Origin of the sequence: Devosia riboflavina (genome assembly GCF_000743575.1) — a bacterium.
Taxonomy (GTDB): Bacteria; Pseudomonadota; Alphaproteobacteria; order Rhizobiales; family Devosiaceae; genus Devosia; species Devosia riboflavina.
In genome coordinates, this window is the sequence record NZ_JQGC01000030.1 from 56652 (window position 1) to 112896 (window position 56245).

Consider the following 56245-nt stretch of genomic DNA (forward strand, 5'->3'; position numbering starts at 1 on the left):
CCTGCAGCGCTACATCGTCCGTGGCGTGATGCTAGCCGGCCTCAAGGGTTAAGCCATGACCGATCCACGTTCTGCCGATCAGTCGGTCTTTCCCGATCCGGTCTACAAGGAAACCGTGCTGGCGCCGTTGTTCGATGGCGCCAAGGACCACCATGTCGAAGGTTTTCGGGCCATCGACCGGGCCCATCTGGTGATGCTCACCGAGACTGGTATTTTGGAAGCCGGGCAGGCGCGCGACATTGCCGTGGCGCTCGATAGCATCGATGCCGAGATTGATCCCAGCAAGCTCGTCTATACGGGTGAGGTGGAGGACTTCTTCTTCCTCATCGAGAAGGAATTGAAGAAGCGCGTCGGGCCCGATCTCGGGGGGCGCCTCCATACGGCACGCTCGCGCAACGATATCGACCATACGCTCTTCAAGCTCGGGCTGCGGGAGCGGCTGAATGTCCTGATCGGCAAGGCGCTGAAACTGCATGCAACGCTGATCGAAGCGGCGGAGCGTGAGAAGGATACGCTCATCGTTGCCTATACCCATGGGCAGCCGGCGCAGCCGACAACCTTTGGGCACTATCTCTCGGCGATCGTTGAGTTCGTTGGGCGCGATATCGAGCGGCTGTTTGAGGCCTATCGGATCGTCGAGCTTTCTCCCATGGGCGCGGCAGCCATCACCACGACGGGCTTTCCGACGGATCGGGCGCGGGTGGCGGAACTCTTGGGCTTTGCGGCGCCGCTGCAGAATTCTTATTCCTGCATCGCCGGGGTGGACTACATCACGTCCACTTATTCGGCCATCGAGCTGATGTTCCTGCATCTCGGGCGTCCGATCCAGGATTTCCAGGTGTGGACCAGCTTTGAGGTGGGGCAGATCTATGTGCCCAATAGCCTCGTGCAGATTTCATCGATCATGCCGCAGAAGCGTAATCCCGTGCCGATCGAACATTTGCGGCATCTGGCGAGCCAGACGGCTGGGCGGGCGCAGGCCATGCTCACGGTGATGCACAATACGCCCTTCACCGACATGAATGACAGCGAGGGCGAAACGCAGGCCATGGGCTATCAGGCCTTTGCCTCGGCCTATCGTGTGCTCGACCTGTTGGCCGCTTTGGTGCAGCAGATTCGCATCGATCCCAAGCGCGTGCGGGACAATATTTCGCGCTCGTGCATTACCATTACGGAACTGGCTGACTCGCTCGTGCGTCGGGAAGGGCTTTCCTTCCGCGAGGGGCATGAGATTGCGGCATCCGTTGCCAAGGCCGTGGTGGCTATGGGAGGCGATCTCGTCACCGATGGATATGCACCGTTCACTGCCGCTTTCGAGCAGGCGACCGGACGACGTTCGACGCTTGATGAAGCGAGCTTCGCCGAAATCGTCTCGCCGGAATATTTCGTCGCCGTGCGTACCCGCTTTGGCGGGCCGGCGCCCGAGCCGCTGAATGCGGCCATTGCCGGTTACCGGCAGGACGCTGCGCGACTTGCCGACACTCATGGAAAAATACTGCGCCGCCAGGTTGATGCCGCGCGCATGCTCAAGGAGCGCTTCGGCGCATTGAAGGGAACCGTCTAATGGCCAAGATCGAACTGCAGAAACTGGTCAAGGAATACGGCAAGACCCGCGCCGTGCATGGCATTGACCTCACCATCGAGGACGGCGAGTTTGTGGTGTTCGTGGGCCCTTCGGGCTGCGGCAAATCGACGACGCTGCGCATGATCGCCGGGCTCGAGGATATTTCGGGCGGCAATCTTCTTATCGGCGGCGAGGTGGTGAACCAGCGCGAGCCCAAGCAGCGCAATATCGCCATGGTGTTCCAGAACTACGCCATCTATCCGCACATGACCGTGGGCCAGAATATCGGCTTTGGTCTCTATACTTCGAAGCTGTCGAAGGCCGAGAAGCAGAAGCGGATCGAGGAAACCGGCAAGATTCTGGGCCTTGAAAAACTGCTCGATCGTCGTCCGGCGGCGCTTTCGGGTGGGCAGCGCCAGCGCGTTGCCATTGGACGCGCCATGGTGCGCGATCCGGCGGCTTTCCTCTTTGACGAACCGCTTTCCAATCTCGACGCGCAATTGCGTTCGCAAATGCGCATGGAGATCAAGAGCCTCCATCGCCGGCTTGGGACCACTATCGTCTATGTGACGCATGACCAGGTGGAAGCCATGACCATGGCTGACAAGATCGTCGTCATGCGCGACGGCAATATCCTGCAGGTGGGGTCGCCGACCGATCTTTATGAGAACCCGGTCGATGTGTTTACCGCGCGCTTTATCGGCAGCCCGTCGATGAACATGGTTGAGGGCACGATCTCCGGCGGCAATCTGTCTGTAGATGGGGCCGCGATTTCGGGTCTGACTTTGCCGGCGCATGAGGGGAAGGCGCTGATCGGCGTTCGTCCGCATGACCTCGTTGTCGGCGAGGCGGCTGGCGCGGGGCTTTCGGCTTCGGGCACGGTCGAGGCGGTGGAGCCGCTGGGCTCGGAAACGCTGGTGCACCTCAATGTGGGCAAGGCGCAGGTCATTGCCACCGCGCCCGGCCGCGTCGTGCCCGCCATCGGGAGCACGGTGTCGGTACATGCCGGCGCCGGGTCGCTCTATCTCTTCGATGCCGTCAGCGAAAAGGCTCTGGGCCGCGCATGACATCTTCTCTTCCACGCGCCGGGGCTGTGCTCAATCTCGGCCGCATCTATTGCGACATGGTGTTTCGCGGGCTCGACGGTATGCCTCAATTGGGGCGTGAGCTCTTTGCCCGCGATTTTGCCATTACGCCGGGCGGCGGTGCGCTGATTACGGCGGCGCATCTGGCAGCACTTGGCCGCCATTCGGCGCTGCTGGCACGCTTTGGTACCGATGCGCTGTCTTCGGCACTGTCCGAGCAGATCGATGAACTGGGGCTCGACCTGCAGTTTCTCGATCGGCACGAGACGGCGGGGCCGCAGTTGACGGTGGTCATGGTGCATGATGGGGATCGTGCATTCCTGTCGCGCCGGGCTGGCCATGCGCGGCCGGCTGGGTTCGAGGCCGCGGTCGCGTCTCCCGAGGCGGCGCATCTGCATATTGCCGAATATGCGACGCTGCATGAAATGCCCGATGCCATTGCCAGGGCTAAAAGCCATGGGCTGACGGTGTCGCTCGATCCGAGTTGGGACGATGCGCTGATCCGCGATCCCCTGTTCTTCGAGCGGGCGGCGGGGACCGATATTTTCCTCCCCAATATGGAAGAGGCGGAGGCGCTCACCGGCAAGAGCGATCCCGGCGCGGCGCTGGCTATCTTGCAACGGCACTTTCCCATCGTGGCGCTGAAGCGTGGCGGCGAAGGCGCCATTCTGGCGGCGGATGGGGTGATCATCGATCTGCCCAGCCCGCGCGTCGAGGTCGTGGATACGACCGGGGCGGGCGATGCCTTCAATGCCGGCTTCCTGCATGCCTGGCTCAATGGCGCGGACAATCGCACCGCCTTGATGGCTGCCATCGAGGCCGGCACCCGTTCGGTTCAGGCCTCGGGCGGCACCGGCAGCATTCGCAGCGCGAGCTGACTCTTTTCTTCATAGAGACCCATGATCAAAGCTCAATTTCAGGTTTTTGTCTCGCCGGAGGCAGTGGCTGAGGCGGTTGCCGCCCATATCGCCGAAGTGGTTCGGGCGCGTCCGGAGACGGTGCTTGGGCTTGCCACCGGCAAGACCTTTGTGCCGATCTATGAGGCCCTGGTGCGGGTGAGCGTCGAGACGGGGCTCTCGTTTGCGGAGGCGTCAAGCTTCAATCTCGACGAATATGTCGGGCTGGCACCAAACCATCCCGCTTCGTTCCGGCGCTATATGGAGGAGAATTTCTTCCGCCATGTCGATCTGCCGGCCGAGCGAGCACTGTTGCCTGAGGCCGATGGCGATGCGGCAGCGGCGTGCCTTGCTTATGAAGCGGCGATTGTCGCCCGCGGCGGGATTGATGTGCAGTTGCTCGGTATCGGGCGCAATGGCCATATCGGGTTCAACGAGCCGGGCTCGGCCTTCGATGGCCGCACGCAGGTGGCGAAGCTGACGCCATCCACCATTGCCGCCAATACCAGCGATTTCCCGCCGGGCGAGGTGCCGCCGCCGGAAGCGATCACCATGGGAATAGGAACCATTCTGGAGGCGCGTGAAATCGTGCTGGTGGCGACGGGCGCCGGCAAGGCCGAAGCCCTGGCCCGGGCGTTTCTGGCGCCGCCGGATGAGACTTGTCCGGCTTCAGCCCTGCAGCGGCATGGTCACGTGACCGTGTTCTGCGACGAGGCGGCTTTTGCGGGGATGGGCCACCAGGCAAAGGCGTGAGTTAGCGGCGCGTTTACCAAGCCGTCTCAAGGTGGCAGGGCTGCGGAAGCGGCGATCTGTTTCCCAAAGACGAGGCCGAAGCGCGATGTCGAAACTTCTGTCCGTTGCGCTTTGCCTCTTGCTCGCAACGCCAAGCCTTGCTGCCGACTGGAAATATGAAGGCGGCAATGTGCCGATCGCCTATTTCGACAATGGCGAGGCGCAGTTCCAATTCGCCTGCCGCGGCGGCGACCTCGCCATGGCCTATTGGGTGCGCAAACCGAGCCCGGACGTGGCGGCGGCGACGAGTTTGAGTCTTGCCATCAATGCGAGCGGCACGCCTTCGGGCAGCCTCGCCTCGACAGGCGGCACGATTTTCGCGCAGGATTTTCCACTCATCCATAGCGATGGCAGCTCGATCCTGGTGCGTGGACCGGTGGCCCGGCAATGGGCCAGAATCGCGCAACGGGCGGGTGATATGATCCGGGTCGGGTTCGTCCGGCGCAAGGCGCAGGGCGGGCTGGAAGTGTTCGACGGGCACGAATTCGGCGCCAGAGGCTCCAATGCCGCAATCGCCAAAGTGCTCGGCCAGTGCGGATAAGACAAAAGGCCCCGTCGGCAATGCCAACGGGGCCTTCCTATATTCTGCTCGGCGTTTCCGCCTTGGCTTAGAAGCTGTAATTCACGCCGGCGCGGATGACGCTGAACTTGTGGCCGATGTCGCGGGCGCCGCCCGGGAGACCGCCATAGGACTGGCTGCCGAGGTCGACATAGAGGTATTCGGCCTTGACCGAGATATTGTCGGTGGCCTTGGCTTCGATGCCGAGACCGGCGGTCCAACCGAAATGGGTGGCGGACTGCGAGGTGGTGACGCCGCCATTGACGACCTGGGCGGTGCCGCGACCGAAGGCGGCGCCGAGGGTTACGTAGGGCATGACCTGGCCGAAGGTGCCGCCGGCGCGGGCGCGGACAGTGCCGAACATGTCGAGCTTGGCTTCAAAGGTGCCGGGGGTGACGGCCGGTTCGCTGTAGGCGAGGTTCGCCCATTGCAGGTCGCCTTCGGCGCCGATCACGAGGCCGCCCATATCGGCGTTGAAACCGGCCTGGGCACCAGCAGTCCAGCCGGAGCTGTTATTGTTGGTGTTGACGATGGCCGGGGAATTGGTGGTGTTGCCCCAAGTGTAGCCACCGTTGACGCCGGCATAAAAGCCGTTCCAGTCGGTGACCGAGGTGGAGGAATACATGGGCGAGGTCGCCGGAGCGCTGTTCCAGCCCAGATCGGCGGCTCCGGCCGACGCCGTCAGCGCCAGGAGAGCAGAAATCACAATGGCGGAACGCTTCATTTTTGGCCTCGTCGATATACGCCTAAACATGAGGCTCAAAATCGTCTCAAGGTCTTAATGATCGGGTAAGGAATAAGGTTAACGCGCAGGGTTTTATCGATTTGTGAAAGGTGGCGTTAGGGAAGGGGCCGGCGGCTCGTGTGCCAGTGGCTCTCATACCCCCACCCTCATTCCCTCCCCACAAGGGGGAGGGAGGCGAAGGAGCCGCGAAGCGGCGTGTGCCTCAGCTATGGAGGCCTGGGGCTTCGCGGCCGGTGGAGGCGACGTATTCGGTGTAGCCGCCGCCATAGGCGTGGACGCCCTCGGGAGTCAATTCGAGTACGCGATTGGAGAGCGCGGCGAGGAAATGGCGGTCGTGGCTGACGAAGAGCATGGTGCCTTCATATTGGCTCAGCGCCGTGATCAGCATTTCCTTGGTGGCGATGTCCAAGTGGTTGGTCGGCTCGTCGAGGACGAGGAAGTTCGGCGGATCGAAGAGCATCATGGCCATGACGAGGCGGGCCTTTTCGCCGCCTGAGAGGACACGGCACTTCTTTTCGATTTCGTCGCCGGAAAATCCGAAGCAGCCGGCAAGGGCGCGGAGCGGCGCCTGGCCGGCCTGCGGGAAGGAATATTCGAGCTGCTGGAAGACGGTCAGATCGCCATCGAGCACGTCCATGGCGTGCTGGGCGAAATAGGCCATTTTTACGCTGGGGCCGCGGGAGACCGTGCCTTGGTCGGGTTCGGTGGTGCCAGTGACCAATTTCAGAAGCGTCGATTTGCCGGCGCCGTTGATGCCCATGATGGCCCAGCGTTCTCGGCGGCGGACGTGGAAGTCGAGGCCATCATAGATGGAGCGGCTGCCGTAGCTTTTTGAGACGCCCTTCAAAAGCGCAACGTCTTCGCCCGAGCGCGGGGCGGGACGGAATTCGAATTCGACGGTCTGGCGACGCTTGGGCGGCTCGACGCGGTCGATCTTTTCGATCTTCTTGACGCGGCTCTGCACCTGGGCGGCGTGGCTGGCTCGGGCCTTGAAGCGGGCGATGAAGTCGAGCTCTTTCGCGAGCATGGCCTGCTGGCGCTCGAACTGGGCCTGCTGGTTCTTTTCGGCGATGGCGCGCTGGGCCTGATAGAATTCGTAATTGCCCGAATAGGTGGTCAGCGCGCCGGCGTCGATCTCGACGATTTTCGTGCAGATGCGGTTCATGAATTCGCGGTCGTGCGAGGTCATGAACAGGGCGCCCTGGTAATTCTGCAGGAAAGCTTCGAGCCAGATCAGGCTTTCGAGGTCGAGGTGGTTGGAGGGTTCGTCGAGGAGCAGTGCGTCGGGGCGCATGAGGAGGATTTTGGCGAGCGCGACGCGCATCTTCCAGCCGCCAGACAGGGCGCCGACATCGCCGTCCATCATTTCCTGCGAGAAGCCGAGGCCATCAAGGACTTCGCGGGCGCGGCCATCGAGGGAATAGCCATCGAGTTCTTCGAACTGGTGCTGGATTTCGCCATAGCGCTCGATGATGGCGTCCATCTCGTCCGCCTTGTCGGGATTGCCCATGTCGGCTTCGAGGGCGCGCATTTCGACAACGAGAGCGCTGACGGGGCCGGCGCCATCCATGACTTCGGTGACGGCGCTGCGGCCGGACATTTCGCCGACATCCTGGCTGAAATAGCCGATGGTGGTGCCGCGCTCGACCGAGACCTGGCCCTCGTCAGGCTGCTCTTCGCCGGTGATCATGCGGAAAAGCGTGGTCTTGCCAGCGCCATTGGGGCCGACGAGGCCGATTTTTTCACCCTTGAGGAGCGTTGCCGATGCCTCGATGAAGACAATCTGCTTGCCGTTTTGCTTGCCGATGCTTTCGAGGCGGATCATTCTTTTGGGCCTTCTGAGAAATTCAGTAGACCTCAACAGTGCGGTGCCACGTCCTCGTGGTTCGAGGCTGCGCTAACGCTCCGCACCTCACCATGAGGACTACTGGGGTTGCCGATGTTGTCCGTGCTCTAAAGCACGGTCCCGCCATAGCGCAAGGGCCGCGCGGACACAGCGGCTATGCGGCGATAAACTTCGTTTACGCTGCGTCGTTGATGAGGCCTTCGGCCATGCCGTATTCGTGGAGCTTGCGGTAGAGCGTCGAGCGGCCGATGCCAAGGGCGCGGGCGACGCGGGACATGCGGCCGCCGTGATAGTCGATGGCAAAGGCGATGGCTTCGCGCTCGATATCGGAGAGGGCCTGGAGGTCGCCCGATGCATTGAGGAAGCGATCCTGCATGGGCTGGACGGCCGGTTCGGTGCGGAGGCGCGCCGGAGCGCTGTCGATATGGACGGGCGCGGCGAGGACCGCGGCTTGTTCGGTGGCGCGCACGGCTTCTTCGCGGCCGGCGGATTGAGCCAGGATCTGCGGGAAATCGTCAGCTTCGAGGAACGCGGCATCGGCAAGGACGACGGCGCGATAGCAGGCGTTTTCGAGCTGGCGGACATTGCCCGGCCAGTCATAGGAAGCGAGAAGGTCGAGGGCCGCGGGCGTGGCGCCGAGAACGCGTTTGCCGGCTTCGGCGGCGAAGCGGGCGGTGAAATGGGAGACGAGCGCGGTCAGGTCTTCGAGGCGCTCGCGCAGCGGCGGCACGTAGATGGGGAAGACGTTGAGGCGGTAGAAGAGGTCCTCGCGGAACTCGCCTGATTTGGCGAGGTTGAGGAGGCGCCGGTTGGTGGCCGAGATCAGGCGGACATTGACCTTTTCGGGGCGCGTGGCGCCGACTGGTTCGATCTCGCCTTCCTGAAGGGCGCGCAAGAGCTTGACCTGGGTGTCGAGGGGCAGTTCGCCGACTTCGTCGAGGAAGAGTGTGCCGCCATGGGCTTCGGCGAATTTGCCCGGCTGGTCGGCGATGGCGCCGGTGAAGGCGCCCTTCTTGTGGCCGAAGAGCACGGATTCGACGAGATTGGGCGGGATGGCGCCGCAATTGACGGTGACGAAGGGTTTGCCGGCGCGATCGGAGCCGCCCTGGATGATACGGGCGACCAGTTCCTTGCCCACGCCCGTTTCGCCCTCGATGAGGACGGGGATCGGGCTTTTGGCCGCTTTTGCAGAAAGCGCGAGGACGCGGGCCATGGCCGGGGCGCTGGCAATCATGTCCGACGGGGAAAAGGTGCCGGAGCGGCGGGCGTGTTCGGAGCGGATAGCAGCTTCGAGCGTGTCGAGTTTGAGCGCATTGCGCAATGAGACGACAAGGCGCTCGGGCGAGACGGGCTTTACAAAGTAGTCGGCCGCGCCCTGGCGCATGGCGGAGATAACGGTTTCGAGCGACGAGTTGGCCGTCTGGATGATGACGGGGGTGGTCAGGCCCTCGGCGCGCATGGCGGACATCACGCCCATGCCGTCGAGATCTGGCATGACGAGATCGAGGATCATGGCGCCGATCTGGCGGTCGTCGCGCAGAATGGCAAGCGCCTGTTCGCCGCCTGTGGCGGTGAGCGGCTTGAAGCCGGCGCGGTTGGCGATTTCAGCCGTCAGGCGGAGTTGCACCGGATCATCGTCGACCACAAGAACGCGCGTCATGCCTATCCCAAGTTCATTTCGTTGCTCGGCACGAATCGGGTGTGCCGTTTTGGGAGAGAATGAGGAAAGTGACTTAAGAGGGTGTTAATCCTAACGAATTGCTCCTCGCATCCGCGAAGGCAAATAAAAAGGGCCGCGGAAAAATCCGTGACCCTCAAGAATTCAGTGTGTCTGGTCGTCCAACCGGATCAGTGCCGCTCCATCACATTGAAGCGGGCAATTTCGTCTTTTACTTCCAGCTTTTTGCGCTTGAGCGCTGAGACCATCAGGTCATCAATCTGGCGATTCTGCATCTCTGCCTGAATCTGCCGGTCCAGTTCCTGATGGCGCCGTTCCAGCGCTGCGATGTGGCCTTCAGTAGTCATAGACAACTCCTTCGACATCGTGGACGAGGGGATAGTCACAAATCTTTCACGCTTTGTCGACTGCCTCAAAAGGGGGTGATCGAATTGAGATGCAAATCGTGATCCGATGCGTTAACCAAGTGTGAGTTGGGGCGGGACTATTGGTTTTTCTATGCTGCAGCTCGACAAGGAACAGGAAGCCCAATTCGGGCTGGAGCTGGCGACCAAGCGCCAGGAGCATGCAGACCTGGATGCCGCCATCCACACGCTGACGCAATCGCAATTTGCCGACCGGATGCTGGTGCAGCGGCTCAAGAAGCGCAAGCTGGCGCTGAAGGACCGCATCGTGCAACTCGAAAGCATTCTGCTTCCCGACATTATCGCCTGACGGTTTTGGCGCTAAAGCGTAAACACGCTTCAGCTTTCTTTGTTGGCATGTCTTTGCCCCGAAACCGGTGACCACTTTCGGGAGACATGCTTGAGGCGCCTTGAGCGCTGCGGCTTTTTAGGCTAGATGCGCGCTTTGCGGAGCGGCAGGGGGAGAACTCGCCATGCTCAAGCCACCAGTTGCCATCGTCATGGGCAGCCAATCGGACTGGCCCACCATGCGGCTCTGCGCCGAAACCCTCGAAAATCTTGAGATCGAATATGAGGCGCGGATCGTTTCGGCGCATCGTACGCCCGAGCGGCTCGTCGACTTCGCCATGAATGCCCGGGCCGAAGGGATCAAGATCATCATTGCCGGGGCCGGGGGCGCGGCGCATCTGCCGGGCATGATCGCCGCGATGACGCCGCTGCCGGTCTTCGGCGTGCCGGTGCGTTCGAAGGCACTGAGCGGCATGGATAGCCTCTATTCCATCGTGCAGATGCCGGGCGGCGTGCCCGTGGGAACGCTGGCCATCGGCGAGCCGGGCGCGATCAATGCGGCGCTGCTGGCAGCGTCGGTGCTGGCGCTGAACGATGATGAACTGGCTGACCGGCTCGATGCGCATCGCGCGCGGCAGACTGCATCCGTCCCGCAATTCCCTTCCGATACCGAGTAAGACCTTGTCCGATTCCTCCGTCTCGCTGCGTCCTGGTTCCACCATCGGTATTCTGGGGGGAGGGCAGCTTGGCCGCATGCTGGCTTTGGCCGGCGCCAAGCTGGGATTGAAGAGCCATATCTATTGTCCGGACCCGCAGAGCCCGGCTTTCGATGTGACCCCGTTCAAGACGGTGGCGGCATATGATGACGAGGCGGCGCTGCGGAAATTTGCGGCCCAGGTCGATGTCGTCACCTATGAGTTCGAGAATGTGCCGGCGGCGACGGCGGAAATCCTCTCGAGCCTGAAGCCATTGCGGCCGGGCGCCAACGCGCTGGCGATCTCGCAGGACCGGCTGGCCGAAAAGGGATTTTTGGCGTCCAAGAATATTCCGGTGGCGCCCTATCGAGCCGTGCATTTGCTTGAGGATTTGAAGGCGGCGGTGGCGGAGCTGGGGCTGCCGGCGGTGCTGAAGACGACGCGGCTGGGCTATGACGGCAAGGGGCAGCGGGTGCTGCGCCAGCCGGGCGATGCCGAGGCGGCGTTTGCCGAGCTAAAACCGCATCCGCTGGTGCTGGAAGGTTTTGTTCCTTTTGAAAAGGAAATTTCGGTGGTGGTGGCGCGCGGGGTCGATGGCTCGGTGCGGGCGTTCGATCCGGCCGAGAATGTGCATCGGCACCATATTCTTTTTACTTCGACGGTGCCGGCGGATATTGCGCCTGGCATTGCCAAGCATGCCGCGATGCTCGCCAAGGTGATCGTCGTGGCGCTCGACTATGTCGGTGTGCTGGGCGTCGAATTCTTCGTGCTCGGTGGCGAGCGGCCGAGCCTCGTGGTCAACGAGATTGCGCCGCGGGTGCATAATTCGGGGCACTGGACGGAGGCCGTGTGCCTCACCGATCAGTTCGAGCAGCATATGCGGGCCGTGGCCGGCTGGCCGCTGGGAGATCCCCGGCGCTATGCCGATGTGGTGATGCAGAATCTCATTGGCGATGAGGTCGAAGTGGTGCCGGGTGGCATCGATGGCGATACGCAGCCGCATCTCTATGGCAAGGCGGAAGCGCGACCGGGGCGGAAGATGGGGCACATCAACCGGATTGTGCGGAGCGAGTAGGCGCGGGCAGTGCTCGTTGCTACCCCCACCCTTGATCCCTCCCCACAAGGGGGAGGGAGACGAAAGGGCCGTTTCATCTAGGCAAGCGCCTCCCTCCCCTTGATGGGGGCGAGAGCTACAGGCCGCTGGTGCGAGCGCTACCGAGCGAGCCAATTCCCAAAGGCGTCGGCGACGGCCTTGGGGTTTTCCATGGTCGGCAGGTGGGCACTCCTAGCGAAGCGGACGATGTCGGCATGGGGGACGGTTGCGGCCATTTCCTCGGCCAGCTCCATGGGCGTCAGGACGTCTTCAGTACCGACGCCGATCAGGGTCGGGACCTTGACACCCGCGAGGTCGGGACGGGAATCTGGGCGACCGAGAATGGCCTGCTGCTGGCGGATATAGGCGTCCTGGCCCAGGCGCTCGGCCATGGCCTGCACTTCTTCGGCGAGCGGCGTGTTGAGATTGCGCTTGGCGACGAGGCTCGGGAGCAGGCTGCGCGAGACGCCGATGAATTTGCCGAGTTTGACGTTCTCGATGCCTTTTCTGCGGGCTTCGCGGCGCTCGTCGGTGTCGGGGCGGGCGGAGGTATCGAGAAGCGCCAGATGGGTGACACGATCGGGCGCCTGGCGCATGATTTCGAGCGCGACATAGCCCCCCATGGAAAGGCCGGCCAAGGCGAATTTTGGCGGGGCTGCTGCCAGCGTCCGGCTGGCCATGCCGGCGACGGAATCATCGAGCGTGAGATCGGCAACCATGGGCGCGACGGTGTCGCGCAGCGGCAGGACGACATCGCGCCACAAACGCGCATCGCAAAGCAGGCCAGGCAGGAGGACGATGGGTGTGTACACGGCGCCAACCTCTTGAGAGCAGCAAAGAAGCGGTAGACGGCTTCGGAAAATCAGGCAATACGCCGAATTTCCTGACTCCCATGTGGACAAGTCCTGAGAGGCGAGCTATATAGCGCGCCACGGTGACCGGCTCGGCTGGTCGGCGAAGTGGTTGTTATGGCTGTTTCGCTCCTATCCAAACAATTTGCCAAAGCTTTGAAGGGGCAGTTGACCTTTGCAAGTAGTCGTTCGCGATAACAATGTAGACCAGGCGCTGCGCGCCCTGAAGAAGAAGCTGCAGCGCGAAGGCGTCTTCCGCGAAATGAAGCTGCGCAATTACTACGAAAAGCCCTCTGAAAAGAAGGCTCGCCAGAAGGCCGAGGCCGTTCGTCGCGCCCGCAAGCTGGCCCGCAAGCGCGCACAGCGCGAAGGCTTGATCGCCGCTCCGGCGCCGCGCAGCTAGTCAGCGCGTAGTCTAGGAAATTTGAAAACGCCGCCCTTCGGGGCGGCGTTTTTTTGGTTTTGGAAGGGCGTCTTCCGCCTTCACGAACTCAATTGTCACCCCGGCGTAGGCCGGGGCCCATCCCCAAATCTCAAGATGGGTCCCGGCCTACGCCGGGATGACAGCCGGTGGTGGTTAGGTGTCTATGCCTTCCGCACGCGTCGTAGGTCTGTGACTGCTAGCACAATCGCTAGCGCCGCGAGGCCGGGCATAAGGGTTACGAGCGCGGTGCGCGCTTCGGGGAAGAAGATTGTGCCGGCGAGCGATGCCAAAAAGCCGCCGCCCATCTGGAAGAAGCCGGTGAGCGCACCGGCCGAGCCGGCGATTTCGCCGAAGCCGGACATGGCCGCCGCTGTGGCGCTGGGGCTGAGGCAGGCGAGCGAGAGCATCCAGAAGCCGACGGGGATCATTACGGCCATGACCTCGTTCGGCCAGAGGCGTGGACCCATCGCGTAGCCGAGGCCGGCGAGGGCGATGAGCACGAGGCCGATGGCGACGAGCTGCCAGCCATCGAGATGCTTTGAGAGGCGCGCGGCGACGATATTGCCGGTGATGAAGGAACCGGTCTGGATCAGCATGGCCATGGCGAACTGGAAGGGCGTCAGGCCGATCTGGTCGATGAGCACGAAGGGCAAGAGCGCGGCGGAGGCGTAAAAGCCACCGAAGGCGGCGGCGAGCGTGCCGGCGGGCAGGAGGAAGGCGGGGGCGCGGAGCAGGCGGCCGTAATTGCCGATGATGGTGGACGGCTTTAGCGGGATGCGCCGGTCTTCGGGCAGGGTTTCGCGGGCGGAAAAACCGAGGAGGGCGATGATGGCGAGGCCGAAGCCGGCCATGACCATGAACATGACGTGCCAGGTGCCGACGAGCATGATGACGCTGCCCAGCGTCGGGGCGACGGCGGGGGCGACTGTCAGAACCAAGTTGATGAGGGTGAGAATGCCGATGGCTTCGCGGCCGACGAAGAGATCGCGCACCATGGCGCGTGACAGGGCGACGCCGGCGGAAACGCCAAAGCCCTGCAGCACGCGTCCGAGGAGCAGCACTTCGAGGCTTGGCGCGAAGGTGGCGACGAGACCGCCGAGGACATAGATGGCGAAGAAGGCGATGCCGGTGGCGCGGCGGCCGAAGCGATCGGAGAGGGGGCCGCAGATGAGCTGGGCAAGCGCGAAGGCGGCGAAATAGACGGTCAGGGTCAGCTTGCCGCCGGCATCATTGGTGCCGAGATCGGTGACGAGGGAGGGCAGGGCCGGGGCATAAAGCGTGAGGCTCAGGGGGCCGGTCGCCACCATGAGCCCGCCGATGATGGCCGTGCGGCGGCCGGACATGGCGGGTGAAACTGTGCTGGTTTGGTCGGTCATTGGTCTAGAAAGGTTGCGTCAGTTCACGGCGCCGGCGTGGGTGAAAAAGGCCTTGGCCTTGTCCCAGATGCCGGCATCCCAGAGATCGGAATGGTCGGCACCGGGGACGATCCAGAGTTCGTCGGGATTGGGCGCAAGGGCGTAGAGGCGTTCGCCATTGGAGACGCCGATCGTGCGGTCGGCGGTGCCGTGGGCGACCATGACGGGCTCGGTGACGTCGGCGATCCATTCGTTGGAGCGGAACTGGTCGAGCATGACCCAATTCACCGGCAGGATGGGATAGCGCTCGGCGGCGACGGTGACGGCGGAGAGGAAGGGTGTTTCGAGAAGGAGCGCCTTGGCATCCCTAACGCTCGCGACATAGGTTGCCGGACCCGTACCGAGCGAACGGCCCCAGATGACGATGGGGAAATTCTTGGCTGCGGCCCAATCATAGGCGGCGATGGCGTCGGCCAGAATGCCGGTTTCGCTGATCGTGCCCGGCGACATCGGAAACCCGCGATAGTCGAAGGCCAGAAAACCAAAGCCTTCCGAGACGAAGCGCTCGTAGCGGATGTGTTCGGCGCTAAAGCTGCCGGAATTGCCTTTGTAGTAGACGATCAGCGGCTTGCCGGGCTGGGGTGGCTGATACCAGCCATTGATGACGGCGCCGTCGACGGGAATGGCGATTTCCTCGGCATCCGGCAGGGCCGTTTCGGCGAGGGACGTTATCTCGCCCGTCGCCTCGTATTGCAGGGCGCGCTGACTGAAATACATGAAGCCCACGGCCCCCGTGTAGACCACGAGGACCAGGGCGATAAGCGCAATGGCGCTAATTCGGAGCAGCTTCACCGGTATTTCCCGAACAGTTTGCTGCTCTGCCTATAACAGGCCGTGAGCGATCAGAGTTCGGAAATCGTCTTTTCGAGCGCCTGGGCAAAAACCTCGTCGGGCTGGGCGCCCGAAAGCGCGTATTTCTCGCCAAAGACGAAGAAGGGCACGCCGCGGATGCCCTGCTGGGCGGCGGAGGTGGCGAGCTGTTCGGTGATCGAGAGCTCGTTGGCGTCGTTCATGGCGTCGAGTGCGTCGCCGCGGTCCCAGCCGAATTTTACCGCGACATCGGCGAGGGTATTGTCGTCGTTGATCTGCTGGTGATCGAGGAAATAGGCCTCGGCAATGGCGTTGGCCAGTTCGTGCTGGTTGCCATTGGCCTTCGAGAGCCGGGTGATGGTGTGCGCCTTGGCCGTGTTGAACATGCGCGGCTGTTGCGACAGGTCGAGATCGATGCCGGCTTTCTTGGCTTCGCCTTCGACGCGGGCCCACATTTCCTTGGGGTCGCGGCCATATTTTTGTTTCAGCATCTCGCCGACATCGACGCCTTCGGGCGGCACGGTGGGGTCGAGATAGAAGGGGTGGTTTTCAACGACGACGTCGATGTCGTCGGGGAGTTTGGCCAGGGCCTGGTCGAGACGGGCAGAGCCGACGAGGCACCATGGGCATACGACGTCGGTAAAGACGTCGATCTTGAGAGTGCGAGCCATTAGGCGCTCCAGTAAATGAGGTTGCCCTCACATGGAGCCGGCTCGTCCGGCCTGCAAGAAGGCACTTTCGGGTAACCTTGCCTCAGGTGGCGGCAGGCGCGGGGTTTTGCGCGGTGATCAGAGCAAAGGGCGGGCTCCAGGCGGCAGCGACCGCAAGGCCGAGGGCGGCACCAAACCCGATCCAGACGAGGACCGGAACCATCAGCCAACCGCCAAGGCGGGAAGAGGCGGTGATACGCAGGCTGGTGGCGAGGGCGAGGAGCATGACCGTGGTCATGACCAGCGCCAGAGCGAGGGAATCGAGCGCCGCGGCCGGGAAAGGAAAGGCGATCATGGCGGCGACAAGCGCGATGCCCCAAGGCAGAACGGTGCGATTCTTGTTTGCGGCAAGACCAATGGCGAGACCGACGAGGAACAGGAGGACAAGGTGAATGGCGGCGCCGGCCCAGCCGGGCAGGCCGACGGGGGAAAAGAAATAGGGCTGCAGGCCCATGGCTTCGGCCATGAAATTGACGGCGCCAAAGGCGGCGAGCGGTAGAACGGCAGAGAGCATTGGGCGCGCCAAGGCGCCGAAATCCATGGCGTGGGCGGTCGAATGGAAGTTGCTCTGCTGGGCTGTGATGGTCGCCATTTTGCGGCTCCCGCTGTTCCTGTTTCGGGGAGTCAATGGCGTGGGGCGGAGAAGGGTTCCCTATACGTTAACACGCTCGCGTGTGTGGATGGCTTGCGAAGGGCCGCGCCGGAGACTATCTGGGGCCGGTCTTTCGAAAGGGAACCGACATGGCCGATCAGGATCAAAACGAGCGGCTTGAGCGCCTCGAAAGCCGGGTCGCCTTCCAGGATCAGACGATTGAAGACCTCAACGCCGTCATCACCGAACAGTGGACGGTGATCGAGCAATTGCGCCGCAAGCTCGAGGTGATGGAAGAGCAGGTGCGCAGCGGCAGTTTTATCGCTGATCCATCCAGCGAAAAGCCGCCGCCGCATTACTGACCAGTCAGCGGCCGCCGGTTAGCGCGTCAGTGTTTCCGCCAGGAACGGCAGGCTGATGTCCATGCGGTAATCGACGCTGGAATGGTTGTCGGGGAACTCCTCGTAGCGGTGGGGAATGCCGCGCTGTTCGAGGGTGCGGTGGATGCGGCGGGAGCCGTAGAGGATGTTGTATTGATCCTCGGTGCCGCAGTCGAAGTAGAAACCCTTCAGTTTGGTGATTGATTCCGCGTGGGTTTCGATCATGCGAGCGGGGTCCCATTTGAGCCAGTTGGCCCAGCGCTCTTCGATGAGTTCGCAGGTATCCAGGGTGACCGGTAGGCGGAGGCCAAGGAAGGTGCTTGGTTCCGGATCGGGGTCGAAGCTGGCGGCCTGGGCGAGGATCATGAGGAGGAGTGTGTCCTTGCCGTCGATCTTCTGCTTGGCTTCAAAAGCCCGCATCCAGGTTTCGATGGAATTGTCGGATTTTGCCAGCGCGCGCAGGCTGTTGGGGAATTCGGGGATATAGAGGTTTTCAAAGCCCGCATCGCCCGAATGGCTGGCGGCGGCGGCCCAGAAATCGGCATGCAGCATGGCATGGACCAGCGAGCCGAAACCGCCCGAGGATTTGCCGAAGACGCCGCGACGGCGGGTACCGCCGCAGGAGAATTTTTCTTCGACGAAGGGCGCCATTTCGCCGATGAGGAAATCTTCGTAATTCCCGAGAACGGGGCTGTTCACATATTGATTGCCGCCGAGGCGGGAGAAGCAATCGGGGAAGGCGACGACGACGGGCGGCATCTTGTTGTCGCCAATCAGGCGATCGAGACGCTCGGGGACGTTTTCGCCAAAATTCTTCCAGGCGGTATGGGCGGGGCCGCCAGCGGTGTAGCCGACAAGATCGACGAGGAGCGGCAGGCCGGTGCCGGTGTGACCGGCGGGAATGTAGACATCGACAAGGCGCTCGGTCGGATCGCCGAGGCGATTGCCGGCTAGGGCCTTGCTCTCGATGGCGAGGCGATGGACGGTGCCGGGGGCGTGGGTCGTGCGGCGCATGGCGTGCTCCCAAATATTGGCCTGGCCCCCGGTTTGCCGGTTCGTGTCCGGCTTGGCAAGGTTTTAGGCCATCATGTCGACGAGCGAGCCGGGCTCGGCATCGGCGTTGTTGGTCACGTCTTCGAGGATGCGACGGCTGATCTCGTCTTCGATCGCCTTGCGTGCTTCTGGGTCCATCGCGGCCAGATCTTCTTCGGTGAGCCCCATGCTCTGGAGCATCTGCATATGCAGCCGCTCGGCCGGCGACATGCTGGCGATCTTGAGGAATTCTTCCTCCGCGCCGGGTTTGATCTGATTGGTCAGCGAACTCGAAGACAGGCTGAGCGGCTTATTGGTGGCGGTGATGGGACTGTAGGAAGACGTGATCATGACAGACCATGACAGGAGGGATGGTGTTTCAATCAATGCAAGGAGCTTGCCAGTGCCGGACGGCCGCAATTCCTGGGGATTTGGCGGGCTGGCGCGCGCCGGCGGTGCCTTGCGGCAGAAGCTGCCGTGCCGAAATTGCCGTGTCGCCTGAACCGGGTTGCCAATTTTGCCGTTGTGAGGAGTCTGATGGACATGCCCGTTATCGACCGCAACCTCTATGTGCCGGCACTCGATGCCTGGATCGATCCGTCCGAGCCGAAGGCGCGGGCTATCATTACCCATGGCCATGCCGACCATGCGCGGTCGGGGCATGGGGCGGTGCTCGCGACGCCCGATACGATCGAGATCATGAAGGTGCGCTATGGCGAGGATTGTGCCGGACGGTTTGAAGCGCTGGATTTTCATGAGCCGCTGACGATGGATGGGGCGACGATCACGTTCTTTCCGGCGGGGCATATTCTGGGATCGGCACAGGTGCTGGTCGAGGCCGAGGGGCAGCGGGTGGTCGTTACGGGCGACTACAAGCGGCTGCGGGATCGGACGGCGCAGCCTTATGAGCCGGTTGCTTGCGATCTGCTCGTAACCGAGGCGACGTTTGGGCTGCCGGTGTTTCAGCATCCTGATCCAAGGGATGAAATCGCGCGGCTGTTGAAATCGGTCGCGGCGCAGCCGGAGCGGAGCCATCTCATTGGCTGCTATGCGCTGGGGAAGGCGCAGCGGGTGATTGCGCTGTTGCGCGATGCCGGGTGGGATCGGCCTATTTATCTGCATGGGGCGATGATCAGGCTTTGTGAGCTTTATCAATCGCTCGGCGTGGAGATCGGCGAATTGCTGCCGGCAACGGGCATGGGCAAGGCCGAGATGATGGGGCAGATCGTGATCGCGCCGCCTTCGGCCATTCGCGATCGCTGGAGCCGGCGGTTTCCCGATCCGGTGGTGTGTCAGGCCTCAGGCTGGATGAGTGTGAAACAGCGCGCAAGACAGGCGCTGGTGGAATTGCCGCTGGTAATCTCGGATCATTGCGACTGGGGCGAACTCAATGTCTCGATCCTCGAAAGCGGGGCGGAGACCGTGTGGGTGACGCATGGGCGCGAGGATGCACTGGTCTATTGGTGCAAGCAGCAGGGGCTGAACGCGGAGCCGTTGGCACTGCCGGGGCTCGATGACGATGGCGGGGAGGGCGGGGAGTGAAGCGCTTTGCCGACCTCCTGGAACTGCTCGCTTTGACGCCGTCGCGGACGCGAAAGATCGAGGCGCTGAAGCGGTATTTTGCCGAGGTGCCGGATCCGGACCGGGGCATTGCACTGGCGGTGCTGACCAGCGAGATGGATATTCGCAATGTGAAGCCGGCTCTGTTGCGCGACACGGTGCTGGCCGAGGTCGACGAGACGCTGTTTCGGCTCTCTTATGACTATGTCGGCGATCTCGGCGAGACGATTGCGCTGATCTGGCCGCACAAGGCCGAGGGCGAGTTGCCGGGGCTTTCGGCGCTGGTCGATCTCCTCAATCACACGAGCAAGGCTGAACTGCCGAAGGTGATCGGTGGGCTGCTTAGTCAGGCCGCGATTCATGAACGCTGGGCATTGGTAAAGCTGGCGACGGGGGCGCTGCGGATCGGGGTTTCGGCGCGGTTGGCGAAGACTGCGCTGGCGGAAATGAGCGGGGCGGAGCTGCAAGAGATCGAAGAGGTCTGGCATGGGTTGAGGCCGCCCTATGCCAATCTCTTTGCCTGGCTTGAAGGCAAGGCGGGGCGGCCGGATATCGACAACGCGGCCCGCTTTCATCCGCTGATGCTGTCCAATCCGATCGAAGACAAGGATTTTGAAAAGCTCGATCCGAGGGATTTTTCGGCCGAGTGGAAATGGGATGGGATTCGCGTGCAGCTCGTCATGGGGAAGCAAGGCGTGTCGATGTTTTCGCGCACCGGCGACGAGATCAGCGGGTCGTTTCCCGACGTGGTCGAGAGCGTCATGGGGCGGGCCGTGCTCGATGGCGAATTGCTTGTCGGGCACGATTTCGAGGCGCGCAGCTTCAACGACCTGCAGCAGCGGCTGAACCGAAAAGTGGCGCAGGGCAAGCAGATGCAAGAGCTGCCGGCCTTTGTGCGGGTCTATGACATGCTCTTCGATGGCGAGGAGGATATTCGTGTGCTCGGCTGGGAAGGGCGGCGGGGGCGGCTCGAGGCGTGGTTTGCCAGGAATCCGCAGACGCGGTTGGACCTTTCCGAGGTTTTGCCCTTCGACGGCTGGGAGGATTTGGGACGGCTACGTCGGCAGGGTGCCGATGAGCATGGCCATGAAGGGGTGATGATTAAGCTTCGTACGGCGCCCTATGTGCCGGGGCGGCCCAAGGGGTTTTGGTTCAAGTGGAAGCGCGATCCCAATGTCGTCGATGCGGTGCTGATGTATGCGCAGCGCGGGCACGGCAAACGCAGTTCCTATTATTCGGACTACACGTTTGGGGTCTGGAAGGGGAACGAGATCGTGCCGATCGGAAAGGCCTATTTCGGTTTTACCGATGAGGAGTTGAAGCAACTCGACAAGTGGATACGCGCCAATACGACGGGCAGTTTTGGGCCGGTACGGGAAGTGAAGAAGGAGCTGGTGTTCGAGGTCGCGTTTGACTCGGCGCAAAAGAGCGGACGCCATAAGTCGGGGGTGGCACTGCGCTTTCCGCGGATCAACCGGATACGCTGGGATAAGCCAGCGCAGGAAGCGGCGCGGCTCGAGGATATGGATGCGTTTGTCGGCGCCACCTAGGCCACGGCGCGTCTTAGTCCCGAGGTGGGGAATTTGCGACCGGCCTTGATCAGCTTGCCGTCGAGGCCAAGGGCCTTGTCCCAGAGGGCGATGACGAGGGGGCTCGGGGCAACATTGGGGAAAGTCTTGAAGATGGCCTGGCCGGCTTTGTCGGCGGGTAGATAGCGCGAAAGAATGCCGAGGGCGGTGGCGGCGCCTCTGGTGCTGCCTTGGAGGCAGTGGATCATCAGGCGCGCGTCCTTGGGGAGGCCATCGACGAAGGTCATGATCTCGTCGATATGGGCGCGGGTGGGGGCGCCCGTAGCCGCGGGATCGGCGACGTCTTCGAAGCGGGCGTGAAGCTGTTTTGTCTGATCGAAGTCAGGCAGGCCGAGATAGCGGCTTTCCGGGCCATAGATGGAAATGATGTGGCTCGGGGCCCATTCCAGGCCAGTGCGGCGGGCTTCGGTCTGGCTGCAGACCAGCATGGCGCAGGGCCAGCGATTGGGATGGCCGGTACCGTCTGTCAGGGACGCGAACAATTCTGACATGGCCTAACTCGCAGGGGAGACTCGTGTCCGGGCAAGTTTGCGGATTTCTTGCAGTTCGGCAATCGTGGTTTGCAGGTCAGCCAATTGTTGTTCAAGCAATTCTAAACGCTCGTCCACTTTTTCGGCGAGCAAGTTTACCTGTTGGCCGCGGTCGGCGTCATAGAGCGCGAGATAGTCGGAGATATCGCGCAGCGAAAAGCCGAGCCGCTTGCCGCGGAGGATCAGGATCAGCCGGGCGCGATCGCGGCGGCGGAAGACGCGGGTGGCGCCCAGCCGCTCGGGCGCGATCAGGCCCTTGCTTTCGTAAAAACGAATGGCCCTGGTCGAAATGCCGAATTCGCGGGCGAGATCGGCGATGGAATAGAGATCCGGGCCATCGGAAATGGCCGGGCTATCGGCGTCGGAGGAAGTCACTGCTTCTGGGCTTTCTTCTGGGCATATTCTTCGCGCAGCTCTTTCTTGGAGAGCTTGCCGATCAGCGTCTTTGGGAGCGCGTCCTTGAAGATGATTTCCTTGGGCATCTCGATCTTGTTGAGCTTTTCGGCAAGGAAGTGCTTCAGGTCCGCTTCGCTGACAGTCTTGCCTTCGCGGAGTTTTACATAGGCGACGGGGGCTTCGCCGCGGTAGTCGTCGGGCACGCCGATGACATTGGTTTCCTCGACGGCCTCATGGGCCATCAGCGCTTCCTCGATGGTGCGCGGATAGACGTTGAAGCCGGAACAGATGATCAGGTCCTTGATACGGTCGACGAGGAAGACATAGCCGTCTTCATCGACATGGCCGACGTCGCCGGTGCGCAGCCAGCCATCGTCAAAAGCCTCCTCGGTCGCTTCGGGATTGTTGTAGTAGCCCGACATCACCTGGGCCCCCCTAACCTGCAATTCGCCGTTTTCCCCGATGCCGACTTCCTTGTGCTTGTCGACATCGACGAAGCGGATATCAGTGCCGGGAAGGGGCAGGCCGATGGACATGGGTTTTGACGCGACGCGGAGCGCAGCGCAGCAGACAACGGGTGAAGCTTCGGTGAGGCCGTAGCCTTCGGCGAGAATGGCCTTCGATTTTTTGGCGAAGGCGTGGCGCACTTCGTCGGGCAGGGCTGCGCCGCCGGAGATGGCGACTTCGAGGCTTGCGAGGTGTTCTGATGTCGCCGTGTCGGCACGGGCAATGGCGTTGAGGAGCGTCGGCACTGCGGGCAGGACGTTTGCCTTGGTGCGGAGGAGCAGGTCGAGCAGCGCCTTCAATTCGAAGCGCGGCAGCATGACCACCTGCGTGCCGTTGCAGAGCGGCACGTTCATGCAGACGGTCATGGCGAAGATGTGGAAGAAGGGTAGGACGGCGACCACCTTGGAGGGCGGGTAGAACAGCCCGCAGCCCCATTTGTCGATCTGGCTCATATTGGCCGCGATATTGGCATGGGTGAGCAGCGCACCCTTGGGGATGCCGGTGGTGCCGCCGGTATATTGCTGCACGGCAATGTCGGTTTTCGCATCGATATGGACGGCGCTCGGGGTTTCCTTTGCCGCAATCAGCTCATCGAAGGCGCGGATTTTTCCGGCATGCACGGAGCGGGACGGGTTGGAGAGGTCCTTGCGCTTGAAGAGCGAGAACAGAACCTTTTTGGCCAGTGGCAGGGCGTCGGGGAAGTGGCAGACGACCAGGGATTTGACATGGCCGGCCGCAAGCAGGGCCTCGGCTTTTTCAAAAATCTGTTTGAGATCGAGCGTGATCAGAATGTCGGCGCCGGCATTCTTGGTGATGTGGCTGAGTTCCGGGACGGTGTAGAGCGGGTTGCAATTGACCACCGTGCCGCCGGCCCGGAGCACGCCATAATAAGCAATCGGGTAAAAGGGCGTATTGGGCAGCATGAGTGCGACGCGGCTGCCCTTCTTGACGCCATATTGGGACTGGAGGGCGCCGGCAAAGGCGACGATCTTTTTGGCGAGGTCGCCGAAAGTGGTGGTGCCGCCAAGGAAATCGAGCGCGACTGCGGAGGGGTTGCGGGCGCAGGCGGCCAGGACCTGTTCATGTACCGGGGTGGTGTCGATCTCGGTCTGCCACTCGATGCCCTCGGGATAGCTGGCGATCCAGGGACGGACGCGATCGGGCGAATGAGTGTCGGTCGACATGCCTTGTTCCTCCTCGTGATGCCGGCAGCGCGGTATTTTCCGTCGCTTCCTCCGCCAGCATGCAGCAAGACTATTTCATGGCTTTACGTTAGCGTCAAACAACTGACCGTGGGGTATCGGCGTTCCCCACTGATCCGAACAATGCGGCAGGGAGACAAAGGTGCGGGAATTTCGTTTCGAAGCCGAAGTCATCCATTGGCGCGGGCCGGCACCGTTCTACTTTGCGCGGCTGCCCGATGAGGTGGCGCGGAAGGTCGGGGAGATGGCCAAGTCGGTGTCCTATGGCTGGGGCGTCATTCCGGTCGAAGCGGTGATCGGCGATGTGACGTTCCGCACCTCGCTCTTTCCCAAGGAGGGCGGCTATCTGCTGCCGCTCAAGGACGCGGTGCGCAAGAAGATCACCATTCCCGAGAATGGTCTGCTTGAGATCGAAATGGTCGTGGGACCAGGCTGACGGCAGAAGGCCCCGCCGGAGCAGGGCCCTTAGTATGCTGGCTGGATGAAGTTGAAAACCTCAGGCAACGGCGCGGAGCTGCGGCTTGCCTTCGGCAGCCTGGGCAACGGCCCAGTCGAGAGCCATGTCGGCAACCTGTTCCCAACCCTTGTCCATCAGTGTCCAGTGCGAGCGATCCTCGAAGATATGGAGATCGGTGCGCGTCTTGGCTTTGCGCTGCTTGTTGTAGATGGCGCGGGTCATTGAGGCATCGGCGATCAGGTCCTTGCCGCCGCCAATAAGCAGGAGCGGAGCGCGGTTCTGCTTGGCCCAGTCGATCTTGATCGGGTTGACGACGCCGTTCCAGTAGACGCGGCCGGGGGTCGGGACGACGTAGCGATCGTAGTTGGCGTCGACATCGGCGATATCCTGGGTTTGGGCGAAGCGGCTGGCGAAGAAATCGCGGCTCATCACCTTGGCCTTCTTCCACGAGAAGACGTCAGAGAAGACCGGCAGGGCCGAGACGATGGCCTGGGGTCCGAGCGGCACGCCGGGTGTCGGAGCGGGGTTGATGGCGACGCCGGCGACACCAAGACCACGGGACAGCAGATGCTGGACGAAGACACCGCCGAGCGAGTGACCGATCAGGATCGGCTTTTCCGGCAGGGCGCGGATGATGGCTTCGTAGTGTTCGATGATCTGGCTCTGGCTCAGGGTGGCGAGTTCCTTGGCGGGGGCGGCACGGAGCTGGGCCGGGCTGCGGTCATCAAAGGGCCAGTCGGCGGCGATGACATTAAAACCCTTGGCTTCGTAGCGGGCCTTCACCTTTTCCCAGGAGCGAGCATTGAGCCAGGCGCCATGGATAAGAACGATCGTGTTGGTCATTTTAGTCTCCTCAGTGTTTGGCGAACCCCTTGTTCGCCGTTCATGAGGAGAGATTAGGCTGGGTTCGTCATTGCCGGGATTGGCGGATATGACATTAATAGGTCCAGAAGTGACAAACGCTGCGAGGTTCTCATGAAGACCGTCGATGTAGCCCTGATGCTCTATCCCAATTGCCAGATGGCGTCCGTGCATGGGCTCGAGGATCTCTTTTCAGTCGCCAATCAATATGCGTCCGATCACGGGGGCGCGGTGCGCATCCGCTCCTATCAGTGGTCCCTGGACATGGGGGAGGAAGAGCGACCCGCCTATGTGATCGTGCCGGGGCGATTGACGCCGCCGATGGAGAGGGACGAGGCGCGGGACATTGCCGCCTGGCTGCGCGATTGCCATGGGAATGGGGCGACGATTGCCTCGGTCTGCGTCGGGGCCTTTATTCTTGGGCATAGCGGATTGCTCGATGGCCGGCGGGCGACGACGCATTGGTATTATAGCGAGACGTTCAAGGCGGCGTTTCCGGAAACGCAGCTGGCGCCGGGCGATATTCTCATCGAGGACGGCGATATCATCACGGCGGCGGGGATGATGGCCTGGACTGATCTGGGGCTGCGGCTGGTGCACCGCATTCTTGGGCCGACGGTGATGGCGGATACGGCAAAATTCCTGCTGGTTGATCCGGCAGGGCGCGAGCAGCGGCATTATTCGCGCTTTGCGCCCAACCTGACGCATGGCGACAAAGCAATTTTGAAAGTGCAGCACTGGCTGCAAGGGCGGGCGGGGAAGGAAGTGTCCGTGGAGGCCATGTCGGCTGAGGCGGGATTGGAGACGCGGACCTTTTTGCGGCGGTTTCAGAAGGCGACTGGGGTCAGGCCTACCGAGTATGTGCAGGACCTGCGCGTGGCGCTGGCGCGCGAGAAGCTCGAGTTTAGCCGGGATACAGTGGAACAGATCGCCTGGGACGTCGGGTACAAGGACCCAGCCGCATTTCGGCGCGTGTTCCAGCGCATAACCGGGCTCGGGGTCGGCGCCTATCGCGAGCGGTTCAATGCCAATGCCGCGCTCGGCAACCTCGCCTAAAGAATCCAAGCGCATGCTGGTCTTGGGAGAGGCGTCGCGTCGAACCGAATGGACGTTTGCGGCGTTTAGTTGACGTTTACGTAAAGCTTGCTAGAGTGACGTCAACAAATGCCCCGCCGTGCTCTAGGCCGGCGTGAGGCATAGGGCTGGTTTCATGGAAACCGGTCCAGCGGTTTGGCATGGCGGGCGACGCCTCCAATCTTGGTGTCGCGCCGTCCGAGGAGGACAGTGCAGTGACCCTATTGCTTATCTTGATTGCCGTTGCGGTGTTTGCGACGCTCGCCATGCGCGAAAGCCCGCTCTGGCAATGGGGTGCAGCGGCGGTGGGCATCGGCCTCCTGTCGGGCGTCAATTTCGTGTCGAGCGGAGCGACATTTGGGCTTGGGTTCGGCAGTTGGGTGCTGATTGCTCTCGGCGTCATCCTGCTGGCGCTGAGCCTGGAACCGCTGCGCAAGGCCTTGCTGATCACGCCGATCTTCGGAGCCGTCAAATCCATCCTGCCCAAGGTGAGCCGCACGGAGCAGGAAGCGCTCGATGCCGGCACGGTGGGTTGGGATGCGGAACTGTTTTCGGGGCGTCCGGACTGGGACAAGCTGACGAAAATCCGGCCGCTGACGCTGTCGGCGGAAGAGCAGGCCTTTCTCGACAACGAGACTGAAACCGCCTGCAAGATGATCGACGACTGGGATATTCGTCACAATCGCGCGGACCTTTCGCCTGAGCTTTGGCAGTTCCTGCGCGAAAAAGGCTTTTTGGGCATGCTCATCGGCAAGGAGCACGGCGGCCTCGGTTTTACCGCCCAGGCGCAGTCGATGATCGTGTCGAAGATTGCCAGCCGCTCGGTGGCGGCGGGGATCACCGTCATGGTGCCCAATTCGCTCGGGCCGGGCGAACTCTTGGAAAAATACGGGACACCGGCGCAGAAGGAAAAGTATCTCCACCGCCTCGCGACAGGTCAGGACATTCCCTGCTTTGCGCTGACCGGGGTGCATTCGGGTTCGGATGCCGGCGGCATGCGCGATATCGGCATTGTGCAGAAGGGCATGTGGAACGGGCAGGAAGTGCTCGGCGTCAACCTGACGTTCGACAAGCGCTATATTACGCTCGCGCCGATTGCGACGCTGGTGGGTCTGGCTTTCATCCTAAAGGATCCGGATAATCTGCTCGGTCGTGGGGAAGACATCGGTATCACGCTGGCGCTCATTCCGAGCGATCATCCTGGGCTTGATATCGGCCGTCGCCACTATCCGGCGCGGCAGGCTTTCATGAATGGCCCGGTGCGGGGCAAAGAGATGTTCGTGCCGATCGATTATCTGATCGGCGGCACGGAATATGCCGGGCAGGGCTGGCGCATGCTGATGGAGTGCCTCGCGACGGGCCGCGCCATTTCGCTGCCGGCTATCGGTTCTATCTCGATCAAGGCGACTTTGCGCGCCACCTCGGCCTATGCCCGCGTGCGCCGGCAGTTCGGTATTCCGGTCGGGATCATGGAAGGCGTGGCCGAGCCGCTCGGCGAAATGATCAAGCGTGCCTATAGTTTTGAGGCGGCCCGGCGGTTGACGGCGTCGATGGTCGACGAGGGCCAGCGCCCGGCTGTGATCGCTGGGCTTTTGAAATACACGACGACGGAAGCCATGCGCGACAGCATGGACGATGCCTTCGATATCCAGGGTGGCCGCGCCATTCAGGACGGACCGGGCAACTATCTCTTCGGTGCCTATCAGGCGCTGCCGGTGGCGATCACCGTGGAAGGCGCCAATATCCTGACGCGCACGCTGATGACCTTTGCGCAGGGCGTGCTGCGCGCGCATCCTTACCTGCTCAAGGAAGTGGACGCGGCGCAGAACCGGGATCGCAAGGCCGGGATCGATGCTTTCGACAAGGCGTTTGGTGGGCATACGGCGTTCATGCTGCGCAATATCGTGGCGAGCTTCCTCCATGGCCTCACCAATGGCGCTTTTGCCTCTTCGCCCAATGATGGGCCGATGGCGGGCTGGTATCGAAAGCTGCATCGCTATTCGCAGGATTTTGCACTGGTGGCCGACTGGACCACGGTGGTGCTGGGCGGTGCGCTGAAGCGCAAGCAGAAGCTTTCGGGCCGCATGGCCGACCTTCTTGGCGACCTCTACCTGATGTCTGCGACGCTGAAGCGCTTTGACGAAGAGGGGCGGATTGCCGAAGACAAGGAACTGGTTGAGGCCATCATGGCCGACCGGATCGCGTCCATCGAGAAGAGCTTTGGCGAAGTCTTTGATAACTTCCCCAATCCCTTCTTTGCCTGGGCCATGCGCATTCTCTGCTTCCCGCTCGGGCGGCATGCCAAGCGGGCCAGCGATCGGGTCAATTATCGCTTCGTGCGTGCCGTGCTGCGGCCTGGCGCCTTCCGCGATCGGTTGACCACGGGCGTTTACGTCACGACGGACCCAAATGATGTCACAGGCGTTCTCGAAGATGCCTTCATTAAGGTGACCGAGGCCGAGGATATCGAGGCCCGGTTCGTGAAAGCGTCGCGCCGGGGCGTGTTCGAACGGCGGCTCGATCGCGATGCCATCGTTGATGCGGTCAAGGCCGGGGTCATCAATGACAATGAAGCCGGCATCATGCGGGCGGCGGACGAGGCGACGGAACGGGCGGTGCATGTCGACGATTTCGACAAGGATGTTTTGAAGCATACCGAGCCGCGCGCGGCAGCCGAATAAAAAAGCCGGCGGATCGACAGGGAATACCGAGGAGCAAGCATGATCGCCCCACAGGCAACCGACACCAAGCACTGGAGTTTTCACACCGATATCGAGAATATCGGCTGGCTCACCATCAATTCACCAGGCGGACCGGTGAATGTGCTGAGCCGCGAAGCGATCATGGAACTCGAAACGCTTGTGGCGCGGTTCGAAGACCTTGCCAATAGCAAGGAACTGGTCGGTGTGGTGCTGCTCTCGGGCAAGGAGAGCGGGTTTATTGCCGGGGCCGACGTCAGCGAATTCGACGCGATGAGCGATTTTTCGGTGCTGCCGGAGGCGTTGCGGCGTACCCATGCGCTGTTTGCGCGGATCGAGAATCTCAAGATCCCGTTCGTGGCCGGCATTCATGGGTTCTGCCTTGGTGGCGGGCTCGAACTGGCTTTGGCATGCCACTACCGCATTGCGGTCAATGACGACAAAACCCGCATTGGCTTCCCCGAGGTCAATCTGGGGATTTTCCCGGGCTTTGGCGGTACGGGGCGTTCCATTCGCCAGGCGGGGCCCGTGGACGCCATGCAGATCATGCTGACCGGCAAGATGTTGAAGGCTGGCGCGGCGCGGGGGCTTAATCTCGTCGACAAGCTCGTACGGCATCGCGACATGCTGCGCTGGGAAGGCCGCAAGGCGGTGCTGCAGAACCGCAAGTCGCAGCCAGCAGGCTTTGTGAAGCGCGCTATGGCCGGGCCACTGCTGCGCGACTATGTCGCCAACAAGATGCGCGAGGAGGTCGGCAAGAAGGCCAATCGGGTCAATTATCCGGCGCCCTATGCGCTGATCGAGCTCTTTGAAAAGCACGGGAATGACTGGCAGGCCATGGTGCGGGGCGAGGTCGATGCCTTTGTGCCGCTGATGGGCTCGCCGACGGCGACGAATTTGCGGCGCGTGTTCTTCATGTCCGAGGGGCTGAAGAAGCAAGGCCTCAAGGGCGCGAAGTTTTCGCGGGTGCATGTCATTGGGGCCGGCGTCATGGGCGGCGATATTGCGGCCTGGTGCGCCTATCGCGGCATGAGTGTCACTTTGCAGGACCTCGACATGGCGCGCATTCAGCCAGCGCTCGATCGGGCCAAGAAACTGTTCCAGAAGCGCTACAAGAAAAAGCGTGAGGTCGATGCGGCGATGCTGCGGTTGACCGCTGACCCGCAGGGCAATGGCGTGCCGCGGGCCGATGTAATCATCGAGGCGGTGGTCGAAAAGCTTGAGGTGAAGCAGTCGATCTTTTCGGGCGTGGAAGGCAGGCTGAAGCCGGGCGCGATTCTTGCGACCAATACCTCTTCCATCGAGCTGGAGCGGATTGCCGAAGCACTGAAGGAACCGGGAAGGTTGATTGGCCTGCACTTCTTCAACCCCGTGGCGCAACTGCCGCTGGTTGAGGTGATCAAGTCGAAGTTCAATTCGGATGAAGCGATCGGCAAGGGCGCGAGCTTTGCGCTGGCTATCGGCAAGTCGCCGGTGGTGGTGAAGTCCGCGCCGGGCTTTTTGGTCAATCGTGTGCTGATGCCCTATATGCTGGGCGCCGTGGAACGGGTCGAGCGCGGCGAGAGCAAGGAATTGCTCGATGCGGCGGCGGTGGCCTTCGGCATGCCCATGGGGCCGATCGAACTCATGGATACGGTGGGGCTCGATGTCGGCAAGTCGGTGGCGACGGAATTGGGTCATTCGGTGCCTAGCGACAGCAAGTTTGCGCGGTTGATTGCCGAGGGCAAATTGGGCCGCAAGAGCAATGAGGGTTTTTACAAGTGGGAGAACGGCAAGGCCGTGAAGGGCTCGACGCCGCCCTATGCTGATCTCGTGGCGCTTGGCCGCGAGCTGGTGAAGCCGCTGGTCGATATGACGGAAGTGGTTTTGAGCGAGGGCGTCGTTGCCAATGCCGATCTGGCCGATGTCGGCGTCATCATGGGTACGGGCTTTGCGCCATTCCTTGGCGGGCCATTGCGCGCACGCGCCGATGGCCGGGCCTAAGGGGGAACAAAAGAATGACTGAACTCAAGCGCGTTGCCATTGTCGGCTCGGCCCGTATTCCCTTTGCCCGCGGTGGCACGGCCTATGCGGATGAAACCAATCTTTCCATGCTCGCGACGACCCTGGGTGGTCTTGCGGACAAGTATGGGCTTAGGGGTGAGAAGGTGGATGAGGTGATTGCCGGCGCGGTGATCAACCACTCTCGCGATTTCAATATTGCGCGCGAAGCGCTGCTCGATGCCGGTTTTTCGCCACGCACGCCGGGTACGACGCTGCAGATCGCCTGCGGCACGAGCCTGCAGGCCGCACTGGTGCTGGCGGGCAAGATTGCCTCGGGTCAGATCGACAGCGGTATTGCCGCAGGCTCCGATACGGTTTCGGATAGCCCCATCGTTTTTGGCTCGAAATTCCAGCATCGGCTGCTGGCGGCCAATGCGGCGAAGACCGGTGGCCAGAAATTCAAGGCGTTCACCAAGGGCTTTTCCTTTGGCGAATTGACGCCGGTGGCGCCTTCGGTCAATGAGCCGCGCACCGGCATGTCCATGGGGCAGCATTGCGAATTGATGGCCCGCGAATGGGGTATTTCGCGAAGGGCGCAGGATGAATTGGCGGTGGCTAGTCATCAGAATGCGGCAAAGGCCTATGACGAGGGGTTCCATGATGACCTGCTCGTCCAGTGTGCGGGTCTCGTGCGCGACAACAATGTTCGGGCTGACAGCAACCTCGACAAGATGTCGACGCTGAAGCCGGCCTTCGACAAGTCTTCGGGCCATGGCACTTTGACGGCCGGCAATTCGACGCCGCTGACGGATGGCGCTTCGAGCGTGCTGCTGGCGAGCGAAGAATGGGCCAAGGCGCGTGGGCTGCCGATCCTGGCCTATTTGACCGTGGGCCGCGTTGCCGGCAATGATTTTGCGCATGGCGAGGGCCTTCTTATGGCGCCGACAATTGCGGTGTCTGAAATGCTTCAGCGCGCCGGCCTCGGCTTTGCCGATATCGACTATTTTGAGCTGCACGAGGCTTTTGCGGCGCAGGTTCTGTGTACGCTCAAGGCATGGAAAGACCCGACTTACTGCAAGGACGTGCTCGGTCGCGATGCGGTTCTGGGCGAAATCGACCCTGCAAAAATCAATGTGAAGGGATCGAGCCTTGCCTATGGCCATCCCTTCGCGGCGACCGGTGCGCGCATTCTCGGCGTTACGGCAAAGCTCTTGTCTGAGCAGTCAAACAAAAGAGCGTTGATTTCGGTGTGCACGGCGGGTGGCATGGGCGTCGCGGCGCTGGTAGAAAGCGCGGCATGAGTGACAATGTCGTAAAATTCCGCCGGCCCGAAAAGCAGCCCGAACCGCCAAAGGTTCGGCCGCCCCGAGGCCCCATGCCGAACTGGCTGCCCTTTGCTGTGCTTTTGGCTTTGGCGCTGGTTATCTATTTCGTCCAGCAGGCCGGCCTTATCGGCTGACGCCCTGCGCCAATTCGCCCCACGGAAAGTTCAAAGGCACTGCTGCGCCCCACGCAGCGGTGCCTTTTCGTCTTCCGGCAGGTTTGCGGAAAGTGCTGCTGCCAAACAATTGTGAAGTGAAAAGCCTTGCTATCGCTTCCGAGATGTTAACAAAAAGACGCACGTTTACGCTTAGGTCAATGTTTTGCTTGTCAGTGGACGCTTTTGCAAGATACCATCCAGCAATCTTGACCGAAGGGACAAACCCTTTGCGTAAGGGGTGGAGCCGCGTGGGCAAACATGCGGGTCAACAAGCTCAAGAATTCCACAAGGAGATGGGACGAGAATGAAGTTCACCACTGCCATTAAGGCGATTGCGACTGCCGGCGCCATGGCGCTGATGATGTCGACGGCGGCTTCCGCCGTGACCCTGCAGATGCACAATGGTGGCGATCCGGGCACGCTGGATCCGCACAAGGCCTCGGGCGACTGGGAAAACCGCGTTATCGGCGACTATATCGAGGGTCTGCTCACCGAGAATGCCAAGGCTGAAGCCATTCCGGGCCAGGCCGAGAGCTGGGAAATCTCGGAAGACGGCACCGTCTACACCTTCAAGCTGCGTGATGGCATTCAGTGGTCCGATGGCACTCCGGTGACCGCCGGCGACTTCGTCTTCGCCTTCCAGCGTCTGTTCAATCCGGCAACGGCTGCGGACTACGCTTACCTGCAGTTCCCGATCAAGAACTCGGAAAAGATCAACTCGGGTGAAATCACCGATTTCAACGAGCTCGGCGTCAAGGCCATCGACGACAAGACGCTCGAAATCACCCTCGAAGCGCCGACCCCTTTCTTCCTCGATGCGCTGACCCACTACACCGCCTATCCGGTGCCGAAGCATCTCGTCGAGAAGCTGGGCGATGACTGGACCAAGGTGGAAAACATCGTCGGCAACGGCCCGTACCTGATCAAGGAATGGCTGCCGGGCTCCTATGTCCGTTCGGAAAAGAACGCTGACTATTACGATGCCGCCAATGTCCAGATCGACGAAGTGTTTTATCACGTCCTCGAAGATCAGGCCGCAGCGCTCAACCGCTACCGCGCTGGCGAATTCGACATCCTGACCGACTTCCCGGCCGACCAGTATCAGTGGCTGCAGGACAATATGCCGGGCCAGGCACACGTGGTGCCGTTCCTCGGCGTCTACTACTACGTGATGAACCAGGAAGAGGGCCAGGTGCTCTCCGACGTCCGTATCCGCGAGGCGCTCTCGACCACCGTCGTGCGCGAAGTGATCGGGCCGGATATCCTGGGCACGGGCGAACTGCCGGCCTATGGCTGGGTCCCGCCGGGCACCAACAACTATGTCGAAAACGCCTATCACCCTGCCTGGGCCGATACGCCCTACGAAGAGCGCGTCGAGCACGCCAAGGAACTGATGACCGAAGCCGGTTACGGTCCCGACAAGCCGCTCACCCTGCAGCTTCGCTACAACACCAATGACAACCACCAGCGTATCGCCGTGGCGATTGCCGCCATGTGGGAGCCGATCGGTGTGAAGGTCGAGTTGTTCAACGCCGAAACCGCCGTTCACTACGACGCCCTGCGCGCCGGTGACTTCCAGGTTGGCCGCGCCGGCTGGCTGCTCGACTACAACGATCCGTCCAACACGCTTGACCTCCTGAAGAAGGGCGTCGATCAGGCCGGTACGATGAACTGGGGCAATAATTACGGCCGTTATGCGAACGACGAGTTCAACGCGCTGATGGTCCAGGCTTCGACCGAACTCGATCTCGTCGCCCGTGGCGAACTTCTCGCCCAGGCCGAAAAGATCGCCATGGACGAATTCGCTGCGATCCCGATCTACTGGTACGTGTCCAAGGACGTCGTGTCGCCGAAGATTTCGGGCTTCGAAGAGAACGCCAAGAACATCTTCCGCACCCGCTGGCTCTCGAAGTCGGAATAAGCGGATAGAATGAGATCGTGGGGGCCAGCGGCCCCCACGGTTCTTTTGCCGTATAGCGCCCTCCGGTCTTTCCGTTTCCGGCGCTTCCGGAGGTTTATTGGAGCATCGAACTCTTCCGAAAACCGCTTCGCACTTTTCGGTCCGATGCCCTTGGAGTCCTAACACATGTTGGCCTATGCCTTCCGGCGCGTGCTTTCGGCCATTCCGATTGCACTGATCGCCGTTACAGTCTGTTTTTTCATCCTTCGCCTGGCGCCCGGTGGCCCCTTCGATGGCGAGCGCGCGCTGCCGCCGACCGTCCTGGCGAACCTGCGCGCCCATTACAGCCTCGATCAACCGCTGATCATGCAGTACTTCATCTATGTGGGACGGCTGCTCCAGGGTGATCTGGGCCCCTCGATGGTCATCGACGGCTTCCGCGTGGCGGACCTGATCCGCATCGGTTTCCCCTTCACGCTGACCCTGGCGCTCTATGCTTTCGTGATCGCCACGGCCATCGGTATCGTCGCGGGCATGCTCTCTGCGGTGTACCAGAACAAGTGGCCTGACTATGTCATGGTGCTGGTCGTGATGATCGGCGTGGTCATTCCCAATTTCCTCAACGCGGCGCTGTTGCAGCTGGTTTTTGGCGTGCATCTGGGTTGGCTGCCGGCGGGGGGGTGGGTCTCGGGCTCGGTCGCCCATCTGGTGTTGCCCGTTACGGTTCTTGCCTGGCCCCATGCCGCGCGTATCAGCCGGCTCATGCGCGGCTCGATGATCGAAGTGCTGGGTTCCAACTACGTGCGCACGGCGCGCGCCAAGGGTCTGGGTGAACGCCTCGTCCTCGCGCGGCACGCCATCAAGCCGGCGCTCCTGCCGGTTGTGTCCTATCTCGGACCGGGCCTTTCCTATCTTCTCACCGGCTCGCTGGCCGTCGAGCAGATTTTCGGCCTTCCCGGCATCGGCAAGTATTTTGTGACCGCGGCGCTCAACCGCGACTATGGCATCGTGCTCGGCACGACGATCCTCTACATGTTCATCATCCTCGCCCTCAATCTCATCGTCGACCTGGTCTATGCCTGGCTCGACCCCAAGGTGAGGTATCGCTGATGCCCGGCCTTACCGGTAAAGATACGGTCCTGACGGACTATGCCAACAAGCTGGCTGTGCTCGACGCGCCCAAGGGCCGTTCCCTGACGCAGGACGCCCTGCGGCGCCTGTCGAAGAACAAGGCCGCAGTGGTCTCGATCGGCATCGTCGTGCTGATCATTCTCGTTGCCTTCATCGGCCCCTTTTTCGTGCCGTGGGGCTATTCGGAAGTCGACTGGACCTCGATCCGCAAGCCGCCCGATTTCGACAAGGGCCACTATTTCGGCACCGACCAGAATGGTCGTGACATGCTTGCCCGCGTGCTGCAGGGCACGCAGATGAGCCTGATCGTGGCGGCGGTGGCAACTGTGGTTTCGGTTACCATCGGCGTCATCTATGGCGCGGTGTCGGGCTACTTTGGTGGTCGCGTCGACGCGCTGATGATGCGCTTCGTCGACGTGATGTATGCGCTGCCCTATATCCTCTTCGTCATCATCCTGGTGGTGATGTTCGGGCGCAATCCGGTGCTGCTCTTTGTCGGTATCGGTGCCATCGAATGGCTGACCATGGCGCGCATCGTGCGTGGGCAGACCCTCTCCATCAAGGAGAAGGAGTTCATCGAGGCGGCGCGTGCGAGCGGTGCAAAGCCTTTTGCCATCATCATGCGCCACATCGTGCCCAATCTCTCCGGGCCCGTGGTGATCTATGCGACCCTGACGATCCCCGAGATCATCATCGCGGAGAGCTTCCTTTCCTATCTCGGCCTTGGTGTGCAGGAGCCGCAGACCTCGCTCGGCACGCTGATCTCCGCCGGTGCGCCGGTAGCTGAAGTTCTGCCCTGGATGCTCCTGGGACCGGCTGTCGTGCTCGTCACGCTGCTGCTCTGCCTCACCTATATCGGCGACGGTCTGCGCGACGCGCTCGACCCGAAAGACCGGTAAGGAGGCACATCATGGCATTGCTAGAAGTCAAAAATCTCAAGATCGATTTCCTCACGCATGATGGCACCGTCCATGCCGTGAAAGATCTTTCCTACACGCTCGAAAAGGGCAAGACGCTCGCCATCGTCGGCGAAAGCGGCTCAGGCAAGACCCAGGGCGCCTTTGCGCTGATGGGGCTGCTGCCCAAGAACGGAAGGGCCTCGGGCTCGGTCATGTTCGACGGCAAGGAAATCCTCAATCTCCCGACCAAGGAGCTGAGGTCCTATCGCGCCGAGCGCATCGGGATCATTTTTCAGGACCCGATGACCTCGCTCAATCCCTATCTCCGCATTTCGCGGCAGATGACGGAAGTGCTGGAACTGCACCGTGGCATGAGCCACGCGGCAGCGCTGGCCGAGAGCGTACGCATGCTCGAGGCGGTGCGCATTCCGGATGCCAAGAACCGCGTGCATATGTATCCGCACGAGTTTTCGGGCGGTATGCGGCAGCGCGTGATGATCGCCATGGCGCTGCTCTGCAGCCCCGAACTGCTCATCGCCGACGAACCGACCACGGCGCTCGACGTGACCGTTCAGGCCGAGATCATCGATCTCCTCGTCGACCTGCAGGAAGATTTCAACACCGCGATCATCCTCATCACCCACGATCTCGGCATCGTGGCGGGCACCTGCGAGGACACGCTTGTGATGTTCGACGGTCGGGTGATGGAATATCGCAAGACCGCCGATATCTTCGACAATCCCGAGCATCCCTATACGCAGGGGCTTCTTGCGGCAGTGCCGCGTCTCGACCGGAAGGTGGAACGCCTCTCGACCGTTTCCTACGACTTTATGGCCGCAAAGGGTGAAGCATGAGCGCGGGCGAAAGAGAACCCATCCTCAGGGTGCGTGACCTATCGGTGGAATTCACCATTGGTTCGGGCGGCCTGTTTGGCGGCAAGAAAATCCTGCGCGCGGTCAAAGGCGTGTCCTTCGACCTCTACCAGGGCGAAACCCTCGGTATCGTGGGCGAGAGCGGCTGCGGCAAGTCGACCCTGTCGCGAGCGATCATCCGGCTCCTGCCCGCCACTGCGGGCGAGGCCGTATGGCTCGGGCGCGATATCCAGAAGATGAACTCGAACGAGCTTCTGGACCTGCGCAAGGACATCCAGATGATTTTTCAGGATCCTCTGGCCTCGCTCAATCCGCGCATGACGGCCGGCGATATCATTGCAGAGCCGCTCAAGATCCACATGCCCAATATCGGCAAGGCGGAGCGGGCGGTTCGGGTCGCCGAAATGATGCAGAAGGTCGGGTTGCTGCCCAGCATGATCAACAAATATCCGCACGAGTTTTCGGGCGGACAATGCCAGCGTATCGGCATTGCGCGGGCGCTGATCACCAATCCCAAGCTGATCATCTGCGACGAAGCCGTGTCGGCACTCGACGTGTCGATCCGCGCGCAGGTGGTCAACCTGTTGATGGACCTGCAGAAGGAACTGGGCATTTCGCTGTTGTTCATTTCGCACGACATCGCCGTCGTCCGGCACATCGCCCAGCGCATCATGGTGCTCTATTTCGGCGAAGTGGTCGAGATCGGCGAGGCCGAGCAGGTGACCATGGATCCGCACCACGACTATACCAAGCGCTTGATCGCTTCGGTGCCGGTACCCGACCCCAAGGTGGAAATGGAACGCCGCGAGGAACGGCGGCGCCTGCGCAGGGCAGCGGCAAAAGCGGCATAGAGACGAAAAGGCCGGGGAGACCCGGCCTTTTTCTTAAAGCAGGTCTCCCGAAAGTGGGTACCGGTTTCGGGATAAAGACATGCGTAAAACCAAAGACCTAAAGCGCATGGAGCGAATCTGAAAGATCGCGACGCGCTTTAGGTTCGATAATCCGTCAGGGTTGGATTGAGCTGGGAAAAGACGGTGCGGGCAATGGCCTGCAATTTTTCGGCCGGGTAGGGGGCGGTAATGGTGCAACTGATCGCCGCATCGGCCCAGAACAGCGCCGTGTCGAGGCCGAGATTGGCCAGCTCATAGGTCGGCGTATTGGGGCCGGGCGAGGGGGTTACGTAAAGCGTCAGGCGTGCGCCGGTCGTGTCTTCGTACATGAGTTGGGCGGCGCGGCCGCCGGGGACGTTGGGCGCCGGAAGCAGGCGGCCGCCGAGGAAGGCGAGGCCCGAGGCGCTGAGATCGGGCATGGCGAGGGTGGTCTGCAGGCGGTTGGAAAGCCAGGAAGACAGGTGCTCGCTATCGTCGCCATTCACTTCCACGGCGTGGCGGTTTTCCAGCACATAGACGGTATGGGCGCTGACGGCGTCGGCGATGAGGCGATCGGCAATATCAGGCGTGTCCACCTGACCGCGCAGCAGCCAGCCGGAGCCGAGGCCTAGTCCGACAAGGACGACAGCGGCGGCAGCGCGGGTCCAGATTTGGCTGCGGCGCTTTTCTCGGGATTGCAGCAGCTTTTCGACCGAGAGGCGGGGCGGCACGGGTTCGGCAGCAACGGGGCCATAGAGCGTGCGAATGGCATTGGCCTGGCGCTGCATCAGGGCGACTTCCGCGGCGGCGTCGGCGTGGTCGGCAAGATAGGCGTCCACGTCCGCACGCTCGGCGGGGGTGAGCGCGCCATCGGCATAGGCCATCAATGTGTCGCGGGTAATCTCGCTCATTTCACGGTTCTTAAATGCGGTTCGGAGGGTGTGCCAGTCAGCGTTTTCAGGGCGGCGCGGGCCCTGCCAAGGCGGCTCATCAGCGTGCCCAGGGGAATATCGAGAATTGCTGCCGCTTCGGCATAGGGCAGGCCTTCGAGGGTTACCAGCAGCAGGGCCTCCTTCTGTTCGTGGGGCAGCATGCCTATGGCGCGGTCGAGTTCGGCGAGCGCCATATGGCCGGGCTGCGGAGCCGGCACCGAGGGCTCGGGAATATCGGCAAAATCCACCACCTCGCCGCGGCGGCGAGAGCCACGCAAGCTGTTGCGATGGACATTGACCAGAATGGTAAAAAGCCAGGCGCGGACCGGACCTTTGGGCGGGAAGAGGCCGCGCTTGGCGAGGGCCCGTTCGAGGCAATCCTGCACGAGGTCGTCGGCGCGATCGAAGTCGCGCGTCAACGCCCGGGCATATCGCCTGAGCGCCGGCACGGCGGCCTCGATCTCATGCAGGATGTCGACCAATCAGGCCTCGCATCTCGATGGATCATCCGTTTGAAGAAACGGACGACCCACCATCGACTTTCTTGGGCGCGATTTCGAACCGGAAAAGTGGTGTCCACTTTTCCTGAAAACGCTCTTATTCGATGGCAAGATGCCAGACGCCACCGACGCCGTCACCCTTGATGTCGCCGGGGGCGGTGTCTTCGACCCAGTAATAAAGCGGCATGGACTTGTAGGCCCACATCTTGGTGCCGTCAGTACGGTCGACGAGGGTGAAGTCGCCTTCGGCTGCTGCCGATGCGTCGGCGAAGAGCGGCGGCCACTTTTCGGCGCAGGTGTCATAGCAATTGGTGACGCCGGCCGTGTCCTTGTCGAAGATGTAGAGCGCCATGCCATTGGCATCAGTAAGAACCATCTTGCCGCCGATATCGGTGGATTTGACCGCGCCGCCGAGATAGTCGGTGGCAAAAGTCGGGGCGACGATGAGGCAGAGGGCCGTGGCTCCGGCCAGAAGCGAACGCAGGATCATATTTTTTCTCCTCGCAGCAGGGGCTTGATGCGCCTGCATTGAGAAGAACACCGGGGCGCCGGGTTTAATCCCGAAGGATCACGAATTTTCTTCGGTGAAGCGGACGGCGCCGATATGGGGGAGGTTGCGGTTGCGCTGGGCGTAGTCGATGCCGTAGCCGACGACGAAGCGGTCGGGGATTTCGAAGCCCAGCCATTTGGCGTGGATTTCGGTTTCGCGGCGGCTTGGCTTTGAGAGCAGGGCGCAGACTTCCATGCGGCGGGGGTGGCGCGTTTCGAGGATTTCGAGGACGTGCTTGAGGGTGTGCCCGGTGTCGATAATGTCTTCTACAACAAGGACATCGCGGCCGGCGATCTCGCCGCGCAGGTCTTTCAAAATGCGCACTTCGCGGCTCGATTCCATGGAATTTCCGTAGGACGAGGCTTCGAGGAAATCGACTTCGACGGGCAGGTCGAGTTCGCGGACGAGGTCGGCAATGAAGATGAAGGAGCCGCGGAGGAGCCCGACGACGACCAGCTTTTCCGTGTCGGCGAAGTGGGTGGAGATCTCTTTGGCGAGCGCTTCGACGCGGGCGGCGATGGCTTTGGCGGAGATCAGTTCGTCGACGATGTAGGGCTTTTGGGTCATGGCGAGTCCGAGTAGCGCAAGCGCGAGACTGTTAGCAGACTGTTGCCATCGAGGGTAGCGGCTGGTGGAATAGGTCACAGAACGGCGATGTCCCCGGAGGTGATCCAGAGGCATCGGTGTTTGCTGCCGCCATTCTTGAGGGTGAACCCTTGGAGCGAGGCGGAGGGCGTCGGTGTTTGTGGAGGCTGTTTACTGGAAACTGTCCGCGGGAGACTATCTGCCGGAGACCATCTGCCGGAGACGGCTTAAGCGGCCCCAAGGGCGTCGGTGTTTGTGGCGGCTGTCTACTGCAGACTATCTACTGGAGACCATCTACTGGAGGCGGCCTAAGTGCAGAGCCCTCGGGTCGAGCCCGAGGGTGACGCTTGGGGGTGGGGCGCCATTCGGGCATGGCCTATTCAGCGAAGATCGCTCCACCGGAGCGATCTTGCCTTTGGTACGCTTCTCAGCGCGGCAGGTCCGTCTTGCCCATCAGGTCGAAATCGATCGAGCGGGCGGCCTGGCGGCCCTCGCGAATTGCCCAGACAACGAGAGACTGGCCGCGACGCATGTCGCCGGCGGCGTAAACCTTGGGCTGGGTCGTGCGGTAGGTCATGGTGTCGGCAAAGAGGTTGCCGCGCTTGTCGTAGTCCGCGCCGAGTTCGGTCAGCATGCCGTCATGCACCGGACCGGCAAAGCCGATGGCGAGGAGCACGAGGTCGGCCTTGATGATGAATTCCGAACCGGGGATCGGCTGGCGCTTGCGATCAACCCTAGCGCATTCGACGCCGATGACGTCGCCTGCGGCATTGCCGATGATCTTCATGGTGCCGGCGGAGAACTCGCGGATAGCGCCTTCGGCCTGGGAGGACGAGGTGCGCATCTTGACCGCCCAGTTGGGCCAGTTGGTCAGCTTGTTTTCCAGTTCCGGCGGCATCGGGCGAACGTCGAGCTGGGTCACGGCGATAGCGCCCTGACGGAAGGACGTGCCGACGCAGTCCGAGGCGGTATCGCCACCACCGACGACGACGACATGCTTGCCGGCGGCGGTGAGCTGGACTTCGTGGGAAACGTCTTCGTAGCCGACGCGACGGTTCTGCTGCACGAGGAAGGGCATGGCGTAGTGGACGCCGTTGAACTGCTGGCCATCGACGTCGACTTCACGCGGACGTTCCGAGCCGCCGCAGAGGAGGACCGCATCATGGTCGCGCTGCAGATCGGAGAGCGGCACGTTGACGCCGATATTGGCTCCATAGTGGAAGGTGACGCCTTCGGCTTCCATCTGGGTGACGCGGAAGTCGATGTGTTCCTTCTCCATCTTGAAGTCGGGAATGCCGTAGCGGAGGAGGCCACCGGCCTTGGGCTCACGCTCGAAAAGGTGAACATCGTGACCGGCGCGGGCGAGCTGCTGGGCCGCAGCCATGCCGGCGGGACCGCCGCCGACGACGGCGACCTTCTTGCCGGTCTTGGCCTTGGGGAGCTGCGGCTTGACCCAACCGGCGCGGATCGCCTTGTCGGCGATGGCCTGTTCCACAGTCTTGATGGCGACCGGGGTGTCTTCCAGGTTCAGCGTGCAGGCTTCCTCGCAGGGCGCGGGGCAGATGCGGCCGGTGAATTCAGGGAAGTTATTGGTCGAGTGGAGGTTGCGCGCAGCCTCTTCCCAATCGCCGTTGTAGACGAGGTCGTTCCAGTCCGGAATCTGGTTGTGGACCGGGCAGCCGGTATCGCCGTGGCAGAACGGAATGCCGCAATCCATGCAGCGCGCGGCCTGGTCGACGATGCGACCTTCCGTCATCGGAATGGTGAATTCGCCGAAGTGACGGATGCGGTCGGAAGCCGGCTCGTAGCGCGGTTCTTCGCGTTCGATCTCGAGAAAGCCTGTTACCTTACCCATGGCTTTGCTCCTCATTCTTGCGCTTGGGCGCGAAATTGTCGTTAGCGGTCGAAATGGAAAGCGTGGTGCCTGAGAGCACCCCCTCCCAGCCTCCCCCGTCAAGGGGGAGGTGCCGAGCCGGTGATTTGGAAGAGATGGTGCCACACACTCGATCCGTCACCTCCCCCCTTGCGGGGGAGGATGGGAGGGGGGTGTGGGTGGCAAGAACGGAGTTAGGGCCGCCGTTCATGATCATTCCGCCGCCACGTGTGCGCCGGATGAGCGCTTGCGTTCCATTTCGAGGATGGCACGGCGATATTCAACCGGCATGACTTTTACGAATTTCGGGCGCATCTCGACCCAGTTGTCGAGGATCTGCTTGGCCTTGGTCGAACCGGTATAGTGCAGGTGGTTTGAAATCAGCTGATGCAGGCGCTCGTCGTCGTGCTTGGTCATGTCGCCGGAAATGTCGACGCGGCCATGCCATTCGAGATCACCACCGTGATGGTGAAGTTTTCGCATGAGGTCTTCTTCTTCCTGCACCGGTTCGAGATCGACCATGGCGAGGTTGCAACGCGAACGGAAGGTCTCGTCCTCGTCAAGGACATAGGCCACGCCGCCCGACATGCCGGCCGCGAAGTTACGGCCGGTGGGGCCGATGACGACGACGAGACCGCCGGTCATGTATTCGCAGCCATGGTCGCCCGTGCCTTCGACAACGGCGATGGCGCCGGAATTGCGCACGGCGAAGCGTTCGCCGGCGATGCCGCGGAAATAGGCTTCGCCCTTGATGGCGCCGTAGAGCACGGTATTGCCGACGATGATCGACTTGGTCGGATCGAAGGATACCTTGTCGGACGGGCGCACGACGATGCGGCCACCGGAAAGTCCCTTGCCGACATAGTCATTGGCGTCGCCGATCATGTCGATCGAGATGCCCTTCGCAAGGAAAGCGCCGAAAGCCTGACCGGCCGTACCGCGGAGGGTGATCGAGACGGTGTCTTCGGGCAGGCCTTCATGGCCGTACTTCTTGGCGAGGGCGCCAGACAGCATGGCACCGGCCGAGCGGTCGCGGCTGCGGATCGGGAGTTCGATCTGCACCGGCTTGCCCTCTTCGAGCGCGGGCTTGGCGAGTTCGACGAGCTTGCGGTCGAGCACGGCTTCGAGGTGATGGTTCTGCAGCTCCGAGTGATAGAGCGTGTCGCCCCCGATCGGCTCGGGCTTGTAGAAGACCTTGGAGAGGTCGATGCCTTCGCTCTTCCACTGGCCTTCGGCGCGGCGCTGATCGAGGAGATCAGAACGGCCGACCAGTTCGTTGAGGGTACGCGCACCCATTTCGGCCATCAGACCACGCAGTTCTTCAGCGATGAAGAAGAAGTAGTTGATGACGTGTTCGGGCGTGCCCTTGAAGCGCTTGCGCAGCACCGGGTCCTGGGTGGCGACGCCAACCGGGCAGGTGTTGAGGTGGCACTTGCGCATCATGATGCAGCCGGCAGCGATCAGCGGCGCGGTCGAGAAGCCGAATTCGTCGGCACCGAGCAGGGCACCGATGAGAACGTCACGACCGGTCTTGAGACCGCCATCGACCTGCAGCTTTACGCGTGAACGCAGGCGGTTCAGCACAAGGGTCTGGTGGGTTTCGGCGAGGCCGATTTCCCACGGGCCGCCGGCGTGCTTGAGCGAGGTCAGGGGCGAAGCGCCCGTGCCGCCATCATAGCCGGAAATGGTGATGTGGTCGGCGCGTGCCTTGGCAACGCCGGCAGCAACCGTGCCGACGCCCATTTCCGAAACCAGCTTTACCGAGATATCGGCCTGCTCATTGACGTTCTTCAGGTCATAGATGAGCTGGGCGAGATCTTCGATCGAGTAGATGTCGTGGTGCGGCGGCGGGGAGATGAGGCCCACGCCCGGGGTCGAATGGCGCGTCTTGGCGACGACCCAGTCGACCTTGTGGCCGGGCAATTGGCCGCCTTCGCCGGGCTTGGCACCCTGCGCGACCTTGATCTGGATCTGGTCGGAATTGACCAGGTATTCGGTGGTGACGCCGAAGCGGCCGGAGGCAACCTGCTTGATGGCGGAGCGCAGCGGGTTCTGCGACCCATCGGGCAGGCGCTTGTAGCGATCGGGCTCTTCGCCGCCTTCACCGGTGTTCGACTTGCCGCCGATCCGGTTCATGGCGATGGCCAGCGTCGTGTGCGCCTCGCGGCTGATCGAGCCGAAGGACATGGCGCCGGTGACGAAACGCTTGACGATGGTGGCGGCGCTTTCGACTTCTTCGAGCGGGACAGAGGGCCCCAGCGGCTTGATGTCGAAGAGGTGGCGAATGGCGAGGTAGCCGTTTTCGCCCGAGTTAACGCGCTCGGCAAAGCTGTTGTAACGGTCCTGCGCGGTTTCCGGGCTTTCCTCGAAGGTGCGAACGGCGTGCTGGAGGTCGGCGACGACGTCGGGCGACCAGGCGTGCTTTTCGCCGCGGATGCGATAGGCATATTCGCCACCGATATCGAGCGCCTTCTTGAGCACCACGTCGTCGCCAAAGGCTTCGGCGTGACGGCGCACGGTTTCCTCGGCAACTTCGCCGAGGCCGACGCCTTCGATCGAGGTCGCGGTGCCGAAGAAATACTTCTTCACGAAATCGGAGTTGAGGCCGACCGCGTCGAAAATCTGGGCGCCGCAATAGGACTGGTAGGTGGAAATGCCCATCTTGGACATGACCTTGAGGAGGCCCTTACCGACCGACTTGATGTAGCGGTAGACGACTTCGTCGGCCGAGACTTCTTCGGGGTAGTTGCCTTCGGCGTGGAGAGCCTGCAGCGCTTCGAAGGCGAGGTAGGGGTTGATGGCTTCGGCGCCATAGCCGGCCAGCATGGCGAAGTGGTGGATTTCGCGCGCTTCGCCGGTTTCGACCACGAGACCCGTCGAGGTGCGGAGGCCCTTGCGGATCAGGTGGTGGTGCACGGCAGCGAGCGCCAGGAGCGTCGGAATATCCAGACGATCCGCAGCGACCAGGCGATCGGAGAGGATGATGATGTTGTATTCGCCGCGCACGGCCTCTTCGGCCGCCTGGCAGAGAGCGTCGATCGCCGCTTCCATGCCTGCCGCGCCTGATGCGGCGGGGTAGGTGATGTCGAGCGTCTTGGTCTTGAACTGGTTGGTCTCGATCTCGCCGATGCCGCGGATCTTTTCGAGATCCTCATTGGTCAGGATGGGCTGGCGCACTTCGAGGCGCTTGACGGTGGACAGACCTTCGAGATCGAAGAGGTTGGGGCGGGGACCGATGAAGGAGACGAGGCTCATCACCGATTCCTCGCGGATCGGATCGATGGGCGGGTTCGTGACCTGCGCAAAATTCTGCTTGAAATAGGTGTAAAGGAGCTTGGACTTGTTGGAGAGCGCCGAAATCGGCGTGTCCGTGCCCATCGAGCCGACAGCTTCCTGGCCGGTGGTGGCCATGGGCGCCATCAGGAGCTTTACGTCTTCCTGCGTATAGCCAAAGGCCTGCATGCGATCGAGGAGGGCCTCGGTCGGCTCGGGCGCCTTGGGGGCGACGGCTGGCAGGTCTTCGAGCACGATCTGGGTGCGGGCGAGCCAATCGGCATAGGGGTTGGCGGTCGCAAGCGTTGCCTTGATCTCTTCGTCGGAGATGATGCGGCCCTGCTCAAGATCGATGAGCAGCATGCGGCCCGGCTGCAGGCGCCAGCGCTCGACAATGTCCTCGTCGGGAATGGTCAGCACGCCCGATTCCGAGGCGAGGACCACATGGCCTTCCTTGGTCACGAGATAGCGCGCCGGACGGAGACCATTGCGGTCGAGCGTGGCGACGACATAGCGGCCGTCCGAGAGGGACATGGCGGCGGGGCCATCCCAGGGTTCCATGAGGGAAGCATGGTACTGGTAGAAGGCGCGGCGCTTTTCATCCATCAGTGGATTGCCGGCCCAGACTTCCGGGATCAGCATCATGGCTGCGTGGGGCAGCGGATAGCCGCCGCGCACGAGGAATTCGAGCGCGTTGTCAAAGCAGGCGGTGTCGGACTGGCCCTCATAGGAGATCGGCCAGATTTTTGAGATGTCGTCGCCAAAGTACTTCGAGTGCACGGAAGCCTGGCGGGCCGCCATCCAGTTGACGTTGCCGCGGATGGTGTTGATTTCACCATTGTGCGTGGTCATGCGGTAGGGGTGCGCGAGCTTCCAGGACGGGAAGGTGTTGGTCGAGAAGCGCTGGTGCACGAGGGCGATGGCGCTTTCGAAGTCCTCGTGGTGGAGGTCGGGGTAGAAGGCGCCGAGCTGGTCGGCGAGGAACATGCCCTTGTAGACCAGCGTGCGCGCCGACATGGAGACGACATAGAAGCCGTTGTCGCCGTTGCTCTCGGGAACCTGAGCGTAGACAGTGTTGGAGATCACCTTGCGCACGATGAGGAGCTTGCGCTCGAATTCGTCGAGCGTGAGGCCTTCGGGGCGGGCGACGATCATCTGCTCGATGATCGGCTGGGTGGCGATGACGCCTGCCGACAGCTTCTTGTTGTCGGTCGGGACGACGCGCTCGCCGAGGAGGGCCATGCCTTCCTTTTCGAGGCAGGCGCGGACGGCAGCGGCGCAGCGATCGCGCAGGGCAGTGATGTTGGGATAGAAGATCATCACCACGGCATAGTGGTGCTTTTCGGGCAGGGCGAAGGGCAGCACCTTCTGGAAGAAGGCGTGCGGGGTCTGCACCAGGATGCCGGCGCCGTCGCCCATCAGGGGATCGGCACCCACGGCGCCGCGGTGTTCGAGGTTCTCGAGGATTTCGAGACCCTTCTCGACCACTTCGTGGCTGGGCTTGTTCTTGATGTTGGCGATCATGCCGATGCCGCAGGCGTCATGTTCCTGCATGGGATCGTAGAGACCCTGGGCTTCGGGGCGGCTGTGGACGCGGGCGCGATCATCTGCGATGACGCGGACACCATCGAGGATCAGGGTTTTGCGAGTATTGGCTTTCGCTGAAACCGGAGAAATCTGTCCGTTCTGCTGGGGGGCCATGTCTTAATCCTCGCTGTCTGATCGCACCCGTTTCCGGGCTTGGTTCGCTATGTCGTGTGCATCCTGATGGTGCCGGTGCCGGCCCGCTGGATGCAGTCTTGGTCCTCTGTGGGCACACTTCTCAATCGGGTCGTACGTCGGGGTACGGCTCGGATGAGCAAATGCATCCATGCGTGGGGAGCGGCGCTGCATCCAAATGGCCGCTCATATTCGAGCTATCTTAGCTCCGCCTGTCCGTTTCCGCTATCGTCTAGCGGTCCAGCCGGACCAGCGTGCGCTGCTTGCCGCGGAGAGCGGGGCGACGCGTCAGATAGGACAGAAGCACTGCCCTAACAGCTCCACATTTGCATAATTCAAAACTAGGCACAAGCGGTTTTGCCAAATTCGCGACACAAAAAATAGGACTTTCCTATTTTCTGTGTAGGAAAGCGTAGGAATTGGGTCGGAAAAGGCGCTGGAAACGATTGGGGCCGCCCCGGAGGACGGCCCGTTCGGTTAAGAAAGGATGAGACTTTCCTATTTTTGGCTAGGGCAGGACCACATCGGCCTCGTTTCCATCCATGTCATAGGCGACACGGCCGCCGGTCCATTGATCTGGAGCCTCGGCGCGGACTTCGACGAGCAGGCGATCGTCTTCGGGGGTCATGAAGAGCGTGTTGCGCGAGATGGTGTAGCGGAAGACGGTCATGTCCGGCATGGCCATGCGGGCGATGGTGCGGGCCTGGAGGTCGGTGAGGCGGGTGACGTCGAGGCTTGCGAGATCGGCGAGGGTGAAGGCGCGGTCGAGAGTGGGCGCGAAGGGATTGGGCATGGGCATGTTTGAGGACGAGCGCGTGATCTTTTCGGCGTCCATGTAGAACTCGGCGGTTTCGCCGGGATTCTGTGGGTCCTCCATGGTGATGAGCGCCTTGGAATCATCGATCATGATTTCGAGGAAATTTGCGTCCGTACCGAATTCTTCGGCAAGCCGTGAAAGCGTGTTTTCGACAGTGGCCGGGGCGAGCCAGGGGCCGAGGGCGGCGGCGGTGGCTGAGCCTTCGGGGAGTTCGACGTCGACGACCTGGCCCAAGGCGGTGAGCCAGACGGTGCCGGTCTTGTTGCTGGCGTTAGACAGCGTGACTTCCCAGAGGGGGAGCAGTTTCTTGCTGGTGCGGGTGGTGGGCTGGCTCGCCTCGATCTCGACGATGCGGCTGCCCGGGGTCGCAAAGGCGGCGATGGCGGCGGCTTTCACTTCGGGCAGTTTGTCGAACTGCAACTGGTCGAGCGCGAAGGGTTTTGTGTCGCCCATGCCGAGGGCGGCGAAATTCACGAAACTGCCGGAGCGGCGGACTTCGGACTGGTCCCAGGAATAGTCGACGGTTTGCTCGGCATCGGTCGGGTGATCGGCCGTGATGCTGATGCTGTCGGCGTCGATGGTGATGTCGTGGACGAGATCGCCGCGGATCAGGTTGGCGAACTCGTCCTGGATCTTGGCCATGGGCCAGGCATTGTCGACGAGGAGATTGGCCGCCTCTGCGGGAAAGGCGAGGGCGGCGAAAGCTGTGGTCAGGTAGGCAAGGCGCAGTCGGTACATGGCGAGCCTCCAGAGATTTCGGGCGATGATACAATATCTCTGGAGGCGTGACACTGAGTGGGCGATGAATGGCGCGTTCAGCCGAGCGACAGGCGCGGCCTATTCGAGGTGCGACTTGATGAACCAGAGGTTCTTGTCGAGGTCGCGCGAAAAGGCGGTGAGGATATCGGCACTGTCCGCGTCGCCGGCTTCGTCGGTCGCGTCGATATCTTCGCGCACCTGATTGGCGAGGGCTGCGTAGCGCTCGGCGAGGGCCGCGAGATGGTCGGCGACCTTGCGGATATCGGTGGGGTAGGCTGCCAATTTACTCGCCTTGGCGACGACCTGGCTGGTGCCGAGGGCAATGCCGTCGAGCTGGGCGACGCGCTCGGCAATGGTGTCGACATGGTCGTCGAGCTGGGTGCGCATGGGGTCGAGCATTTCATGCACGGCGATGAAATTTGGACCCTTGAGGTTCCAATGCGCCTGCTTGGTGATCAAGGCGAGATCAATGGCGTCGGCGAGACGCGCATTGAGAATGTCGATGATGGCCGACTTGGCATTGGATTTTAGGGTGATGGAGGGAGTCTTCATGGGAATATCCTGACGCTGGGGAGGAAAGCGCGAGCGCCTTACTCAACTTGCGGCAGTATGACTCGTTCCCGCTGAAGAGGTGAAGACAAACAAAAAGCGCGGCCCCTTTTGGGACCGCGCTCCTGTCGTCTCTGGGAGGAGATGACCTAGTTAATTTACCGACTTGTCCTCGATGGTAGCGGTGCCGCCATTGATCTGAATGGTGCGCGGTTTCTTGCTTTCGGGCAGTTCGCGCTTCAGTTCGAGATGGAGGAGGCCGTTTTCGAGGGCAGCGCCCTGGACCTCGACATAATCGGCAAGCTGGAAGCGCAGCTCGAAGGCGCGCTCGGCAATGCCGCGATGGAGGAATTCGCGCTTGGTATCGGTGTTTTCAACCGGCTTGGCGCCCTTCACGACGAGGCTGTTTTCCTTGGTTTCGATGGCGATGTCGCCATTGGAAAAGCCGGCCACGGCGATGGAGATACGATAGGTGTCTTCGCCGGTGCGCTCGATATTGTAGGGCGGGTAGGACTTGGCTTCCTGGGTGCCCAGGGTGTCGAGGCGGTTGAACAGGCGGTCAAAACCGACGGTCGAGCGATAGAAGGGGGAAAAATCGATGGTCTGCATTTTCACATTCTCCAGTTGAGCAACGTGGTTGAAGCGATGCCTTGCGGCACGCCGATGCCGGTGCCTCCCGTGGTGCTCCCTGATGCGGCGAGCGACCTTTTCGGCAGGGCCGGTGTCCCCGGCTTTCCGGCGGACCAATCATATTTAGGAAGGGGTTTTGGGGCTTCAAGGGGGAATGGGATTTTCGAAAATCGTGTGTGCCGCTACCCCCACCCTCATTCCCTCCCCACAAGGGGGAGGGAGGCGCAAGCCTCAGTCGTCTCGGGCCCATCGTCTTCTTCCCCCTCGTGGGGAGGGATCAAGGGTGTGGGTATAGACTGGAGCATTTCTGCCGGCTGCAGGCTCAAACTGAACCGAAAATGAACGGGCTGGTCCAAACCCATTCAGGCTGACCCGTGCATAAACATGAGCGTGAGGCCGCCGCCGCGGTCCTCATGCAGCGGGTCCGTCATCCGCCCCCCGCACGGGCCCGCCCTCAAAAGGCCAGCATTCCCAGCCCGGAATGCTGGCCTTTCTTTACCTGACGACGCTATCGTGCGGGCAAAATCGTGGAGACGCGTCTTGACCGCTTTGGTTGATCCCACCGGCCCGAAACTCGCCATCGTTCCCTCGAACCCGGTGCCGGCTGGCGTACGGGTCGGCTATGTGACGACGCCGGACCGGGTGAAACTGCGCTATGCCATCTGGCCGAAATCGGCCGGGCCGCATCGGGGTACGGTCTGCCTCGTGCAGGGGCGCACGGAATATATCGAAAAGTATTTTGAGACGATCGCCGACTTTCAGGCGCGTGGGTTTGCGGTGGCGACGTTCGACTGGCGCGGGCAGGGCGGCTCGGACCGGCTGATCGGCAATCGTACCGTGGGTTATGTCGATCGGTTCGACGATTATTGGACCGATCTCAGGACTTTTCATGCCGAAATCCTGCTGCCCGATTGCCCGCCGCCCTTTTATCTCGTGGGCCATTCCATGGGCGGGCTCGCTTCGCTCTATGCGACGACGCGCGACCGGGTGATGTTTGATCGCGTCTTCCTGTCGGCGCCCATGGTGTGCCTGCATGGGATGGAACATAGTATTGGCGGGTTTGGAGCTCTTGCCGAGACGCTGAGTTTTCTAGGGCTGGGCGCCGTGCCGCTCAAGCGCAGGGGGGACAAGCGGCCGGACGAGGCCGGATTTTTGGACAATCCGCTGACCTCGGACCTCCTGCGCTATACGCGCATGGTCGACATCATCCGGGCCGACGATGGCCTCTATATCGGTTCGCCGAGTTTTCGCTGGCTCGCTGCCTCGATGAAGGCAATGGTGGAGGCCAATCGCGAGGATTTTGCCGGAAGGCTGCAGATTCCGCTGCTGGTGCTGGCGGCGGCGCGTGACACGATCGTGTCGACGCCGGCGCTCGAGCAATTGGGCCTGCGGCTGAGGAACGGGCGGCATGTGGTGATTGCCGGGGCCAAGCATGAACTCTTCATCGAGACCGATCCCGTTCGCGGCCAGGTGCTCGCGGCGTTTGACGCCTTCATCACAAATCAGACGCGCTAAACCTTTTGTAACACACGATATCTAGGGTCTCGCAGACCCAGAAGGGTCTTGGGGACCCCGATGAGTCAGTTGAGGCGATTGCTGAGGGATCAGCAGGGTAACGTCGCGGTTATTTCAGCGCTGATGCTGTTGCCCATGCTGGTGCTGGCGGGTGGAGCGACTGACATAGCCCGGTATGAGGCCCATCGGGCACAATTGCAGGACGGCGTGGATCGAGCGGTGCTTGCAGCAGCGTCGTTGACGCAGGACCTGAGCGTTGAAGAGACGGCCGCTGAATATCTCAAATCAGTCTCCTTCATCGACGAAGTCGACCTCGAATACGATTATGAAACCTCGCTCAATGCGCGCGAAGTAACCATTACCGCACGCTACAGTCTGGCGACGGCGTTTTTGCCGCTCATCGGCATCAATTCAATGGACATGATGGCTCGCGCCAGCGCGGAGGAACGGCGCCGGAACGTCGAAGTATCGATGATATTGGATATTTCCGGCTCCATGCGCTGGAGTACCCCAGCGGGTGCCCCAACGCGCATCAGCCTGTTGCGGCCCGCTGCCAAGAGTTTCATCGATGCGCTGCTGACCGAGGGCACCAAGGACACGACCTCGATCACCATAGTGCCCTATGCGGGCTCGGCCAATCCGGGTGCGGCCATGTTCAGCATCCTGGGCGTGCCGCGCAAGCACTCATATTCATCTTGCCTGAACTTTGTCTCCGGCGACTATGGCATGGGCCTCATTCCCTTCAGCCAAAGGCTGCAAACGGCGCATTTCACGCAAAACCACAATGGGGTCAATGAGCCTGGACTCGAATGGGCCTGGTGTCCCTATGAAGCAACGGCGATCACCTATCTCTCCAATGACGCAGATGTATTGAAGGCCGAAATCGATGCCATGAGGATGCACGACGGCACCGGCACGGCTATCGCCATGAAGTGGGGCATGCTGATGCTTGAACCTGCCGCGCAACCCATAGTCGCCCAGGCAGTGGCGGCTGGCCTGGTGCCCAATCAGTTTGCAGACCGGCCGGCCCCGTTTGACGATGGCGAGACGCTGAAAGTCCTGGTGCTGATGACGGACGGCGCCATTTCACCTCAGTATCAGCCCAAGAAGTACGACTATCCCCGCACGCCCGCGGTCGACAATGAGTCACTCTCCAATGGCGGGACGCCACTGCAAAATATGTATGCGGTGTGCAATCGTGCCAAAGCCAATGGCGTTGTGGTGTTCACCATCGCCTTTCAGGTCGACAGCACCGGGGCAGCGCAGATGAGCAATTGCGCTTCGAGCCCGGCGCATTTCTACGACGTCAAAGGGCTGGATATCGGGGCGGCATTCCAGTCAATCGCCATGTCGATCCAGAAAATCAAGCTGACGCAATGAACCCGTTGGTGAGGGCTGGAAGGAGACGGCGGCGGTTCGGACGCGACACCAAGGGGGCCGCGGCGATCGAGTTTGCGCTGCTGGTGCCGATCCTGCTTGCCATCATCTTTTCGACGCTCGAAGCCGGCTGGCTCATGGTGCAGACGATCATGCTCGACCGGGCGCTGGACCTGACGGTGCGCGAACTGCGGATCGGCAGCTTCGCCAATCCGACCCAGGAAGCCATGCGGGATCGCATCTGCGCGCAGGCGGTGGTGCTGATCGATTGCCAGAAGACCCTGGCGCTCGAACTCATCCCGATCACCAGTGCAGCGAGCTATCCGACCGATGCGGCGCGCTGCCTCAATCGCGGGACGACATTGCAGCCGGTGCTGCGCTTTGATGCCGGGCAGCGGACCCAGACCGTGTTCGTACGCGCCTGCTATGTGGTCGAGCTGTTCACGCCGGGCCTTGGCCTGGGACTGGTGCTCTCCAAGGACGAGACGGGGGCCGTGCGGCTCGTGTCCAAGTCCGGTTTCATCAACGAGCCGGCATGATGGCGAGGCGGGCGTTACGGCAATTTCAGCGAAGCGAGCGCGGGGCGACGATCATCGAATTCGCATTGCTCGCGCCGGTGCTGCTCTTGGTCTTGCTGGGCTCGGTGACCGCTTTCGATCTTTTGCGCAATGCGCAGAGCGTTGAAAAAGCCACATTCACCATTGGCGACATGCTGTCGCGGCAAACTTCGGTCTCGGCCTCGACCCTGACCGGCATGCTCAATCTCATGCTCAATGTGGTGCCGAGCGCGCATGATGGCGGGTTGCGCATCAGTTCGATCGCGAGGGACAATGGCGCTTTCGTGTTGCGCTGGTCGCACAGCGTCGGCAGCAATGTTCCCACCACGCCGATCCCCACCTCCATCCTGCCCGAGATCGCCAATGGCGATACCGTGCTGGTAACCGAGAGCTTTGTGCCGCATGAGGCGATGTTTGCCGGCTTCGGGTTCAGCGACATTACTTTTACGGCCAATGCCGTGCATCGGCCGCGCTTCGTGACGGCGATCCCGTTCCAATAGGTTTTAAGCTGCGTTGATCAGCTCGAGGGTCTTGTCGAGGAGGGCCTGGCTGGCTGCCGCGACGACATTGCCGCCGGCGGTGGGCTCGGAACCGTCCCAGCAGGCGATAGCGCCACCGGCTTCGCGGATGATCGGCACGAGCGCGGCGATGTCATAGGTATTGAGATGGGGCTCGATGACGAGGTCGGCATGGCCTGATGCGAGGAGAGCATAGCCATAGCAATCCATGCCGAAGCGCTGCAGGCGCGTGGCGCCTTCGACGGCGTGCCACTTGGCGGCGAGCGACGGTGTGTTGAAGAGTTTTGGCGTCGTGGTGAAGACGCGGGCCGGGGCGAGATCGGTGAGGCCGCTGACGCGATTGGGCTGGGTGAGGCCGCCGCGCTCATAGCGCGAATGGCCGGGAACGGCGATGAAGGTTTCTCCGATAAAGGGTTGGCTCATGATGCCGGCCTTGGCTACGCCATCGACGGCAAAGCCGATCAGCGTGCCCCAGACCGGTGCGCCGGAGATGAAGGCGCGGGTGCCGTCGACGGGATCGATGATCCAGGTATAGGGGCTTTCCCCGCTCGTGCCCCATTCCTCTCCGATCACCGCGTGATCGGGAAAGGCGTCGGCGATGATGGCGCGGATGACCTTTTCGGCCCCCTTGTCGGCCTCGGTGACGGGGTCGAAGCCGGTCGTCAATTTGTTGTCGATGGCAAGGCCGGTGCGAAAGAGCGGCAGCGTGTGCGCCGCAGCGGCATCGGCAGCAGCGAGGAGGGTGGCTTCGATACGGGCGAAATCGAGTTGCGTGGCCATGAAAATCCTCCAGCGGCAGGCGAAGCTGGTTTAGGAGGCGGCGCGGCATGGAGCAAGCGGACAAATGCCGACGCGCCTCAAACAGTTACGCTTTTTGCCCGAGGATCGTGACGGCTTCTGGGGCGGAAATGTCGTCCATCCGTCATGATTCATTTTTGCAACAAGCGTGTGTCGAACGGCAGGCGAGGCCGCGTGGAGCCTTGTGCGGGACCGAAAAGAGGTTCAGCCTTCAGTGGCATGATGTGCATTCCGGCCCTTGCGGCAGCTCTTGCGCCGGACCGGAGCGCATCGTTCCTCCCTTGACTGGGCCGCCTTTAGGGGCGGCCCTTGTTTGTGTGGAAGGGCTATTCGGCCGCGGCGCGCTCGGGCGCGGCGGTGGGGGCAGCCAGGGTCATCAGGTCGAGACCGATCAGGGCGTGGATCATGCCCTCGATCAACTGGCGCAGCGGTTCGAAGCCGGCATTCTTCTCCAGCGTCGCCTCGTTCATATAGAGATGCCGGCTGACCTCGATCTGGAGGGCATGGACGCCGTGTTGCGGGCGGCCATAGGCGCGGGTGCAGAAGCCGCCGGCATAGGGGCGGTTGCGCGCGACCTTCAGCCCAGCGGCGATGAAGCCGGTTTCAACAAGATCGATCAGGGCAGGCGAACAGGTCGTGCCATAGCGGTCGCCGAGGACGATGTCGGGCGTCGCCCGCTCGCCATGGCGGCCAAGCCGGGGCATGGAGTGGCAATCGATCAGCACAGCGACGCCAAAGCTGGTGGCGGCTTCGGTGAGGAGGTTTTGGAGGGCCGCGTGATAGGGGTGGTAGATGCCCTCGATGCGCATGCGCGCATCATCGAGGGTCAGTTTTTCGCGGTAGATCGGCTTATTTTCGGCAACGACGCGGGCCAGCGTGCCAAGGCCGGCGGCGACGCGCGGCGAGGTGGTGTTGAACCGGTCAGACAGGGCATCGACGAACATGGTGGGATCGAGTTCCCAGGGTTCGCGATTGACGTCGAGATAGGCGCGCGGGAAATGCGCCCTGAGGAGCGGGGCGCCAAGATGGGGCGCGCGCGCAAACAGCTCATCGACGAAGGCATCCTCGGACTGGCGGATCGAAAGATGATCGAGCCGGGTCATGGCGAGGAAGCGATCGGGATAGCTTCGGCCGGAATGGGGCGAATTGAACACAAGTGGCGCGACCATGCGACGGGGCCGTATGGTTTCGAATGCCGGTTGATCCCAATAGTCGGATCGCACGCTGCCTCCACGGGGGCCGCGCTTCCCGCGCGGTCGAGTGATTTGCTGTCACCCAAGTGTCGCGCGGCGCAGCCAACTTGTCCAGTTGATTGCAAAAAGACGCACTGATGGCGTGAGGCCGTTTGCGTTGGGACAAATCTGAATTAAATATCGGCTCAATACGACTCACTGCCGGATTGGCCCCTGAAGCGCGTCGCGATCC

At 61.9% G+C, this 56245-nt stretch carries 54 protein-coding genes (1 of these 54 running past the window's edge); 28 read left to right on the forward strand and 26 right to left on the reverse strand.

Translation table 11 applies throughout. The features are described 5' to 3' along the window. From JP75_RS21945 to JP75_RS21970, 6 genes are all read left to right on the forward strand, one after another. Nucleotides 1-52, forward strand: the end of a protein-coding gene (locus JP75_RS21945) for a carbohydrate ABC transporter permease (protein ID WP_152565948.1). Its footprint begins 797 nt before the window's first position; the window shows 52 of its 849 coding nt (coding positions 798-849); its start codon lies beyond the left edge, outside the window; it ends in the stop codon at nucleotides 50-52. Between the two features lie 3 nt (nucleotides 53-55). Further along, the gene (gene argH, locus JP75_RS21950) at nucleotides 56-1564 is read left to right on the forward strand and encodes an argininosuccinate lyase (protein ID WP_035086942.1); all 1509 of its coding nucleotides are present in this window, start codon (nucleotides 56-58) and stop codon (nucleotides 1562-1564) included. After that, complete coding sequence (locus JP75_RS21955) at nucleotides 1564-2631, forward strand: ABC transporter ATP-binding protein (RefSeq protein ID WP_035086944.1); 1068 nt, start codon at nucleotides 1564-1566, stop codon at nucleotides 2629-2631. Before argH ends, JP75_RS21955 begins: the two co-directional genes overlap by 1 nt. Then, on the forward strand, nucleotides 2628-3527 hold the full coding sequence (locus JP75_RS21960) for a carbohydrate kinase family protein (RefSeq protein ID WP_035086946.1): 900 nt from the start codon (nucleotides 2628-2630) through the stop codon (nucleotides 3525-3527). Before JP75_RS21955 ends, JP75_RS21960 begins: the two co-directional genes overlap by 4 nt. 21 nt (nucleotides 3528-3548) lie before the next feature. Then, a complete protein-coding gene (locus JP75_RS21965; protein WP_035086948.1) occupies nucleotides 3549-4298 on the forward strand; it encodes a glucosamine-6-phosphate deaminase in 750 nt (249 codons plus the stop codon). A gap of 85 nt (nucleotides 4299-4383) precedes the next feature. Then, nucleotides 4384-4878, forward strand: coding sequence for a hypothetical protein (locus tag JP75_RS21970; protein WP_035086950.1), 495 nt, complete (start codon nucleotides 4384-4386; stop codon nucleotides 4876-4878). Between the two features lie 67 nt (nucleotides 4879-4945). Here JP75_RS21970 and JP75_RS21975 read toward each other — a convergent pair whose 3' ends face one another. The 4 genes from JP75_RS21975 to JP75_RS26050 all read right to left on the reverse strand — a co-directional run bounded on the left by JP75_RS21975 (nucleotide 4946) and on the right by JP75_RS26050 (nucleotide 9512). Next, a complete protein-coding gene (locus JP75_RS21975) occupies nucleotides 4946-5620 on the reverse strand; it encodes an outer membrane protein (protein WP_051961148.1) in 675 nt (224 codons plus the stop codon). Between the two features lie 223 nt (nucleotides 5621-5843). Further along, on the reverse strand, nucleotides 5844-7466 hold the full coding sequence (locus JP75_RS21980; RefSeq protein WP_035086952.1) for an ABC-F family ATP-binding cassette domain-containing protein: 1623 nt from the start codon (nucleotides 7464-7466) through the stop codon (nucleotides 5844-5846). A gap of 196 nt (nucleotides 7467-7662) precedes the next feature. Continuing rightward, on the reverse strand, nucleotides 7663-9147 hold the full coding sequence (locus JP75_RS21985; RefSeq protein ID WP_035086954.1) for a sigma-54-dependent transcriptional regulator: 1485 nt from the start codon (nucleotides 9145-9147) through the stop codon (nucleotides 7663-7665). A gap of 188 nt (nucleotides 9148-9335) precedes the next feature. Beyond that, entirely contained in the window at nucleotides 9336-9512 is a 177-nt protein-coding gene (locus tag JP75_RS26050; RefSeq protein ID WP_084587863.1) for a YdcH family protein, read from the reverse strand. A 151-nt stretch (nucleotides 9513-9663) separates the two neighbouring features. Here JP75_RS26050 and JP75_RS21990 point away from each other — a divergent pair, with 151 nt between their 5' ends. From JP75_RS21990 to JP75_RS22000, 3 genes are all read left to right on the forward strand, one after another. After that, a complete protein-coding gene (locus tag JP75_RS21990) occupies nucleotides 9664-9879 on the forward strand; it encodes a YdcH family protein (protein WP_035086956.1) in 216 nt (71 codons plus the stop codon). Nucleotides 9880-10042: 163 nt separating this feature from the next. Continuing rightward, complete coding sequence (gene purE / locus JP75_RS21995; protein WP_035086958.1) at nucleotides 10043-10534, forward strand: 5-(carboxyamino)imidazole ribonucleotide mutase; 492 nt, start codon at nucleotides 10043-10045, stop codon at nucleotides 10532-10534. Between the two features lie 4 nt (nucleotides 10535-10538). Continuing rightward, nucleotides 10539-11627 (forward strand): 5-(carboxyamino)imidazole ribonucleotide synthase, encoded by a 1089-nt coding sequence (locus JP75_RS22000; RefSeq protein WP_035086961.1) that lies wholly within the window; start codon nucleotides 10539-10541, stop codon nucleotides 11625-11627. Nucleotides 11628-11764: 137 nt separating this feature from the next. On the opposite strand, the gene JP75_RS22005 is transcribed toward JP75_RS22000, so the two are convergent. After that, on the reverse strand, nucleotides 11765-12457 hold the full coding sequence (locus JP75_RS22005) for an alpha/beta fold hydrolase (protein ID WP_035086963.1): 693 nt from the start codon (nucleotides 12455-12457) through the stop codon (nucleotides 11765-11767). 214 nt (nucleotides 12458-12671) lie between these two features. On the opposite strand from JP75_RS22005, the gene rpsU reads away from it, so the two are divergent. Next, entirely contained in the window at nucleotides 12672-12899 is a 228-nt protein-coding gene (gene rpsU, locus JP75_RS22010; protein WP_035086964.1) for a 30S ribosomal protein S21, read from the forward strand. A 182-nt stretch (nucleotides 12900-13081) separates the two neighbouring features. Here rpsU and JP75_RS22015 read toward each other — a convergent pair whose 3' ends face one another. The 4 genes from JP75_RS22015 to JP75_RS22030 all read right to left on the reverse strand — a co-directional run bounded on the left by JP75_RS22015 (nucleotide 13082) and on the right by JP75_RS22030 (nucleotide 16447). Further along, nucleotides 13082-14296, reverse strand: coding sequence for a multidrug effflux MFS transporter (locus tag JP75_RS22015; RefSeq protein WP_035086965.1), 1215 nt, complete (start codon nucleotides 14294-14296; stop codon nucleotides 13082-13084). An 18-nt stretch (nucleotides 14297-14314) separates the two neighbouring features. Then, complete coding sequence (locus JP75_RS22020; RefSeq protein ID WP_051961152.1) at nucleotides 14315-15127, reverse strand: alpha/beta hydrolase; 813 nt, start codon at nucleotides 15125-15127, stop codon at nucleotides 14315-14317. Nucleotides 15128-15177: 50 nt separating this feature from the next. Next, complete coding sequence (locus JP75_RS22025) at nucleotides 15178-15816, reverse strand: DsbA family oxidoreductase (protein ID WP_035086966.1); 639 nt, start codon at nucleotides 15814-15816, stop codon at nucleotides 15178-15180. Between the two features lie 82 nt (nucleotides 15817-15898). Next, complete coding sequence (locus JP75_RS22030) at nucleotides 15899-16447, reverse strand: tryptophan-rich sensory protein (RefSeq protein WP_035086967.1); 549 nt, start codon at nucleotides 16445-16447, stop codon at nucleotides 15899-15901. A 149-nt stretch (nucleotides 16448-16596) separates the two neighbouring features. Between JP75_RS22030 and JP75_RS22035 the strand changes: the two genes are divergently transcribed. Continuing rightward, on the forward strand, nucleotides 16597-16809 hold the full coding sequence (locus JP75_RS22035; protein WP_035086968.1) for a SlyX family protein: 213 nt from the start codon (nucleotides 16597-16599) through the stop codon (nucleotides 16807-16809). A gap of 18 nt (nucleotides 16810-16827) precedes the next feature. On the opposite strand, the gene JP75_RS22040 is transcribed toward JP75_RS22035, so the two are convergent. Beyond that, nucleotides 16828-17841: an alpha/beta hydrolase gene (locus JP75_RS22040; RefSeq protein WP_035086969.1), complete on the reverse strand. Its 1014-nt coding sequence runs from the start codon at nucleotides 17839-17841 to the stop codon at nucleotides 16828-16830. A 63-nt stretch (nucleotides 17842-17904) separates the two neighbouring features. Continuing rightward, a complete protein-coding gene (locus JP75_RS22045) occupies nucleotides 17905-18210 on the reverse strand; it encodes a hypothetical protein (RefSeq protein ID WP_051961156.1) in 306 nt (101 codons plus the stop codon). A 186-nt stretch (nucleotides 18211-18396) separates the two neighbouring features. Here JP75_RS22045 and JP75_RS22050 point away from each other — a divergent pair, with 186 nt between their 5' ends. Together JP75_RS22050 and JP75_RS22055 are read left to right on the forward strand one after the other, a co-directional pair. Then, on the forward strand, nucleotides 18397-19401 hold the full coding sequence (locus JP75_RS22050; protein ID WP_035086970.1) for a ligase-associated DNA damage response exonuclease: 1005 nt from the start codon (nucleotides 18397-18399) through the stop codon (nucleotides 19399-19401). Further along, a complete protein-coding gene (locus JP75_RS22055) occupies nucleotides 19398-20969 on the forward strand; it encodes a cisplatin damage response ATP-dependent DNA ligase (protein ID WP_035086971.1) in 1572 nt (523 codons plus the stop codon). Before JP75_RS22050 ends, JP75_RS22055 begins: the two co-directional genes overlap by 4 nt. Here the strand turns inward: JP75_RS22055 and JP75_RS22060 are convergent. From JP75_RS22060 to JP75_RS22070, 3 genes are read right to left on the reverse strand one after another with little or no spacing between them, the layout of a single operon-like run. Then, nucleotides 20966-21499 carry a hypothetical protein gene (locus JP75_RS22060; RefSeq protein ID WP_035086972.1) on the reverse strand — a complete coding sequence of 178 codons (534 nt, stop codon included), beginning with the start codon at nucleotides 21497-21499 and terminating at the stop codon, nucleotides 20966-20968. The genes JP75_RS22055 and JP75_RS22060 overlap by 4 nt on opposite strands. A gap of 3 nt (nucleotides 21500-21502) precedes the next feature. Next, on the reverse strand, nucleotides 21503-21913 hold the full coding sequence (locus JP75_RS22065; RefSeq protein ID WP_244446387.1) for a MerR family transcriptional regulator: 411 nt from the start codon (nucleotides 21911-21913) through the stop codon (nucleotides 21503-21505). Continuing rightward, complete coding sequence (locus JP75_RS22070; protein WP_035086973.1) at nucleotides 21910-23625, reverse strand: long-chain-fatty-acid--CoA ligase; 1716 nt, start codon at nucleotides 23623-23625, stop codon at nucleotides 21910-21912. The genes JP75_RS22065 and JP75_RS22070 overlap by 4 nt, the downstream gene beginning before the upstream one ends. Before the next feature lie 160 nt (nucleotides 23626-23785). Between JP75_RS22070 and JP75_RS22075 the strand changes: the two genes are divergently transcribed. After that, nucleotides 23786-24079 carry a DUF1905 domain-containing protein gene (locus JP75_RS22075; protein ID WP_035086974.1) on the forward strand — a complete coding sequence of 98 codons (294 nt, stop codon included), beginning with the start codon at nucleotides 23786-23788 and terminating at the stop codon, nucleotides 24077-24079. A gap of 60 nt (nucleotides 24080-24139) precedes the next feature. On the opposite strand, the gene JP75_RS22080 is transcribed toward JP75_RS22075, so the two are convergent. Next, a complete protein-coding gene (locus JP75_RS22080; protein WP_035086975.1) occupies nucleotides 24140-24943 on the reverse strand; it encodes an alpha/beta hydrolase in 804 nt (267 codons plus the stop codon). Between the two features lie 132 nt (nucleotides 24944-25075). Between JP75_RS22080 and JP75_RS22085 the strand changes: the two genes are divergently transcribed. The 10 genes from JP75_RS22085 (at nucleotide 25076) to JP75_RS22125 (ending at nucleotide 37850) form a co-directional block, all read left to right on the forward strand. Next, the gene (locus JP75_RS22085; RefSeq protein ID WP_035086976.1) at nucleotides 25076-26017 is read left to right on the forward strand and encodes a GlxA family transcriptional regulator; all 942 of its coding nucleotides are present in this window, start codon (nucleotides 25076-25078) and stop codon (nucleotides 26015-26017) included. Between the two features lie 233 nt (nucleotides 26018-26250). Next, the gene (locus JP75_RS22090; protein WP_035087020.1) at nucleotides 26251-28716 is read left to right on the forward strand and encodes an acyl-CoA dehydrogenase; all 2466 of its coding nucleotides are present in this window, start codon (nucleotides 26251-26253) and stop codon (nucleotides 28714-28716) included. Between the two features lie 39 nt (nucleotides 28717-28755). Beyond that, nucleotides 28756-30717, forward strand: coding sequence for a 3-hydroxyacyl-CoA dehydrogenase NAD-binding domain-containing protein (locus JP75_RS22095; RefSeq protein ID WP_035086977.1), 1962 nt, complete (start codon nucleotides 28756-28758; stop codon nucleotides 30715-30717). A 14-nt stretch (nucleotides 30718-30731) separates the two neighbouring features. After that, entirely contained in the window at nucleotides 30732-32018 is a 1287-nt protein-coding gene (locus JP75_RS22100) for an acetyl-CoA C-acetyltransferase (protein ID WP_035086978.1), read from the forward strand. Continuing rightward, nucleotides 32015-32176 (forward strand): hypothetical protein, encoded by a 162-nt coding sequence (locus tag JP75_RS26670; protein WP_160194759.1) that lies wholly within the window; start codon nucleotides 32015-32017, stop codon nucleotides 32174-32176. The genes JP75_RS22100 and JP75_RS26670 overlap by 4 nt, the downstream gene beginning before the upstream one ends. A gap of 325 nt (nucleotides 32177-32501) precedes the next feature. Continuing rightward, complete coding sequence (locus JP75_RS22105) at nucleotides 32502-34118, forward strand: peptide ABC transporter substrate-binding protein (RefSeq protein WP_035086980.1); 1617 nt, start codon at nucleotides 32502-32504, stop codon at nucleotides 34116-34118. Between the two features lie 165 nt (nucleotides 34119-34283). After that, entirely contained in the window at nucleotides 34284-35207 is a 924-nt protein-coding gene (locus JP75_RS22110; RefSeq protein WP_035086981.1) for an ABC transporter permease, read from the forward strand. Continuing rightward, nucleotides 35207-36127, forward strand: a complete 921-nt coding sequence (locus JP75_RS22115) for an ABC transporter permease (protein WP_084587865.1) — start codon at nucleotides 35207-35209, stop codon at nucleotides 36125-36127. The genes JP75_RS22110 and JP75_RS22115 overlap by 1 nt, the downstream gene beginning before the upstream one ends. An 11-nt stretch (nucleotides 36128-36138) precedes the next feature. Beyond that, the gene (locus JP75_RS22120; RefSeq protein ID WP_051961161.1) at nucleotides 36139-36981 is read left to right on the forward strand and encodes an ATP-binding cassette domain-containing protein; all 843 of its coding nucleotides are present in this window, start codon (nucleotides 36139-36141) and stop codon (nucleotides 36979-36981) included. Further along, nucleotides 36978-37850, forward strand: coding sequence for an ABC transporter ATP-binding protein (locus JP75_RS22125; protein ID WP_084587866.1), 873 nt, complete (start codon nucleotides 36978-36980; stop codon nucleotides 37848-37850). Before JP75_RS22120 ends, JP75_RS22125 begins: the two co-directional genes overlap by 4 nt. 137 nt (nucleotides 37851-37987) lie before the next feature. On the opposite strand, the gene JP75_RS22130 is transcribed toward JP75_RS22125, so the two are convergent. The 9 genes from JP75_RS22130 to JP75_RS22170 all read right to left on the reverse strand — a co-directional run bounded on the left by JP75_RS22130 (nucleotide 37988) and on the right by JP75_RS22170 (nucleotide 50034). Continuing rightward, on the reverse strand, nucleotides 37988-38779 hold the full coding sequence (locus tag JP75_RS22130; RefSeq protein WP_035086982.1) for an anti-sigma factor family protein: 792 nt from the start codon (nucleotides 38777-38779) through the stop codon (nucleotides 37988-37990). Continuing rightward, nucleotides 38776-39282, reverse strand: a complete 507-nt coding sequence (locus JP75_RS22135; RefSeq protein ID WP_035086984.1) for a sigma-70 family RNA polymerase sigma factor — start codon at nucleotides 39280-39282, stop codon at nucleotides 38776-38778. Before JP75_RS22135 ends, JP75_RS22130 begins: the two co-directional genes overlap by 4 nt. 115 nt (nucleotides 39283-39397) lie before the next feature. Beyond that, nucleotides 39398-39790, reverse strand: coding sequence for a COG4315 family predicted lipoprotein (locus tag JP75_RS22140; RefSeq protein WP_152565949.1), 393 nt, complete (start codon nucleotides 39788-39790; stop codon nucleotides 39398-39400). Nucleotides 39791-39868: 78 nt separating this feature from the next. Further along, nucleotides 39869-40417, reverse strand: coding sequence for a hypoxanthine phosphoribosyltransferase (hpt, locus tag JP75_RS22145; protein ID WP_035086985.1), 549 nt, complete (start codon nucleotides 40415-40417; stop codon nucleotides 39869-39871). A 445-nt stretch (nucleotides 40418-40862) separates the two neighbouring features. After that, on the reverse strand, nucleotides 40863-42290 hold the full coding sequence (locus JP75_RS22150) for a glutamate synthase subunit beta (RefSeq protein ID WP_035086986.1): 1428 nt from the start codon (nucleotides 42288-42290) through the stop codon (nucleotides 40863-40865). 231 nt (nucleotides 42291-42521) lie between these two features. Then, on the reverse strand, nucleotides 42522-47282 hold the full coding sequence (gltB, locus tag JP75_RS22155; protein WP_084587867.1) for a glutamate synthase large subunit: 4761 nt from the start codon (nucleotides 47280-47282) through the stop codon (nucleotides 42522-42524). A 526-nt stretch (nucleotides 47283-47808) separates the two neighbouring features. Then, nucleotides 47809-48855 (reverse strand): hypothetical protein, encoded by a 1047-nt coding sequence (locus JP75_RS22160; RefSeq protein WP_035086987.1) that lies wholly within the window; start codon nucleotides 48853-48855, stop codon nucleotides 47809-47811. A gap of 99 nt (nucleotides 48856-48954) precedes the next feature. Beyond that, a complete protein-coding gene (dps, locus tag JP75_RS22165) occupies nucleotides 48955-49428 on the reverse strand; it encodes a DNA starvation/stationary phase protection protein Dps (RefSeq protein WP_035086988.1) in 474 nt (157 codons plus the stop codon). 150 nt (nucleotides 49429-49578) lie between these two features. Continuing rightward, nucleotides 49579-50034 carry an Hsp20 family protein gene (locus tag JP75_RS22170; RefSeq protein WP_035086989.1) on the reverse strand — a complete coding sequence of 152 codons (456 nt, stop codon included), beginning with the start codon at nucleotides 50032-50034 and terminating at the stop codon, nucleotides 49579-49581. A 561-nt stretch (nucleotides 50035-50595) separates the two neighbouring features. Here JP75_RS22170 and JP75_RS22175 point away from each other — a divergent pair. The 4 genes from JP75_RS22175 to JP75_RS25585 are packed head-to-tail and all read left to right on the forward strand — an operon-like array spanning nucleotide 50596 to nucleotide 54004. Beyond that, nucleotides 50596-51570 (forward strand): alpha/beta fold hydrolase, encoded by a 975-nt coding sequence (locus JP75_RS22175; RefSeq protein ID WP_051961165.1) that lies wholly within the window; start codon nucleotides 50596-50598, stop codon nucleotides 51568-51570. Nucleotides 51571-51630: 60 nt separating this feature from the next. Next, the gene (locus JP75_RS22180; RefSeq protein WP_084587869.1) at nucleotides 51631-52950 is read left to right on the forward strand and encodes a TadE/TadG family type IV pilus assembly protein; all 1320 of its coding nucleotides are present in this window, start codon (nucleotides 51631-51633) and stop codon (nucleotides 52948-52950) included. Beyond that, nucleotides 52947-53486 carry a TadE/TadG family type IV pilus assembly protein gene (locus JP75_RS22185; RefSeq protein WP_051961167.1) on the forward strand — a complete coding sequence of 180 codons (540 nt, stop codon included), beginning with the start codon at nucleotides 52947-52949 and terminating at the stop codon, nucleotides 53484-53486. The genes JP75_RS22180 and JP75_RS22185 overlap by 4 nt, the downstream gene beginning before the upstream one ends. After that, the gene (locus JP75_RS25585; RefSeq protein WP_084587870.1) at nucleotides 53483-54004 is read left to right on the forward strand and encodes a TadE/TadG family type IV pilus assembly protein; all 522 of its coding nucleotides are present in this window, start codon (nucleotides 53483-53485) and stop codon (nucleotides 54002-54004) included. The genes JP75_RS22185 and JP75_RS25585 overlap by 4 nt, the downstream gene beginning before the upstream one ends. A 3-nt stretch (nucleotides 54005-54007) precedes the next feature. Here JP75_RS25585 and hisN read toward each other — a convergent pair whose 3' ends face one another. Next, nucleotides 54008-54802, reverse strand: coding sequence for a histidinol-phosphatase (hisN, locus tag JP75_RS22195; protein ID WP_051961172.1), 795 nt, complete (start codon nucleotides 54800-54802; stop codon nucleotides 54008-54010). Nucleotides 54803-55146: 344 nt separating this feature from the next. Continuing rightward, a complete protein-coding gene (locus tag JP75_RS22200; protein WP_084587871.1) occupies nucleotides 55147-55989 on the reverse strand; it encodes an N-formylglutamate amidohydrolase in 843 nt (280 codons plus the stop codon). Nucleotides 55990-56245 lie beyond the last annotated feature (256 nt).

What these genes read in the sequence shown, in the direction of transcription:
- JP75_RS22035 (WP_035086968.1), top strand. Translation starts at nt 16,597, where the DNA reads ATGGCCGATCAGGATCAAAACGAGCGGCTTGAGCGCCTCGAAAGCCGG.
- JP75_RS22185 (WP_051961167.1), top strand. Translation starts at nt 52,947, where the DNA reads ATGAACCCGTTGGTGAGGGCTGGAAGGAGACGGCGGCGGTTCGGACGC.
- JP75_RS21955 (WP_035086944.1), top strand. Translation starts at nt 1,564, where the DNA reads ATGGCCAAGATCGAACTGCAGAAACTGGTCAAGGAATACGGCAAGACC.
- JP75_RS21990 (WP_035086956.1), top strand. Translation starts at nt 9,664, where the DNA reads ATGCTGCAGCTCGACAAGGAACAGGAAGCCCAATTCGGGCTGGAGCTG.
- JP75_RS22160 (WP_035086987.1), bottom strand. Translation starts at nt 48,855, where the DNA reads ATGTACCGACTGCGCCTTGCCTACCTGACCACAGCTTTCGCCGCCCTC.
- gltB (WP_084587867.1), bottom strand. Translation starts at nt 47,282, where the DNA reads ATGGCCCCCCAGCAGAACGGACAGATTTCTCCGGTTTCAGCGAAAGCC.
- JP75_RS22015 (WP_035086965.1), bottom strand. Translation starts at nt 14,296, where the DNA reads ATGACCGACCAAACCAGCACAGTTTCACCCGCCATGTCCGGCCGCCGC.
- JP75_RS22110 (WP_035086981.1), top strand. Translation starts at nt 34,284, where the DNA reads ATGTTGGCCTATGCCTTCCGGCGCGTGCTTTCGGCCATTCCGATTGCA.
- JP75_RS26670 (WP_160194759.1), top strand. Translation starts at nt 32,015, where the DNA reads ATGAGTGACAATGTCGTAAAATTCCGCCGGCCCGAAAAGCAGCCCGAA.
- JP75_RS26050 (WP_084587863.1), bottom strand. Translation starts at nt 9,512, where the DNA reads ATGACTACTGAAGGCCACATCGCAGCGCTGGAACGGCGCCATCAGGAA.
- JP75_RS22070 (WP_035086973.1), bottom strand. Translation starts at nt 23,625, where the DNA reads ATGTCGACCGACACTCATTCGCCCGATCGCGTCCGTCCCTGGATCGCC.
- JP75_RS21960 (WP_035086946.1), top strand. Translation starts at nt 2,628, where the DNA reads ATGACATCTTCTCTTCCACGCGCCGGGGCTGTGCTCAATCTCGGCCGC.
- JP75_RS22130 (WP_035086982.1), bottom strand. Translation starts at nt 38,779, where the DNA reads ATGAGCGAGATTACCCGCGACACATTGATGGCCTATGCCGATGGCGCG.
- JP75_RS22030 (WP_035086967.1), bottom strand. Translation starts at nt 16,447, where the DNA reads ATGGCGACCATCACAGCCCAGCAGAGCAACTTCCATTCGACCGCCCAC.
- JP75_RS22025 (WP_035086966.1), bottom strand. Translation starts at nt 15,816, where the DNA reads ATGGCTCGCACTCTCAAGATCGACGTCTTTACCGACGTCGTATGCCCA.
- JP75_RS22100 (WP_035086978.1), top strand. Translation starts at nt 30,732, where the DNA reads ATGACTGAACTCAAGCGCGTTGCCATTGTCGGCTCGGCCCGTATTCCC.
- JP75_RS22125 (WP_084587866.1), top strand. Translation starts at nt 36,978, where the DNA reads ATGAGCGCGGGCGAAAGAGAACCCATCCTCAGGGTGCGTGACCTATCG.
- JP75_RS21985 (WP_035086954.1), bottom strand. Translation starts at nt 9,147, where the DNA reads ATGACGCGCGTTCTTGTGGTCGACGATGATCCGGTGCAACTCCGCCTG.
- JP75_RS21980 (WP_035086952.1), bottom strand. Translation starts at nt 7,466, where the DNA reads ATGATCCGCCTCGAAAGCATCGGCAAGCAAAACGGCAAGCAGATTGTC.
- JP75_RS22200 (WP_084587871.1), bottom strand. Translation starts at nt 55,989, where the DNA reads ATGGTCGCGCCACTTGTGTTCAATTCGCCCCATTCCGGCCGAAGCTAT.
- JP75_RS22120 (WP_051961161.1), top strand. Translation starts at nt 36,139, where the DNA reads ATGGCATTGCTAGAAGTCAAAAATCTCAAGATCGATTTCCTCACGCAT.
- JP75_RS22180 (WP_084587869.1), top strand. Translation starts at nt 51,631, where the DNA reads ATGAGTCAGTTGAGGCGATTGCTGAGGGATCAGCAGGGTAACGTCGCG.
- hpt (WP_035086985.1), bottom strand. Translation starts at nt 40,417, where the DNA reads ATGACCCAAAAGCCCTACATCGTCGACGAACTGATCTCCGCCAAAGCC.
- hisN (WP_051961172.1), bottom strand. Translation starts at nt 54,802, where the DNA reads ATGGCCACGCAACTCGATTTCGCCCGTATCGAAGCCACCCTCCTCGCT.
- purE (WP_035086958.1), top strand. Translation starts at nt 10,043, where the DNA reads ATGCTCAAGCCACCAGTTGCCATCGTCATGGGCAGCCAATCGGACTGG.
- JP75_RS22115 (WP_084587865.1), top strand. Translation starts at nt 35,207, where the DNA reads ATGCCCGGCCTTACCGGTAAAGATACGGTCCTGACGGACTATGCCAAC.
- JP75_RS21965 (WP_035086948.1), top strand. Translation starts at nt 3,549, where the DNA reads ATGATCAAAGCTCAATTTCAGGTTTTTGTCTCGCCGGAGGCAGTGGCT.
- JP75_RS22045 (WP_051961156.1), bottom strand. Translation starts at nt 18,210, where the DNA reads ATGATCACGTCTTCCTACAGTCCCATCACCGCCACCAATAAGCCGCTC.
- JP75_RS22150 (WP_035086986.1), bottom strand. Translation starts at nt 42,290, where the DNA reads ATGGGTAAGGTAACAGGCTTTCTCGAGATCGAACGCGAAGAACCGCGC.
- JP75_RS22040 (WP_035086969.1), bottom strand. Translation starts at nt 17,841, where the DNA reads ATGCGCCGCACGACCCACGCCCCCGGCACCGTCCATCGCCTCGCCATC.
- JP75_RS25585 (WP_084587870.1), top strand. Translation starts at nt 53,483, where the DNA reads ATGATGGCGAGGCGGGCGTTACGGCAATTTCAGCGAAGCGAGCGCGGG.
- JP75_RS21970 (WP_035086950.1), top strand. Translation starts at nt 4,384, where the DNA reads ATGTCGAAACTTCTGTCCGTTGCGCTTTGCCTCTTGCTCGCAACGCCA.
- argH (WP_035086942.1), top strand. Translation starts at nt 56, where the DNA reads ATGACCGATCCACGTTCTGCCGATCAGTCGGTCTTTCCCGATCCGGTC.
- JP75_RS22050 (WP_035086970.1), top strand. Translation starts at nt 18,397, where the DNA reads ATGGACATGCCCGTTATCGACCGCAACCTCTATGTGCCGGCACTCGAT.
- JP75_RS21975 (WP_051961148.1), bottom strand. Translation starts at nt 5,620, where the DNA reads ATGAAGCGTTCCGCCATTGTGATTTCTGCTCTCCTGGCGCTGACGGCG.
- JP75_RS22060 (WP_035086972.1), bottom strand. Translation starts at nt 21,499, where the DNA reads ATGTCAGAATTGTTCGCGTCCCTGACAGACGGTACCGGCCATCCCAAT.
- JP75_RS22140 (WP_152565949.1), bottom strand. Translation starts at nt 39,790, where the DNA reads ATGATCCTGCGTTCGCTTCTGGCCGGAGCCACGGCCCTCTGCCTCATC.
- JP75_RS22080 (WP_035086975.1), bottom strand. Translation starts at nt 24,943, where the DNA reads ATGACCAACACGATCGTTCTTATCCATGGCGCCTGGCTCAATGCTCGC.
- JP75_RS22170 (WP_035086989.1), bottom strand. Translation starts at nt 50,034, where the DNA reads ATGCAGACCATCGATTTTTCCCCCTTCTATCGCTCGACCGTCGGTTTT.
- JP75_RS22085 (WP_035086976.1), top strand. Translation starts at nt 25,076, where the DNA reads ATGAAGACCGTCGATGTAGCCCTGATGCTCTATCCCAATTGCCAGATG.
- JP75_RS22095 (WP_035086977.1), top strand. Translation starts at nt 28,756, where the DNA reads ATGATCGCCCCACAGGCAACCGACACCAAGCACTGGAGTTTTCACACC.
- JP75_RS22105 (WP_035086980.1), top strand. Translation starts at nt 32,502, where the DNA reads ATGAAGTTCACCACTGCCATTAAGGCGATTGCGACTGCCGGCGCCATG.
- dps (WP_035086988.1), bottom strand. Translation starts at nt 49,428, where the DNA reads ATGAAGACTCCCTCCATCACCCTAAAATCCAATGCCAAGTCGGCCATC.